The organism is Pirellulales bacterium, from assembly GCA_036267355.1.
Taxonomy (GTDB): Bacteria; Planctomycetota; Planctomycetia; order Pirellulales; family DATAWG01; genus DATAWG01.
On the sequence record DATAWG010000087.1, the window covers coordinates 1 to 46,354 of the forward strand.

Consider the following 46,354-nt stretch of genomic DNA (forward strand, 5'->3'; position numbering starts at 1 on the left):
CGGCGCGCGGTGGCAAAGTATCCTGACATCGATCCTTCGCACCTGCGAACAACGATCCCGCCGCACCATCGACTACCTGATCAACACCCTTTCCCAACCGCCCCCCTCAACATCGCCTTGCTGAGGCGGTAAACAATTACTGACAAAGCTTTATGCTAGCTGGGGAACTAGGATTCGAACCTAGACTAACTGGTCCAGAGCCAGTCGTGCTACCGTTACACCATTCCCCAATCCGATTCAAAGTTGGCCAGAAACGACGACGAATTCGACCGGCCGCCATGCGTAGATTCTCGTCCAAAATGCGATTCTTAAGGGTAGGGCAGATCGACAACCCGCGTCAAGTGCGGCGGCGGCTGGAAATGGGGCGCGCGATCGCGAGCTGATGATCGCGAGTCGGTTCGCAAGCGCGGCCGATTGAATTGCGTGCCGTTCGCTCAAAGCTATTTGCGCTTCGGCCGCGCGCTTGGTCGGCGGCCGGGCGAATTCGTCGGCCAGAATCAGGAGGGCGATGGCAATCCCCGAAAGCAACACGCCCGACGGTTCTGTCACCGCCGCTGCACCGCTGCCGATTGTCGCGCGGTTATTTGCGCTGCTAAACTCGCCGCCTGCGCCAAAGGCCGTCGCCATACCTCCGGACCCGCCTGTCGAATCGGCATCAAGCGAATCGCTCGAAGAGAATGTCAGCGCGCTCGAGCCCGAATACCGGAGGCATGGCCTCGGCAGCCGTATGGTCGGAATATGCCTCGCATCGTTGAGAAAGCTCGGTATCCTGAAGTGCAACATTTTTCGCTATTCGGGAAATGAGTTGGGTGAGCAGTTCTGGCGGCGGCACGGTTGGTCGCAGCGCGACGATCTGCAAGTCTTCCAGATACAATGCTCGGAGGCTTTCGTAACGGTGCCCGAAGGCGGACCAAGAACGAGAATTGTCGAGCGAGACTGACGCGAAAGCCATGACCAGCGATTCAAAGCAAAACTTGCTCCGATATGCGTTTGCCATTGGCAGCGTTGCATTGGCTTGTCTGGTGTGGTTCTGCCTGACGCCGCTGATCGGATATCGAGTCACCTCGGCATTCATCCTGGTTGCAGTTCTCGCGACGGGCCGCTTTGCCGGCCTAGGACCATCGTGTCTCGCATTGATAGCCGGCGGGGTCTTCCTCGCCTATGTCGAATATCTGCGGTTCGGGACTCGCGAGTTCATCGCGTTGAATATTGTAGTCATCTACTTCTTTCTCGGAACGATCCTCGTCTTGCTTACACATTCGGAGCGAACCGCCCGCCAAACGGCCGACACGAACGCCGAACGACTTCGGCTATTGGCGCTCCAGGCGCCCGTGGGAATCTCGCTGAGCGATCCCGAGGGGCGGGCATTCTTCGTGAACCAAGAACTGTGTGAAATCGCGGGGGCCGAACCCGAAGAATTCATGGGCGTTGGTTGGCGGCAATTCATCCATCCCGACGATCGAGAGCGGCTCGTCGAAACAGGACGGGCCGACATCGCCGCCGGCAAAACGAGTTCGTCGGCGACCTTCCGGTTTATCCGGAAAGACGGCTCGATCCGTTGGGCATCGAGCACCAGTTCGGTCGTCGTCGATGCCAGCGGAAAGCCGTCGGGACACGTCGGCGTCACCGAGGACATCACGAGCCGAAAGATTGCTGAAGATGCCCTGCAGGCCAAGGAAGCTCAACTCCGAGGAATTTTGGACCATACGTCGGCCGTCGTTTACCTGAAGGATTTGCAGGGCCGCTATCTTGTCGCCAACCGCCGCCATCAAACGATGTTTCAGAGATTTGGCCCGACCATCGTCGGAAAGACGGATTCCGAATTCTTTCCACCGTCGATCGCGCGTCAGTTTATCGAATTCGACCAAAAAGTGATCGACGCGAAGGCGCCGCTTGTGTTCGAGGAACATGCCCCGCACGACGATGGGCTGCACGTTTATCGTTCGATAAAATTTCCCGTCATGGATGAGGCGGGCAGAATGATCGCCGTAGGAGGCATTTCCACCGACATCACCGACCTGCAACAAGCCCACGACGCGTTGAGGAAGAATGAGAAGTTGCTGCGAAACCTGATCGATGTTCAAGAGAACGAAAGGCACCTTCTGTGCCACGAATTTCATGACGGGTTGATACAGTATGCCGTTGGATCCTTGATGGCGCTTGAGGGATTTCAGAGTGGCCATTTGCCCTCGGGTGCGGCGGATGCTTCGCAGATCATCGACAAGGCGATCGCCAATTTGCGCAAAGGCGTCGACGATGGCCGGCGAGCGATCCGCGGGATTCGGCCGGCCGTGCTCGACGATTCGCCCCTGGAAGCCGCTTTGCACGACCTGATCGACCAATTTCCGGCGTCCGAAATCATGGTCAAGTTCGATTGCGACCCCGAGATCGGCCGCCTGCCGAACGCGGTTCAGACCACGGTTTATCGCGTCGTCCAAGAGGCGTTGAACAACGCCAAAAGGCACAGCGGAACCGACGTCGTGCGGATCCAGTTGCGGAAGTCGAAGGACGATCTGCATCTGGAACTGCGCGATTTTGGATGCGGTTTTGACGTAAAAATCCGTGCCGGCGGCTTTGGCTTGCTGGGAATGTCGGAGCGGGTTCGGCTGCTCGGAGGCGACTGCTTGATCGAGAGCGAAAAAGAAGTCGGCACGACGATCAAAGTCCGATTGCCGCTCGCCGACCAACCGCCGGCCGACGGCAGCGGATGAGCCGTCGCCGTGCGGCGCGCGCGGCCGGAGCAGCGGTATTCGGCACGTCGTTGCCGGAAGGCGTTGCCGCCTGAATAAACGACCGACTAGGACGAACCTGCCGGTCGCCTACCGTGTCTCGTCCCGTTTTGAACGGCCCTGTCAGGGCCGAGTCGTCGGGCGCCGCGGTTGGACCCAGGCCTCCACCGCGTGCGCGGCTCCGGCCTGGTCTTGTAGAATCGGCCTTTCAGGCCGCGGGGAGACGTACAGGGGATGGGAGTCAATTGAAATGACTCACGGCCCCTTTAATTCAGCCCCGGCAGTTCGCAGTTAGCGGGTAATCGCTTTTCTCGGCGCCATCACGCGTTGCGGGCCGTAGGGGTTCTGGCGCAGTTCGGCGGCTTGCTCCAGCAGGATGCGGCGCACTTCGAGAATTGTCAACGGATGGCGTTGGACCGCCATGTGGTCGGCGGGAACGACCACTTCGGATTCCGCCTGGTCGTCGTGGGAGCTCGCGAGCGGCACCAATCCGTCGCTGTCGCCGACGACGCGGCCCAGAAGATCATGCTCCGGCAGTTGGCCGATGATGGTGTTGTAGGTCACCCACGGAGCGTGCGTTGCATGGAGCATGGCGGGCAAGAACGTGCATTGCGGCGAAAGCGAATCGATGCTCGTCGAGACGCGCAGCAGCGAACTCGGCGGAAAAAAGCCAGGATTCGCGGCCAGCAGATCTTTCGTGCTTGCCACCTCATCCTTCGGCCGGGCAATCAGTCGCCGCCCGATCCATTGCGTTGTCTCATTCGACACTTTCGTGCCGCGGAGCGGTGTGGCGATTTCGACGACGCGGCGAACCGATGGATTCGGCTCGAAGAAAAAGATGTCGGCGAGATCGGCCCGCAAGCCGGCGTCGGCCTTAAGCTGCGAAAACGGTCGGTCGCTTACTAGCCGCCAAAAATCGTCGCCGCTGGAGATCGTTTGCAGCCGAGCGATGAGGCCTCCCATGCTATGCCCCACCAGCACCATTTGGTCGAGCGCCAAGTCGCGTCGTTCTGGATCCAAGGTCGTGCGGAGCCGGGCCAGAGTGCGTCGCAACTCGGCCGCGCTATCCCAAAACGGCTCACCGGTCGGATAGGTGTAGAACCAGAACTGGTAATTGGCCCGCAATTCGGCGGAGCGGTGCAGCGTGTTGAACATCTCCATCCAGGTGAACGGGCCCGACCAAAGCCCGTGGATCATCAGCACCGGAATCTTGTTCGGCTGAAACGGCTCGAGCATGTAGAGGCCGGACAGGTGTTTCGGCGAATCGGGCCGGAGCAGGCCGATCGTCGGCTGGCTGATTTGCTGTAGCGCGGGGTCGTTCAAGCAATAGGCCAGCGGCGTGCTCAGATCGGTTTCCAGCGGAATTCGCCGCTCGCCGACCGTCACATCGGTTGCCGTCAGGGGGTCGTACAATTCGATCACCGCGCGGTGATGTACGCCAGCGGATGCGATCGGGCCGCTGGAATTGCCGGATGCTCCGCTGGCAGCAGCCGCGGGATGGTCGGGCAATAGGCGCAGGAACGCCGTTATCGGGAATGCCAGGCCGGGTGCGTAGTACGGGCCGGCTGGATCGAAGCGTCCGGAAGGATTTCGCACGACGATGAGCGGCACTCCCAGGCCGAATGTGCGATTCGCATTGTTCAGCCCGGTGACTTTATAGTCTGAAGCGAATTCGACGCGGCCAAAATCCTCGTCGTGCCACAATCCGCCCCGAACCGCCACCTCGACATCCCATTGCTGGCCGCTCATTTCGATTGTTTGGCGCGCGCCGGGGTGGAGCAAACCGTCGGTGCGGGCGATTCGCAACGAAGCTTCCAGCGCCGCGTTGTAAATATCGCAGGCGCCGCGGAACTCGGGGTCGTATGGATTTCGGCCGGCAAAGCCTTCCGAGCCCATCAGATAGAAATGGGCATGTAGCACCGCGGCTGCGTACAAATCGCGCGATCCGGTGATGTCTGCCTTGTGCTGCAGCTTGAGGGCACCGATATACGCCACTTCGGCGGCCGTGTAGTTGCCCTCCGGCGAGGGCTCTTTTTGAACGACGGCTTCGACTTTCGCCAAAAGCTTGCGCGGATCGCCGGCCAAATCGTCGACCAGATCGTAGCTGCGCAGGAATTCGAGCGCTCGCGGGCTTGGCTTCGGGCCGCCATGCGCTGAAAGCGACAGGCGCTCTTGGAGCGGATTTTCGGGGGCGAGACGAGCAGTTACGTAACGCGTTGGCGTGCAGCCGAGCATGGCTGCCACGATGAGGAGCGCGCCGATGATTGCGAGCGGCAACTCCCGCCGCCGCGCGATCGCATGGACCGAAACGCTTTGCCCGAGGGTCGACACTCGCACTGAAGCTCTTGCGGGATTTTGAGATTTGCGATCCATCGCAACAATTCCGCAATGCCCGGCTTCGGCCTCGATCCATCGACACCGTTAGGACGACACTCCGCCACGGAGCGCTTTGCCCTTGCGGTAAGCAGCACTGGCGGAGCCAGTGGCACACGGGCAAGCAGCGCCGGCGCAGCCATTGCTGACGAGCTAGGCTCGGCCGAAAGAAAACTTCTCCACAGACTCCTCTTCCCCTGCGGAGAGGGCAAGGTGAGAGGTCCAAAGAGCGGAAGTTATTTTTCGGCCGAGCCCTATCTGCTAATCCGCACTGCAACTCCGCCGGAGCTTACAGCGGCGCAACCCTCGATCAATGCGGACATTAGAAGCCGAGGCCGGCGCGGTCAATGCCGAACAGGCCACGCAGCGCTAGCGTCGACCAACACCCTCCACGCGGACGGAGCGATTGGCCCCGGAGAGCCTTATTTGCTAGCGGGGCAGATGGGGTGCGGCTGAACCGAGAATCGCGGGCGCGAGCCGGATCGGGGCCGGCACTACTGCCTTGGCGCGATCCGGGGCGGGTTTCGGCTCCTCGCTCTCGTCGCAATTGGTAGCATCTTGCGCCGCGGAGTGAGTGTCGTCGAAAGCCCGTAGCTCTCCTCGCACGATGTGCACGGCGGGGGGCGCTTCGATTCCGAGTGTAACGCGTGCTCCGGAAACACGAGTGACCACAACGACGATACCCTCGCCGATCACGATTTTTTCGCCCACTTTGCGTCTTAGAATGAGCATGACAATCCCTCCTGAATTGCTTCGCTAAACGTTGAAAGGATTTCCCGACCTTTCTGATAACGAGAAGATATTGCAACCGACGTACCGGCTATGCCATTCGTGCTTTTCACGTTCACTCGCCGCGACGTAACCGATTGGAAACATGTAAGTTGCAAAAATTATTGGTTGGATTAGGTGCCCGAAATGGAAAAAGTTGTCACTGAAATTTTGTCCCGATTCGAGCCATTCAGTCTCGAAATGAGACGAGATTCGCCCAGTGCAAAGCAATAAAACTATTGGCTTCAATTTGCGAAGGAATGTGGGCGCTGGCGGGAGGAGCTGCTTCGAGGCTTTGTTGATTGATGGGCTTGAGGGTCCGCGAGCGTGAATACGCTAGGGATGGGGGAGCCCGCATTCATGCGAGAGGTGCTATAATCGATCGACGTCCGTCTGCAGGAATCGATCCGACGATGAAAATCGCATATATCTCGGCTGGCGCCGCGGGGCGATATTGCGGGGCCTGCCTGCACGACAACACGCTTGCCGCGGAATTGCACCGTCAGGGGGCCGACATCCTGTTGGTCCCCACCTACACCCCGCTGCGCACCGACGAACCGAGTGCGAGCGGATCGCGGGTGTTCTTTGGCGGCGTGAATGTTTTTTTGCAACAGCACTCGGCGCTGTTTCGCCATACGCCCTGGTTTCTCGATTCGCTGCTTGATTCGCCGAAGCTGCTCGAGTGGCTTTCGGCGCGCAGCGCTGGGATGGATGTTTCGAAGCTCGGAGCGCTAACGGTTTCGACACTCGCCGGCCGCAAGGGGCGGCAACGCAAGGAAATCGCCAAGCTGATTCGCTGGCTCGCCGGCGACGTTCGACCGGACGTGGTTCATTTGTCGAACGTCATGTTGGCGGGGATGGCTCCGGCCGTGCGCGAGGAATTGCGAGTGCCGATTGTATGCACGCTTTCGGGCGAAGATATTTTTCTCGAGCAGCTCTCCGAGCCGCACTACAGCCAAGCTCGCGCGCTGCTGAAGCAACAGGCGCAGTACATCGATCGGTTCGTCGCGCTGAATCGCTATTTCGCCGATTTCATGGCCGACTATTTGGAGGTCGATCGCGGCAAGATCGAAGTGATTCCGCACGGGCTGAATCTCTCCGGCCATCATCGCCGCCAGCCGCGAGAAATTGCCGCGGAAATTACGGTCGGCTATTTCGCGCGCGTGGCCATGGAAAAGGGATTGCACATTCTGGCCGACGCATTTTGCCTGTTGGCCAATCGAGCCGATATGCCGCCGTTGCGGCTGCATGTGGCCGGCTACATGTCGAGCGGCGATCGGCCCTATTTCGAGCAGGTCACGCGGCGGCTCACGGAAGCAGGGCTAGCGGATCGTTTCGAATACCATGGCGAATTGGATCGAGCAGGCAAGATCGCGTTTTTGCAATCGCTCGACGTAATGTCGGTGCCGACGGTTTATCACGAGAGCAAGGGCATTTCGGTGCTCGAGGGAATGGCCAGCGGAGTGCCGATGGTGTTGCCCAGCCATGGCACGTTTCCGGAACTGATCGAGCGGAGCGGGGGCGGCTTGCTCTGCGATCCGCTCGATCCGCGCTCGCTGGCCGACAAATTGGCCGAGTTGATTCGCGATCCGGCGCTGGCGATGGAGTGCGGACGTCGCGGTCACGAATTGATCCACGGCGAGCACTCCGCTGCGCTCATGGCGCGGCGGCATCGGGCGCTCTACGAGCGTGTGTTGGGCGAAAGGGCCGGAGGCCAGGGATCGGCGATCGGAGGCCGGGAATCAAAAGACGGCGAGGAAGAGGCGGCTGGAATGCTGCGGAAACCCTAGGGCACACGGGCCACGACAACCCGTCCCATGCCCAGGGAAGGCCGCCCTACATGGCAGCATCAGCGAGGACGGCGCCGTTGATCGGCGTGGCTATTCATTATTCGCATCCTGCCTCACGGTCCGAACATAGCTCGCGAGCAGTTCGAACGCCTCATGTTCGCGTGGGCCGCCGGTTTTTTCAACCAGCACGGCCAGCCCTGTCAGTTCCGCTTCGATTTCGGCTCGCGGAATCAGCCCGATTCGCGTGGCGAGGATTGCCGCTTCAACGACGGCATGCTTCGCCCGGTTGAAGCCGAAAAAATCGCGTTCCCCGCCCCGATCAACCACGTCGGCGACGATCTCGGTTCGGGCGTGGCCATCGTCGATCGAGCGTATGCGAAACGCATACCAGCGGCAAGCGTCGACCAGGATGACGCCCACCACTGCCGCGGCCGGCCGCACTTCCGGCAACGGATCCAGCCGATCAATGGCGGCTTGGGCGAGAAGCAGGACGTCGTCGGTGACATGAAAAACTCCCTCGCCGGTCCGCTTCAAGTTCGCGTAGGTGGTCGAAGTCTGGTAGGGACGCAGCAGGAGCCGGTCGAACGATTCGTCGACGCGCGGGCCCATCGGCGCGATGTTCGCGCTGCCGTTGGCGTTGAGCGTCGTGACGATGCCTTCAAGGATCATGGGCAGGACCGTTGGTGGGACGAAGGGGTCTGGAACCTCTCCCGGCAAAGGGGTCAGGCACATTTTTCGGCGGGATGATTTGTTGCGGGTTTGAGGCTGTTTGGAGGCCGAAAAATGAGCCAGACCCCAGCGCGTCAAAACGTCACCGGCGCGCGCGGAGAATTCGAGACGGTTTGTTGCATCGCTCGGCGTTCGTCGGCGATCGACGGAATCCGTGCGGGCAGTGGGAGGCCAGACAATCGCAAAAAATTCGCCAATAGCGAATAACCCGCCTCCGTCAGGATAGATTCCGGATGAAACTGCAAGCCGATCACCGGTCGCCGGCGGTGGGCAATCGCCATCACGATTCCGTCGGCCGTGCGGGCAGTGACTTCCAATTCCGCGGGCAGGCTCGCCTCTTCCACCACGAGCGAATGGTACCGGCACGCCACGAGCGGATTCGGCACACCATCAAAAATGCCGCGGCCATTGTGATACACTTCCGACGTTCGGCCATGCATCGCCTCAGCGGCCCTTCCGACGCGCCCTCCCAGAGCCACCGCGATGACCTGATGCCCCAGGCAAATCCCCAAAATTGGCATTTCATTATGCAGCTCACGGACGATTTCGATCGAACAGCCGGCCTCGTTGGGCGTACAAGGCCCCGGCGACAACACGACCGCATCTGGCCGCGCAGCCCGCACTTCCGCGGCATCGATGGCATCATGCCGGACGACGCGCGTCTCCTGTCCCAGCCGCTGAAAGTAGCGAGCCAGATTGAATACGAAACTGTCGTAGTTATCGATGAGTAGCAAGCTAGGGTGAGGGATTAGGGCGAGGGATTAGGATGAGCAAGCGGGAAGTGTCGTGGTTCGGCATCAGAGAGGACTTTCGTTCGTGTTAGGTGTTGGCGACCGCTTGCGCGTTCCCTAAGCCGTCACTCTAAACCCTCACCCTAATGCCCTGATCATTCCTTCGGCTTTGTGCCACGTTTCTTCGTATTCGCGGACCGGGTCGCTTTGGGCAACGATCCCGCCGCCGACCGGCATTTGCCACCAGCCGCGCCCGGCCGTGATCGTGCGGATCAAAAGGTTCATGTCCATGGAACCATCAAAGCCCAAAAATCCCAGGCAACCGCAATAGGCTCCGCGAGCGGTGGGCTCAAGTTCGGCGATGATCTGCATCGCGCGGATTTTCGGGGCGCCGGAGATCGAACCGCCGGGGAATGCGGCCCGAATGAGATCGATCGCCGTGTTCCCGGTGGTGAGCTCTGCTTGCACGACCGACACCAAATGCTGCACGAACTCAAAAACCTCGAGCCGGCAAAGCTCGCTGACCGTGACGCTCTCTGGCAGGCAGACGCGGGCCAGATCGTTGCGCAGCAGATCGACGATCATCACATTCTCGGCGTTATCCTTTTCGCTTTCCCGCAATTCGTCGCCGGCGAACAAATCGGCCTCGGGCCGGGCCGTGCGGCGACGCGTGCCCTTGATCGGCCGCGCTTCGACCCGCCCATCGGCAACGCGCAAGAACCGCTCGGGCGATGCGCTGACAATTTGAAACTCCCCCAGATCGAAATAGCCCGCCATCGGCGCCGGGTTTCGCTCGCGGAGCCGCAGATAGAGCGACACCGAATCGTCCGTCGCCGGGCAAAGCAGCCGCTGGGAGAGATTGACCTGAAAGATATCGCCGGCGCGAATGTATTCGATGGCACGGGCAACTGTGGCAATATATCGTTCGGGCGAGAAGTTGCTGGTGAGCCGTGCTCCACGAACGGCATCGCCTGCGAATCGTTCGTCGATGGAGAATTGCGGGGCTAGTCGAGCGGCATCGATCTCCCGACGAGAATTCGGCGAGCGGGCGCGGTCCGGGCGAGAGCCGATTTGCGACGTTTCGAGCAATTGTCGGAATTGCTGCGCTCGTCCGCGAGCTCGTCGGCGGCGCGCGGGGCTCTCGATTTCGGGAAATCCCTGTGAGATGATCCAAGCCCGACCCTCGAAATGGTCGAATGCGACGACGAGGTCGTAGAGCCCCATCGCCATTGTCGGAATCTCGAATTCGTCGCAGCGCGGCGGTGGCAAACGTTCGAGTCTGTGAGCGAAATCATACGACAGCAATCCGGCGGCGCCGCCCTGAAACGGTGGCAGGCCGGCAATCGGGGCCGACGAAAACGCCGCCATTCGCCGAGCAAGATCCGCCAGTGGATCGGCCGCCTGCTCGGAATGCCGCGCCTCCGTGAAGTCGAACGGATCAGCGGCGACGAACGAATAGCGGCCAAGCTCGCGATCGCGCCGTGCACTGTCGAGATATAAGCAGTGCGGCAACACCGAAAGGCGGCGAAACACTGCCTCAGCCGCCGGCGCGGGATGCAATTCTTCGATCCAAATCGATTCGTCGGCCTCGGCCGCGCGGTAGGGCGCGATCGTGTCGTCCGAGATTCCAGCGCTCGTGAGACCCGCGCCCGCGATCGATCCGCCGTTGCGAGCAGTGGGTGGCGTCATGGCAATGCAGCCGGGGAAGGCGGATCGTTCGGTGGCGGATCGGCCGCTCCGTGCGGCGGTTCTTTTTCAGGCTCGGCCGGTTTGGTTCGCTTGAGCCGGTGGCTTTGCTCAGGGCGGGTCAGATAACCCCAGTCCAACGCTTCATCTTGTCGATAATCTTTCGAAAGGGTCAGTGCGGTGACCGCCTTGGCCATCTCGTATCCTAAGTAAAAGGCATGCCCGGCGTCGAGGTTGCGCCGCTGCATGGCGAGCAATTGTTCGGCCAGCACAAACGGATCGCGGTCGGCAAGATGCAGCCCCGCGCTGACGACATGAATCCGGCCATCCTCGGCAAAGATGCGGTAGTTGTTGTCTTTGATCTCGGCCGCAAGGCGATCCAATTGTTCGTCGCCGAAACGGGCCGGCTCCGGGCCGCGGAGCATGATCAGCCGCGGGTCGACGTGCTTTGGCAACGTGCGATGCCGCACCGCATGATAGACCAACTGCCGAGCCACATCGCATTCGCCCACGCTGCCCCGGGCCCAATTGATCACCTGCGTCGTCAGCACGCTGCGAATCCCGAGCTCTTCGCAAATCGCCAGCAGCAACACATTGATGCCTGCGGAATCGACGTCGGTCAGCTCCGTCAAGTTTCCGACGCCCATCAGCATTTCCGCATCGGGAAACCGGCGGCGAACTTCGAAATAGCGGAGCAAGCTGGCGGCAAAACCAAGCCCGATCGGCTCCAGCACGGCGTCGATCCGCAACCGGACGCCGGCCGCCGCCAGATGGGCGACGGTTTCTTCGAGGCCGGGAAGGAGACTGTCCCCTTTTGCTCCGAAGACTTCGCAAAAGGGGACAGTCCCCGGGACTTCGCAAAAGGGGACGGTCGCCGGTTCGGCCGGGAGGTCCGGCACCACGACCACTTCGCAGCCCCAATCGACGGCCGCCTCGCGGTTCGACGAATTCACCGACAACACCAATTCGGCGCCTGCCCGCACCGCCGGCTCGATTTCACGCGGATCGAGACTATCGATCGACACGCGATGGCCGGCGTCGCGCAGGGCTCGCACCACGTCGGCCACGCCACTCCACGGTCCGCCCGGATCGCAGCCGACGTCGATCATGTCGGCCCCATCGGCAGCCAATCGCCGAGCTTCCGCAAGGATTGCGAGAAGCGGCAACCGCGGGCAATGATTGATCTCCGCGACGATTTGGATGTCGCGGGCGCCGTAGTCGGTTGGGGGCGGCTCGTGGCCGAAAAATGCGGCCAGCCGGCGCAAATCGCGCGGCCCGCGCTCGACAGGCTTCGCCGCCGCTTCCTCGACCGGCCGCAAGTCGCCTTCGCAATAGCCGGGCAAGAGCACGCGATCGGCATCCGGCGGCACATGAATTCGCCGCGCGATCCACTCCGGCGTCATCAGCGCCGCGACCGTGATCGGCAGCACGTCGATCGTATAGCTGAAGCCGACGCGGGCGGCCAGCTGCGCCAATTCTTCGCGCAGCGCGTGTTCCGCCAACCGCCCCGTGACGAAATGAATCCGCTCAGGTCGGTCGGGTTGCATTTGTCGCCCTGAGAACGAGCTTTGCTGTTCGCCGCAAAATCACGGCATCGCTCGTTTGACGAAATCGGCGAAGTCTTGTTTTAGCTTGCGATGCGAATCGCGGTCGATATACATCATGTGGCCCGCTTCGTAGTATTGCCAATCGACGTTCTTCAGCATTTCCGGATGCAAGCCGAGATGATTGAACGTGTATTGCACCGAGAAATACGGCGTCACGTTGTCGTAATAGCCCGCGCAAACCATGACCTTTAGATGCGGATTTTTCATGAAGGCCGAGCGGAGCAGGCCGGTGGTTTCGGCGTAGCCGTTGCTCGACTCCCAATCCCAGGGGAGATGCACCAGCACGTTGTAGACCATGTCGGTCTTGTAGCCGAGTTCGTCGCGGATGTATTGCTCGAACGCGGCTTCGAACGGCGGCCGGACAAGCGAGCCCGCGGGATCGAACTCGACACGGTCTTCAATGCTCAGCGGCGCGGGAGCGGTCAGCCGGCCATCGTAGCCGCCGATCACCAGCTTCTGGTCTTTCAGCAATTGCCGGGCAAAATGCCCGGATTCGACGCGCAAGTCGCTGTCGTCGATGTAGCGCGGTTCGATGCCCGTGTAGCGGGCCAATTTGCCGACGGCCGCTTTTCGCTCCGCCGCGGATAAATCGCTTCCGCGATTGAGGATCGACACATAATCGTTCATCGCCCAATGCTCGGATTCCTTCAGCACGGCTTTTAGATCCTTTTGCTGTAGGTCGGCCGGCAATTTCTTGTGATACCAGGCGTCGGCGGTGTAGGTGGGCAAGTGCAAAGCCGTGGGCAACCCGTTGAACAAATCCTCTTCCAGCACGCCCATGTTCAGAACCGTCGAAATCAATACGATGCCATTGAAGGCGATGCCCTTTTCGATGAGCGTGCCCGCCAGCCCGGCGGCGCGAAACGTGCCATAGCTTTCGCCGGCCAAAAACAGCGGCGACAGCCAGCGATCGTTGCGAGTGATATACATGCGGATGAACTCGCCGACGGATTGAATATCGCCGCGCACTCCGTTGAGTTGATGGGCGATTTCGGGCGTCTTGGCCCGGCTGTAGCCGGTGCCGACCGGATCGATGAACACCAGATCCGTTTGATCGAGCCACGTGGATTCGTCGTCGATCAATTGGAAGGGCGGCGGCGGCATGTCGCCTTTGTCGGTCAGTTTTGGACTGCGGGGCCCCATCGCGCCCATGTGAACCCAGATCGAAGCCGAGCCGGGGCCGCCGTTGAAGGCGAACGTCAGCGGCCGTTTGGCGCGATCGGCGCCATCGAGCGTGTAGGCCATGTAGAAGATATGGGCCTCGGTTTCGCCGCGCGCATTCTTGATCGGCATCTGCGCGACCGTGGCGGTGTAGGCGATCGTTTTGCCGCCGACGGTGATTTTGTGGTGCGTCGCCACCGGCGTTTCGTCGACCGCTTCCGCCGACACGGCGCTTGCCGCCGATGGGCCAGGCGATTGCTCGGGATGATGATGGCCGCGGGCGGCCTCTTGGATGGCGCCGGGATGCTCGCTCCCGGCCGGCTCGTGCTTCGGCTGCTCGGCTTTGATTTGCTCGGTTTCGCCCTGGTCAGTTTTTGCTGTGCCGTTGGGCAGGGGAACCGTTGCCGCAGCAGTCCCGTGGGGCGCGGGCGATTGTGCGGCAGAGCTTTTCGCCGGTGCCGTTGACGACGCCGACGCTTTGGATGGCGCCTGCGCGGGTTGGTCGGCTAGCGCCGGCAACGCGACGAAACAGAGCAAGATCGTGTATCGCAACTTCATGGAGGATTTTCCCTGGGATTTCTCGGGGGAACTGCTGGGGTGCGTTTCTTAGGGTACACAGCGAAGTTGACGGGGGCAACTTACCGCTAATGAGGGCGCTGGTGGCCGTCCAGGGAAGGCCGGGGACGGCGATTGGCAGTGGTCGACGCGGTGGGGGCCTTCCCTGGGCTTGGGTGGAAATGCGCGGCGCGGAGTGATTCGCTAGAACGGCATCGCGGGGTTAGCGACGACTTTGTAGCAGGCCCCGATTTGATTCCCGGCGGCGTCGACGCCGATCACCAGTGTGATCAGATGTTCGACTTCATCTTTGTACATCGTCGCCATTTGGCCATCCTCCATGACCAGCGCGGTTCCTTCGCCGTCGTAGTTGAAACAAACGACATCGATTCGCTGATAGCCGAATGGATTTTCGCCGCTGTCGCCGACCCGTTCGAGATGCAGTTGCATAGCGTCGTCTCCACAGGATGGGATTGCAATCGGCCGCGCGCTTGGTTGTATCACGCCGGTGAGGCAACTAAAATGGCCAGCTATTCTAAACCTCCATGGATGGGTTACTCGAACTCGCGATTTTGGTAATCCTATGAAACACCGGCTTAATTTGCGGTCGGCAAGCCATTTCCAGGCCGCATCGCTTCTCTGCGCATTCGCTTGCATCGTCTGTTTTGCGGCGTCGGCGATGGCATACCCGCCCCGCAGTGGCCGCCTCGGCCCGCGCGACCGCGATCCGGATTCGCAAGGCGACGATCAGGACAAGGCACCGGCAGAGCCGGCCGGCGGCGGTCCGGCGCTGCGGAATGCGGAGTCGGCGCTTTCGAGTTGGCTCGACCGGCTGGAGGCGTTTCTGCCGCGCAGCGCTGCGGATTTCGGCCGGCAAAACTTGTCCGAGTTCGACCAGGAGACGCAGGGCGTCGAAGGCTGGTCGGCCGAAACCGCCCGCTTCGATCCGCCCCCCACGCCCGAAGAACTGAAGCAGATCGTCAATCTCTTGCTCGATTCGAAAGACCGTGTCGATCGGGCGCTGAATCGAACGCTGAATCTACGCATCGGGCTGGCAGCGCTCGACAAATCGATGCAGCACGATTCGGTACGGCATTTCCTGGCCACCACTTCGGGCTTGATCGATCTATCGGGCCGGCTGCGCTATTTGCTCTTCGACGCGTTGAATTACGCCGCGGAAGAGGGCTCTGAATTGCCCGCCGCTCGCGATCAATTTCTAGACGTGCTCACCGCGCATCGCAGTTCGATCGGAGCGGTCGTGGCCGTCGGCGCGCTGTTGTTCGACCCCGTTTCGACCGATCCGGCGGAACGGATCGAGCCAATGCCCGCGTCCGTAAAGCGGAAGGTGCTGAATTTGGTTGCCGCGACGGGGCAAATGGATTTGCTGCCGCAAGTCGCCGCGTTTGCCCGCGATCCGAGAACCACGCCCGGCCTGCTCCTGGCGGCCGCGGAGACGATTCGCATGGTTGGATTGCCGCAAGACGTGCGCCCCGGGCAAGACCCTGAGGCGCCGAAGCCGGCGATCACCGCTCGCGAGCTGCACGATTTGCTGGCGAAAGTGGCGGCGGATCGCTGGAGCGCCGACGAACAGCCGCGCGTCGATGAACTTCTGTCCTGGCTCGACGAGCGGGCCAAGAAGGGGCTCAGCGAAGATCGGCTCCGGCTGGGGCGATTCGACGTGCAACCGGGCGATTGGCTGCTGATGCGGAATCCGTCTCCCTACAATCTGTTCACCGACCTCTCGCCCGGATTGTTTACGCATGTCGGGGTCGTTGCCGCGGAGACGGGCACGGACGGCATTCGCCGCCTCGTGCTGGTGGATTTGCCGGAGCGTGGCACGCGCATGCCGGCAACGAATGTCGATGCGTTTGTTGCCCGCAGCTTGCACTACATGTTTCTCCGTCATCCGGATCCGGCGGTTGCGCAGAAGATGGGAGAGACGGCGGCGGAATTGATTGGCGCGCCGACGGAATTCGATCTCAATTTCCGCACCGACCATGTGACGGCGCTCAAGGGCCAGCCGTTGAAGGGCAAGAAGATTCATGCCTATTGCGCCGGGTTCTTGCTGTTATGTGCCCAAGACACGGGCCGGCCGCGCGAAGAATTCTTCCCGATTCCCGAAGGTCCCGCGGCGGGCAATACCCGCGAGAACCTGGCGAAGATCGGCATCACCTTCGGCCAGAACTTCATCTCGCCGACCGGCGCCCTGTTTTCGCCCAAGTTGCAAATCGTCGGCCAGCGGGAGCCGATGTACGATTCGCAGCGCGAAGTGGAAGAAGCGATTTACGACTATTTCGCCGAAAGCCTGAAAACCAAAACGCTCGTCGCGACTCCCGATCTGTTCCAATCGATGCGGCTGAAAATGGCCGAGGCATCGAAGACGAACCCCTTATTGGCAAAAGCAATCGCCGACGCGGCGCATGTCGATCAAGACCTCGATCTGGTGTCGGCCGCGAAGACGCAGGCGGTGGTCGAGGATTTGGACAACATCGCCTATGGCAATAGCCGCGAATATCTCCTGGCCCGGCAAGCGATCCTCGCCGGACCGAAGCCGGCTCCGGTGGCGGGGCAGACCGCGGAGCAAACGGCTCAGTTGGCTGAGTTGCGGGAAAAGTTTTCCAGCCTGGCCCAATTCTGGGACGCAGACAAATTGTCGCCCCGCGCCTTGCGAATCGCGCTCGTAAAATACTACATCCGGTCGGGCAAGGCCCAGCTCGATACGAAGTTTTTCAGCGGGGGAGCGAGCGGCCGATAGTTTCCCAGTTCGTATTGTCGCAGGCACACGCCGTGTGGCGTCTGCGCGGGGCGAGAGGCTGCGCTCAGAGCAGCGCCGACGGCACACGGAGTGTGCCTACTAGATTGGCAAGCCAGCGGCACACCGTTGCGGTCGATGCCCATGCGATTCGGAATCATCAGTTTGCTGATCGCGGTGGCGTCGGCGGCCCTGGTCGTGCGGATCGCCATGTGGCAACCGATGCTCGGTGGGCTGCTCGGCGCGGCGTGGCTCGCAGGGTTGGGAAGCCATCTTTTCGCACGGGATCGGCGTTACGGTTGGCTGCGCGGCGCCGTGGCCGGCCTGTTTTGGTTCGCCGTCAGTCCGATTTTGATCGTCACCGTGATTTGGGTGTGCATCAGCTTGCCGCCGCTGCTATTCGGCGTCCGCCCGATAAGCCCCTCCGAATTGCTCGGCAGTGTCTCGGCATGGGCCCCCTATGTCCAAGCAATCGCCTCCGGCATCATCGGCGCGCTGACCGGCATACGGATGAGCCCGCGGCTGGAATTGGAAACGGAGTAAGAAGGTGATCGCAATCGTTACCGTCGTTCCGGCCGATGATCGTCGTAATGGTCGTAGATGTCCATCCGTGGGTCGTCCCAACCGGCCTCAGCCGCTGTCTTCCAGATGAGCGGGCACATTTCGCGTGGATCGAACTCGTCGTCGGCGAGCGGAGGGGCGACCGCGTGGGGTTGATCGGTCGGAGCGGTAGAATTTGCGGGCTCAATTTTGTCGTCCATCGTTTCCTCTCGAACGCAGTTGTAAGCGGGTCATCAATCCATGCTGGCGATGCCGAGCACGCGGCGCAGGGCGGTGATCGCCACTTCGCCGAATTGGCGCGGCGACACGGACCACAATTGCGGGTTCATCAATTCAACCGCTACGGCTCCGGAATAATCGATCTCACGGAGCCGGGCGATCAGCGGTTCGAGCGTGAATTCGCCGTCGCCGGGCAGAATGCGGTCGGCATCGGTGGCCAGCTCGCGCAGCGGGCCCGCCATGTCGCAAAGCTGCACGTGGAACAGATTCTGGGGCGTCAAATGAGCTAAATCTTCCGGCTTGCTCGGGCCCGTGGCGTAGTGAAACATGTCGAGGCAGATGCCCAGGTGCGGGCTGTCGCAATGGGCCACGATTGCCGCGGCCGATTGCAGGTTGTTCGGCAATGTCGCGCGGGCTTGAAATTCGAGCGCGAGCCGAACTCCGGCTTGGCCCGCCTCTTCGCCGGCCTGCCGCAACGACACCTGCAAGCGGTCGAAATCTTGCTGCCCGAGCGGCCCTTCGACGTCGCCGGCGAGCACCAAGGTGCCGATCGCCAATTCGCGCGCGATCGCCAGACGCCGGCGAAAGTGGTCCCAATGTTCGCGGCGTGCTTCGCCTTGGCTGGTGAGCAAGCCGCCTTGATAACTGGCCACCGGCGCGGCGAGCCCGCTGTCGGCCAACAGCCTTCGAGCCTCGCCGAGTGAATGCGATTCGAGATAGGTTTCCAATTTCCCCCACCAGATTTCGATCGCCCCGCAATGCGCGGCAGCGAAATCCGCCACGTCGGTTTCGAACGAGGCATTCAGCGTGCAGACTTGGCTGATGGCGGGAAGCATTGGGGGAAAGGGTGAGGGTGAGGGTGAGGGGTGCGGCATTAGAATGGGACGGGTCGCGACTAGTTCGCGGTTGGAAGCTCGCTTGCGGTTTCGCGCGTTGCACGGAAGGCGCGAAGCCGCAAGCGAGCTTCGTCGTTTCAAAGTGTGTTCATTTCTTCCCTCGCCCCTCGCCCTCGCCCCTCGCCCCTATTTCACAGCCAGCGCCTTAGCGACCACGCAAAGCGGTCGCGCACGCGCTGCCACCACGGCCGGCTGCGAATCTCGACGAGCCGGATGCGGCGGCTATGGTGAATCTCGTGCAGACAAAATCGTGTTGCCGCGGCGGCCATCGCCTGGGAAAAAATCACGCCCACGAATTCCAGATTCGTTCGCAAGCTGCGCGGATCGAGATTCGCCGAGCCGACTATCGTCCGCACACCATCGATCACGATCACCTTGCTGTGCAGCATGTAGTCTTTTCGTTCGAAAATCAGGATGCCGCGGGCCAGCAGCCGGCGGCACAAATGTCGCGTGGCCCATTGCACGAGCTTCACGTCGCTATTGCCGGGCACGACAACCCGCACCCGCACGCCGCGCCGCCGAGCCCGCAGCAATTCGCGCATTACCGCGCCGATCGGAATGAAATAGGCCATCGACACGATGATCTCGCGCTGCGCGCCGCGGATCAGCGGCCCAATCACGCGGCCGATCCGCCGGCTGTGCCGACTCGGCCGGGAGGCGAAGAAAAAAATGTCGTCGCGCTCGGCGGCGAGCAATTGCCGCAACGGCCACGCCGCCGGCGCCGTGATCGGTTGCCGCGTTTTCCATTGCCAAAGCCGCTCCATCTCGCGGGCAATCTCCGCCTGCTTCGGTCCGACAAGGCGAACGTGCAAATCGCGCCAGCCGGCCGAGGCGGGCAGATGCCGAGCCTTGGCGTCGCTCGGCGTGGCGAGGCCCCGCTGATCGACAAGGTTCATCCCGCCAAAATACCCGACCCGATCGTCGACCACCAACAGCTTGCGATGATTCCGCCGATTCAAGAATTGCAGAAGGCGGATGTCCCAAAGCCGCTCGCGGATCGAATGAAAACCGTGCACCTTCACGCCGCCGGCGGTCAGGCGATCGAAAAAGGATTGCGGTGTCGAAAGGCAGCCGATCGAGTCGTACATCAATCGCACGTCGAGGCCGGCCGCCGCGCGCTCGATCAACGCGTCGGCCACGGCCCGGGCCGCCGAATCGTCGACGATGATATAGCTTTCGAGCCAGACACGCTGCCGGGCCGTGCGAATGTCGGCCAGCATCGCATCAATAAAGGAGATCGATTCCTCGTAGAGCGTCAGCTCATTGCCCGCCACCGCAACTGCCGCATGGTCCCAGTGCGGCTGCGGCAACGAGCGCTGTTCGGACGTCGGTCCTTCGGCAAGCGACATGGGCGGCTGGGATCCTGTATGGGGGCAGTTCTTATTCTAGACACTGACAATGGTGAGGGTGAAAGAATAGGGTGAGGGGTTAGGGTGAGGGGTTAGGGGGAAGAAGCTGGCGCCTGCCGCTGGTTTCGCTTCACGCGAATTGCGATGCTACAATGGGCACGGCGCTCCAGCGCTGCTGCCGTATCCCGCCTTTTATCCCACCCCGATTCCCACCGGTGAGTTTTTATGAAATTCCTGCCAATTCGCAAGTTGATCGCCGCCGCGCTAATGGCCGGCACGATGTTGGTCTGCCCGCCCCGAGCGGCTCATGCTCAAGCCACCGCGGAAACGCCCGCACAAAAAAGCGCTCGCATGAAATGGTTCCGCGAGGCACGCTTCGGGATGTTCATTCACTGGGGCGTCTATTCCGTTCCGGCGGGCGAATGGAAGGGCAACACCGACTATGCCGAATGGTTCTTGGAACAGACGCACATGCCGGTGTCGCAATACGAAAAATTCGCCCAGCAGTTCAACCCCGTGAAATTCGATGCCCGGCAATGGGTGCGGATCGCCAAGAATGCGGGCATGAAATACATCGTGATCACCAGCAAGCACCACGATGGCTTCGACATGTTCCCCTCGAAGCTCGGCGATTGGGGAATCAAATCGACGCCGTTTCATCGCGATCCGCTGAAAGAACTTTCCGAAGCGTGCAAGGAAGAAGGCATCACGCTCTGTTTCTATCATTCGATCATGGATTGGCATCATCCCGATTGGGGCAAGCGCCGGCCGTGGAACGACAAAGCGACCGGCAAGCCCGACATGGATCGCTACACCGCGTATCTCAAAGGCCAACTGAAAGAACTGCTCACGAACTACGGGCCGATCGGCATCCTCTGGTTCGACGGCCAGTGGGAAGATTGTTGGACCAAAGAGCGCGGCGACGATCTGTATCGATACGTTCGCGCGCTGCAGCCGAATATCATCGTCAACAATCGGGTCGGCAAAGGCGACGTCGGCGACTATGGCACGCCCGAGCAATCGATTCCCGCCACGGCCGATGCCGAGCCGTGGGAATCGTGCATGACGCTCAACGACCATTGGGGCTACAACAAGCACGACCACAATTGGAAGTCGGTCGCCACGATCATTCACAATCTGGTCGATTGCGCGAGCAAAGGGGGCAACTATCTGCTCAACGTCGGCCCGACCTCCGAAGGCCTGATCCCGCAACCGAGCGTCGATCGCCTGGCGGAAGTGGGCCGCTGGATGAACGTGAACGGCGAAGCCATCTACGCCACCTCGGCCACGCCGCTCAAGCCATTTGCCTGGGGCCGCGCGACGATGAAAACCATCGGCGGCAATACGACGCTTTATCTGCACGTGTTCAACTGGCCCGCGGATGGCAAGCTGCTCGTTCCCGGATTGCCGAACGAAGTGCGCACAGCTTATCTGCTCGCCGATCCGGCAAAGAAGCCGCTCACCGCGCAATCCTCGGATGCCGGCTTGACGATCGATCTTCCCGCAGCGGCGCCCGACCCGATCTGCTCGGTCGTCGTGCTGCAGCTCAAGGGACCGATCGAGCGAGTTGTGCAGCGGCAGGCCCCCGATGGTTCGATCCGTCTTTCGGCCGACGATGCGATTCTGCACGGCAAACAATTGCGGCACGAGCATCCGGAGCAAGGGGGCAACATCGGCTATTGGCTCGATCCGGCCGAATGGGTCGAATGGAATTTCATCGCCGTCAGGCCCGGCACCTATGCCGTCAAGGCCGAAATGGCTGAGACCGGCAGCGGAAAATTCACGCTCGCCATCGGCGATCGCTCGATCGAAACCAGTTCGCCCGACACCCATAGCTACGATCGCTATCGGCAAGTCGAGTTGGGCCGGATCGAAATCGCGGCGCCGGGCAAGACTTCGCTATCGGTCAAACCGATCAAAATCGGCTGGGCGGCGAGCAACCTGAAATCAATAACGCTCGAACCCGCGAAGTGAGCAAATCTTCGCGAGCTACAGAAACTTGAGCCTGAAAGGCTCATTCCGTCAGCCCAGGGCATAGCCGCGGAAGCGGCGTAGCCCTGGGAAGGTGGTGCAGCGCGTTGGCCGGCCCTGTTAGGGGCCGTTTCAAAATTTGGGAGGTTGACCCAGGCCTCCGCCGCCCAGATGGCTCCGGTCTGGGCTGGCAGAATCGGCTTTTCAGGCCGAGACGTTTCACGTTGCTCCCGCGCGGTTCACTTTTTCAACGAGGACATAAATTCGACAATGTCGCGCAGGTCGGATTTCGAAAGTGGCTTGGCGATGTCTTGTGGCATGGCCGATTTGCCGCTGGTGCGCTGATCGATTTTCGATTTCTCGACTGTGACGAGCTTTCCGTCGGGCGTCATCAGCGTGAGTTGTTTCGAATCTTCCGATTTCAGAATTCCCGCCACTTGCCGGCCATCGTCGAGAGCCAACACGACGGTTTCAAAACCCTTGGCGATCACCTTGTTCGGATCGACGACCGATTCCAACAGATATTCGCGCGGTTTCTCACCGCCGATCTTCGACAGATCGGGGCCGACCTTTCCGCCGGTGCCGGCAACCGTGTGGCAGCGGACGCAGCCGACTTCGGTGCGGTCGAAGAATATCGTGCGGCCGCGCTCGGCATCGCCGCCATAGAGCGATTCGCGATACGGATCGATCGATTCCTTCTTCGGCCGCAGCGTTTCGAAGCGCGCCAATTTCTCGCGCAGGGCCGGTGAATCGCGATGAGCGGCCGCTTCGAGAATATCAAGCTGCAATTCGTGCGGCGTCCGGCCGGCGAGCATCTTGTCGAACGACGCCGCGAGAATCGTGTCGCCTTGCGGCGATTTGATCGTGGCGAGCGTCGCCAAAGCCGCCTGCTGCTCCGCGGTGGTGCCGTCGGCCAATGCCGCTTCGAGCGGGCCGATCGCTTCGGCCGGATGCAATATCGCCAAAATCCGCCGAGCTTCGTTGCGCACGGCCGGCTCTGAATCCTTGAGCCCCGCAGCCACGACCGCATTCACGCGCGCATCGCGCAATTGCTCGATGGCCGACATGGCTTGAACGCGGACCGCGGCGGGTCGGCTGGTGTCGGTCGCCATCGCCACCAGCACGGGCACGACTTCTTTGATGCCCAACCGCCCAGCCACCTTTGCCGCGATTTGCCGCAGATGATTGCTGCCGGAGAAAATTCCGCCGAGCGCGGGGCGCAACGCGGCGATGGCAATTTGAGGATCGCGCGGCTTGATCGGCCGCCAGCCGTTCAGCACGCGATCGTGCCCCGATGGCTTGGCCCAATCGGCGAGCATCTCGAGCGCTTCGATCCGCATCGCCTCGGGTGCGTCGGAGCGAGCGGCAAAACGGGCGACGGCCGCCGCATTCTCGGCCGTGCCGAGCCGGAAGTTGGCATTCAGCACGCGGCGCAATAGCGCATCGCGCCCGTCGAAATCTTTGGAAATGGCGTCGCGTGTTGCATCGCTGGTGAGCGACGCTTGGCCGATCAGTTTTGCTAGCTCAGGCAGTTCCGACTCGAGCGGCAGATCGTGGATTGCCCGGGCCGCTTCGAGCACGAGCCGCGGGTCGGCGTCGTGCAAGAATCGCGCGATCGCGGGGTTTTCCATCCGCCGCAGCGCGAGCAGCACGCCCATCCGCACCGCCGCGGAGCTATCGTCGGCCGCGGTCAGCAGCGGGCTGATATTGCCATTGCTCGAGCCGACCAGGGCCATGACGGCCGAATGCCGCACGACCGGGTCCTTGTCGTCGTTGTCTCGCAGCAACTCGATGACCGGGCCGATGGCTTGCGGTCGCCCGAGCTTGCCGATCGCAATGGCGGCCAAATGGCGGACGCGCAAGCTGCTGTCTTTCAACAGCGGCAACAGAGGATCGAACGCGTCGGCATAGCGATCATCGCCGAGCACCTTGGCAATCTGGGCGCGAATTTCGGGATCGCGATCGGTTGTGAGGCTGACGATCGGGGCAAGCGATTCTTTCGCGTGTTGCCGCCCGATCTGGCCGAGGGCCCAAATCGCGTGGATGCGGGCGAGTAGATGTTGCTTGGTGCCCACGCCCTGCGCCGGATTGTCTTGGATAGCATCGGCGATCGCGACAAGCCGCGGAACAATCTCGCCGGCTTTGCCATCAAGCGCGCGAGCGGCCAGTTCGAATTGCGCTTCCTGGCGGATGCGCATATCGGCATGCGAGAGCAGATTGACCAACTCGGCGACCGGCCGGGCGGTCATCCCCTCGGCAATGAGCCGTTTCACTTCGAGCACGGCGGGGTCGTTTTGGTGCGCCGGGTCGTAAACTTTATAGATCCGCCCCTTGCCGCAGCCGTCCCAACCGTTGACCCAATCGGTGACGCAGAGCGAGCCGTCTGGGGCCCAATCGACGTCGGTGCAGAGGATGTGCCACAAGAATTCCTGGCTATCGACCATTTCGAACGACGCCCCCTTCGGCTTCAGCGCCACTGAGCGCACGCCGCTGGCGCCGGGGCCGCCGCGGAAATCGCACAGGAAAAAGTGCCCCTGCCATTTGTCCGACCAGCCGGTGCCAGGATAGTAGACCAGGCCCGAAGGGCCATCGGCCAACCAGCCCACGGGCGGCACGATGTAGGCCGCCTGCCCGGCGAACTGCGGATACCAAATCTTTTCGCGATTGAACGGCCCGCGGTCGTTCAGATATTGATAGGGCATTCGCCAACCGATGTCGCTTCCTTCGACGAGATACTCCCAGCGAGAACGATCGCCCGAATCGGAGTTGTTGTCGCACGAGAACAAATTGCCGTATTCGTCGAATGCCAGCTTTTCCGGATTGCGCACGCCGCTGCAAAACACTTCGACATCCGAGCCATCGGGGTTGCAGCGAAACACCGCGCCGGTTTCGGAGATGGCGAGGGTGCGGTCGCCCGATTTGACGTGAAACGCCCGATCGCCGAGCGAGTAGTAGAGCTTGCCGTCGGGGCCGAACTTCAGCCCGTGCAAATCATGGCCCAGGAACGACACGCGAATGCCGTAGCCGTAGCTCAGCGATTTGCGAACGTCGGCGTGCCCGGTTCCTTTCGTGTCGCGCAGCAGCCACAGATCGGGAATGCAGGTGTAGTAGACATCACCGTGCCGAGCGAGTATCCCGGCGCCGATCCCTTGCAGAACGCCGTTAAACCCATCGGCAAACACGCTCACATGGTCGGCCTTGCCGCTGCCGGAGCGATCTTCCAACAGGCGGATGCGATCTTCGTGCTTCGTGTAATCCGCGATCCGTTTTCCGAGATGCTTTTTCATCAGGGCCAAGCGATCTTCGACCGTTTTCGAGGCCATGTCGTCGTCGAGCCAATCCATGTGGCCGCGGTCGTCATCGACGCCGTGATGGATGCGATACGTTTCGCCGACATAGATTCGGCCATGCTCATCGACCGAAATGCAAACCGGGTTGGCGACCATCGGTTCGGCCGCCCAGAGCTTGACCTTTAAGCCTTCGGCAATCTTGAAGCTCGCGATCTGCCGTTCCCCCTCATCGGACGCCTTGGCGATCGAGGGCGCTTCGGCGGGCGGCGGGGAAGAAAAGTCGCCGGTCGCGGGCGATTCCGGCTCCGCGGCCGGCGCATGATTCCATCCTTGCACGACGAGGAAAAATCCGACAAAGAGCGACGACAGCGCGAGCGAATGCCGCATGGAAGAAAATCTCCGAGTCAGAAAACGAAGTTAGGCGGGATGAAAACCGCGAGGCGGGATCGAAGCCCAAATGCGCTTCGGGCGGGAGGATCGGACAATTATCTTACCCTACTTGCGGCGAAATCGGTTGGCAAGCCGCGGACGCGCGAAACCGCAAGCGAGCGTCAGACCCCTCACCCCCCGGCCCCTCTCCCACGAAGGGGAGAGGGGAGAAAGGGCTGACCGCATCATTCCGTCGCTTAATGCCGAGGTTTCATCTCGCCGCCTGGCGCCGAGGCGCGCTTGCGGTTTCGCGCGTCAAACCTAGTCCCTAGTCCCTCGTCCCTAGTCCCTCGTCCCTCACCCCTCGCCCCTCGCCCCTAAAAACTAATCGGCACCCTTCGCCCTTCGCGGTGGCTGGTGCGGGCGGCGAGCACGATCGAGAGGGCCCGATAGGCGTCTTCGAGGCCCGATGGATTGCGCACCAGGCTGGTTACAGAGCGGTAGAATTGCGACAAAAGCTGCTCCCCGACTGGCCGTTCGCTGTCGAGCGATTCCTGGTGCCGGCCCGCCCGGTCGAACCAGATCAGCGTCGACGGCAGATCGATGAAGGCGATGCCGTTTTGGCAGGCCACTTGCAGCGCCGGCGGCGGCCGAAACGACACGGCTTCCTCCCATTGCACGGGCATGTAGGTGCCGCAACTGATTTGGGCGGCCACGTCGGCTCCCGGCGCCCTCGGACCGGAGAAATCGAGGCTCATCATGTTGTAGTCTTCGGCGTTGCTATCCGGCGAAGCATTGTGGGCCAAGCCGAATACGGATGTGGGATCGCGACCGACGACGTATCGGCACCAATCCACTAATTCAACCAAATCGCGGATTTCCGCCGCCTTGGTTTTCGACCAGACTCGCGGCGGTGGGCCCTCCTTGATCGGCACGCGGCGGTGGCAGAATAGCAACCGCGGCTGGCCCAACCGGGTCGCAATTAGTTCTTTGAGCCGTAGCGTGGCGGCCGCGTGGCGGCGTGGGAATTCAGCCATGAATGCGATGCCCGACTCTTGCACGCGCGTTTTCAGCGTGAGCGCTTCGTCCGGATCGAGATTCGGCGTGACAGCACAATAGAACGCTTTACCTGCATCGCAGGCCGCCAGAATCGGCAGCGAACCATACCAGGGTTCCGAAAGCATCAGCAGGGCATCGATGTCTTCGCGAGCCGCAAGCGCGCGAAAGCCGTCGACCGGCGTAGCACTAAATTCCTGTGCCGCTTGCTCGGCGCGGCGCGCCACTTGGTCGCAAATCGCCCGAACTTCGAATCGGTCGGCCAATGAGCGCAGCGCGGGCCGATGCCGGGTCTCCCATGCCTCACCCAATCCGATCAGGCCGACCCGAAGCTTCATTTCGCGTGCATTAATCCAAGGGCAATGGCGCAGCAAGGCGGCGAATCACTGCAAAAAGCCGTCTGCTGGCGAAGAAAATTATATCGGCTTTTGGGTGCCGCGCCCAATCGGAAGCGGCGATGGGGGCGAAGTTTTCGCGACGGGCCGGCCGACGCGCGAAACCGCAAGTGAGCCCCACAGTCAAACTCGCAAACCGACGCTCGATTGCGATCAATCACGATCGACACATCGAAGAAATCGCTAGCGTCAAGGATTATCTTTTCGGAAAATTTTACCCATTTCCCCCCTTGTGATTAGGAATCGCCCATGTAGACTCACGCATTCTCAAAGACACGTGAGCGTTTGGTAATTTGGAGAATTCGCAACGAACGGAGTCTTCTCGCACAGGATGGCGGGCCATTGCAGCCAAGCTCTTCTGCGCAGGTTCCCAGGCCGGATTCTTCTGCCTCTCATGTGTCGACGGCATTTTAGGATTCCGCAGAGCAAGGATTTCTGCGAGCAACCTTGAGGGATTATCAATCTTGATGGAGGATCATCGATGTCGACTCTTGCATTGGCCTTGGCGTTAACCCTTTCGGCACTAACCACGGGCGAGCAGACCTACGAACAGGCCTACAACACCGCGGTGAACGACAGCAGCCGGCCGCTGGTCGTGCTGGTGGGCGCGGATTGGTGCCCGGCTTGCCAAGCGATGAAGACGAGCGTATTGCCCCAAGTGAAACAACTGGGCGGCTTGAATAACGTTTCTTTTGCCATGGTCAACGTCGATCGCGACAGCACGATCGCCAAAAGCCTGATGGAAGGGGGCTCGATCCCGCAGTTGGTCATGTTCGTCAAGACCGACAAAGGTTGGTCGCGACGCCAACTGACCGGGAACCAGAGCGTGTCGGCGGTGCAAGGATTTGTAGCCCAAGGCGTTAGCAGCGCCCATGCGGCCATTGCCACCACCGTTTCCGACAAACACTAACGCTGCCTTCTGAATGCCCGTTTGACCGTCTGCTGCCAGCGGCGCACGGTCAGACGGGATTTTATCGCCTGCATCGCCGGATGCCCGGCCATCTCCACCGCGAAGAATTCCCGGGTTCGCCGATAGCCTTCCTGCACCTCGACCGGATGAGCGCAAGTGATGCTCGTGCGGCCCGCTTCAAAGTGCGTGAGAAACTTGGGCACGTAGGCAATTCGGGATGAGGCGGCCGCGGCTTCCAACAGGAACAGCAGATCCGGGCCCGCGCCGAATCGTTCCGCGATCGCGTTCAATTGCGGGTCGGTGCCGATCGGCAGGCGGAATCGCGCGGCCGCGCGCCGGATCAAGGCGCAAGCGGGCGACACCGGCATCATGTTGCCGGTCAGCGAGCGCCGCAGATATTCGGCCGGGGTGAACGACTGCTGGTCGGGAAAAAAATGGATCGGCTGATCGCAGTCGGTCCGGTGCACGAGCGCTGCGCAAAACGCCAGCGCCATGCCCGGCTCGGCCTGCAAGGGCCCAAGCAGTTCTTCGATGAACGTCGGTTCGATCCAATCGTCCGACCAGAGCACTTTCACATAGTCGCCCGCGCAATGCTCGAGGCCGGCGATCCAATTCCGCGTCGGGCCCAAGTTGGTCGCGTTCCGAAACACGCGCACCCGCGAATCTTCGGCGGCCAAATTCTGCGCGACACGCCATGTGTCGTCGGTGCTGGCATTGTCGATGACGATCACTTCCAAGTTTTGATGCGTTTGCACAAGCGCCGACCGCACCGCTCTAACGAGTTGGCACTGGCGATTGTAGGTGGGCGTCAGGACGCTAACTTTCGGTGGCATGGGCAAGCGCCGGAGTTGATAAATGTTCGGCGATGGTTAAACAAGCGGCCGTCGGCCGCAACAACGTAGCAGGCACACTCCGTGTGCCGTCTGCGCACTCGCGGTGCGCTGCGCACAGAGCAGGGCAGACGGCACACGGAGTGTGCCTACTACGTTACGCCGCTCCGCGGCGAGCGCGGTTCAATTCACGAATCCAATCGAGCATTTCGGACAGGCCTTGGCGAAAATCGGTTTGCGGGCGCCAGTCGAAATCGCGCTGGGCGCGGCGGCAATCGGCAACGAACACCTTCTGATCGGCCGTGCGCCACCGCTGCAGTTCGATCGACAGCTGTGTGCCGATCAATCGCCCAAGATGCTCCAGCAGTTCGATGAGCGAGAGGCTGTTGGCCATGCCGCCGCCGATGTTGTAGATTCGGCCGGCAATTTCATCGATTCGACCGGCCGCTTGCAAATACACGCGAACCAAGTCGCTGGCATGCAGCACATCGCGCACTTGCTTGCCGCTTCCGCAGATCGAGATCGCGCGGCCGCTGGCGAGGGCCGCGAGCGATTCGCTAGCGAACCAACCGATCCAGCCCTGATCGAACGAGGCAAATTGCCGCCCGCCGTACATCGACGAATGCCGAAACACCACGGTTTTCAATCCGTAGATCCGATGGTAGTCGCGGCAACATTGGTCGGCCGAGAGCTTCGAGCAGCCATAGGGCGAGCTGCCGTCGAGCGACAGCGATTCATCGAGCCCCTCTGGATAATCGACGAGCAAATAACGCGTCGGCGATTCGTCGTATCGCAATTGTTCGAGACTGCCGTAGACTTTGTTGGTCGACGAATAGAGCATGGCTGTCTCGGGCGAGCCGAGGCGGATTGCTTCGAGAACGTTGAATGTTCCCAGCGCGTTGGTCTCGAAATCGAGTCGCGGGTTCGCCAGGCTCGTGGTCATCGCCACTTGTCCGGCCAGATGGGCCACGAACTGTGGGTGATATCGTCGCACCGCCGCCGCCGTCGCATCGGCATCGCGGACATCAGCCTCGATCATCGGCCAATCGGAACCATGCCGGGCGCGCAGCCAGCGCAGATTTTCGCCGGCGCCGCGGCCGCTCATGTTGTCCAACAAGGCAATCGACTTACCGCCGGCGAGCAGGGCGTCGGCGAGATTCGTTCCCACGAACCCGCATCCGCCGGTAATCAGCCAATTCATGCGACGGCCCTCCGTGGCAGGGCGCGAAGAAAATCGTCGAACGCCTGGCCCATGTAGTCGATCATCGGCTCGTTCAGTCCGGGGTAGACGCCGATCCAAAACGAGCGGCGCATGACCGTGTCGGCATTGGCCAAATCGCCGACCACGCGCATGTCCACATTTCGATACGCCGGCTGACGGGTGAGATTGCCGCCGAAAAGTTGCCGCGTGCCGATCCGCCGCGATTCCAGATGCCGCACCAAATCGAGCCGCGCGAACGGCGCCCCGCCCCGCACGGTGATCGGAAAGCCGAACCAACTCGGATCGCTATTCCGAGTGGCCCGAGGCAGGATCAGAAATTCTTCCCATTGGCGCAGTCGATCGTGAAGCGATTGCCAATTCCGCCGCCGCTCGGCGATGAACCGCGGCAGCTTGGCGAGCTGCGCGACGCCGACGGCCGCTTGCATGTCGGTCGCCTTGAGGTTGTAGCCGACGTGCGAATAGATGTATTTGTGATCGTAGCCTTCGGGCAGTTCGCCCAATTGCCAGTCGAAGCGCTTGCCGCAGGTGTTGTCTTTGCCCGGCGCGCACCAGCAGGCCCGGCCCCAATCGCGAAAGGATTCGACGAGCGTTTTCAAGCGCGAATTGTTCGTCGTGACGCAGCCGCCTTCGCCCATCGTGAGATGATGGGCCGGGTAGAAGCTGAACGTGGCCAAATCGCCGAACGTGCCGGTGTTTTGGCCCGCAAACGTCGAGCCCAGTGCGTCGCAATTATCTTCGATGAGCCACAGGCCGTGCCGCTTGGCGATCGCCCCGATGCCGGCCAGATCGAACGGATTGCCGAGCGTATGGGCCAGCACGATCGCTCGCGTTCGCGGGCCAACCGCCTCTTCGACGCGCGCGGCGGTGGTGTTGTATGTCTCCAATTCGACATCGACGAACACCGGCCGCAGTCCGTGTTGAATTGCCGGATTGACGGTGGTCGGAAAGCCGGCGGCGGCGGTGATCACTTCGTCGCCGGGCTGCAAACGGCGGTCGCCGAGCGTGTCGGAAGTCAGCGCGGCGATGGCCAGTAGATTGGCCGACGAGCCGGAATTGCACAGTAGCGCATGCCGCACGCCGACGTAGCGGGCGAAATCGCGTTCGAATCGATCGGCAAACCGGCCGGCCGTGAGCCAGAAATCGAGCGACGAATCGACCAACTGCATCAACTCGTCGGCATCGAACACGCGTCCGGCGACGGGCACGGCCGATTCGCCTGGCTCGAACGCTTGGCTCGCGAAACGAGCGGCGTGATATTCGCCGACCAATTCGAGAATCTGGCGGCGAATCCGCTCGTGTGAGTCGCCGGTGGAAGCGGGCACGTCGGTTGGCATAGGCTTGAAAAAAGGCTACAGGGCGTCGGGCCAAGCTTTGGATTCGTACTACCGGCGGCTAGCGCCTTGCCGCGCCGTGGGTTTGCGGGCGTTAGCGGCAAGGCGCTAGCCGCCGGTAATTCTTCGACGCATCGAACGATTCATGCGCATCGCTTTTCTTGCCCAGGGGTGAACCCTTCGACACCAATTTTCGCGGCGAACCAAGCGATCGTTTCCATCAGGCCGACCGCCAGCGTCCAGCGCGGTTCCCAGCCCAAAACTTTGCGTGTCGTCTCGGCGTCGGCGATCAGCGGCCCCTCGCCAAGCCGGTCGCCGATCGCGCCGAATAGCACGGGCGCTTCGCGTCCGGTCATTTTGGCGATGCATTCGACGGCCATGCGAATGCTCATCGGCTGGCCGGTTCCCAAGTCGAAAGTTTGGCCTTCGATGCCCGGCGTGAGCGCGGCGCGCAGCATACCGCGCACGACATCGCGCACGTAGACGAAATCGCACATCCGCTTGCCGCTCGTCAATTGCGGCGATTCACCGCGGAGCAATTTTAGGATCGTATAGGGGACCAATTTGTTTTCTTCCTGCCGCGGCCCATACGTGAGAAACGGCCGCACGGTGACGACCGGCAATCGATACAAACGGTGAAACATTCGCGTGTAAATGGTGGCCGCGGTTTTGGCGGCGGCATACGGCGACGCGACCACCGCGCGGCGAACGTCGTCGGCGGGTTCCTCGGGAGTGCCGGTGGCGATGATTCTTCGACAATTCAGGTTCACGACCGCAAGCAGCAGATTCATGGTGCCGATCAAATTGTGCTCGCACATCGTTCGCACGAGGTCCAACTCCTGGCGGGCCGTCACTTGCGCCGCGAGGTGGAACACGTATTCCGGCGCGATCCGCTTGCATGCATCCTCGACGCCCGCCGCGTCGCGCAAATCCACGCTCCAGGGAATCACGCCCGCGGCGCTTTCGCCGGCCGATCGCGCAAGCCCATGCACACGCGCGCCCAGCAGCCGCAGTGCCCGACAAAGCGCATGGCCCGCAAAGCCCGTAGCGCCGGTGACCAGCACGGTGCGGCCGTCAAACGCGTCGGCAAATTCGGTCTGCCAGAGTTGATCCATGCGGGTTTTATTGGGCCGAATTATTCGTCGCGCCACACTAGCCCGAAGCGTAAGCGAGGAAGCCACCGTGGTTCATCCTCGCTAACGCTTCGGGCTAGTATCCCGTAGCGTGTCGCGAATTCCTGGCACGATGAATAATCCGGGCTGACGCTTCGGGGTGGGGCTTCCTCGCTTACGCTTCGGGCTACGATTTCGTAGTCCAATTTCCTAACAAAACGAGTAAACGGGGTTGGGCGTTTCACGTCGGGGCGGCTTGCATCGCTTCGGCATGTTGCAGGCCGCGACGGCGTGCGCGGTAGTAGTTCTTTCTCGCTTTGCGGTAATGCCGCGAAATGTATTTAGCGGCCCGCACCCATCGCGACCACCCCAGCGGTTCGTCGGCCAGGCCGATGGCGGCCCGCATCTCGGCCATATCGCGAAACGAGGGGCCATGGCCCTCTTCGATCACGGTCCGCCAATATTCGACGAGCATCGCCTTTTTCCATTCCAATACGGCTTGCTCGCCGAACGTTGCGGCGGCGAATCGGGCCGTGTTGTCGATGAAGCGAATGTTCTCCTTGTGCATCGCCATCGACACCGTCGAGACGATATTCTGGCCGTGAAAGTGGTAATAGACGGCCGGGTAGCGATAGTAGGCGACATCGGTGAGCGTCATCATCTTCAGCCAGAGTTCGAGGTCGGCATACAGAATCTTGGGATCGTTCCAAGGATCGCAGCGCCGCGCCATCTCCAAATCAAATAGATTGCTCATCACTGGAATGTGGTACCGCCCGCGCCAAAAACCGAAGAAAAACTCCCGGCCCGGCGTGATCGTCGAAATCGCCAGATACGTCGCTTCTCGTACCGGCCGGCCGATCACGCAATCGGGCACCAGCAGCCCGACCTGCTGGCTTTCCAAAATGCTCACTCCCGCTTCGATGTAGCGGTAGTCGAGAAAGAAATCGTCGTCGGCCAACACGACCGCATATTTTCCTTGGGCTCCCGCGAGCACATGGCGGATGTTGTGCATCGCCGGCGTATCGGATGGCGGCGACGGCAGCAGCCGCACCCGCGGATCACGCCGCACAAACTCTGCCGCCACGGCCGGTGTATCGTCGCTCGAATGATTGTCCGAGATCAGCAGCTCGATGTTCGCATACGTTTGAGCCAGCACCGAACCGAGCGCGCGGCGCAATAGTGCGCTGCGGTTGTATGTCGGCACGAGAATGCTGATCAGAGGATCCAAGGGGGAAGGGTGAGGGTGAGGGGTGAGGGTAGGAACGGAACGACGAATGTCTTAGCTCGAATGACGAACTGATGGGTTTCTGATACGTTCGATGCCGGACGTTCGGCGTTCATGTCATGCGGCGCGGCGGGTGGCGGGATGGGAGGGGGAACGTTGCGGGGCATGGATCCCGGCCGATCGCTCGTAGCGCTCGATCTGATCGAGCGTCAACTGGCGATGATCGACCGTGGTTGCTACGGCTTGATTTGCACTGCGAGCACCTGTCTGCCCGCTGCTTCCGCCCGCGGTCGCATGGCGATACCAATCGGCTGTCATGGCGACGGCGTCGTCGAGGTCCATGGCCATTCGCCAACCGAGCAGCGATCGGGCTTTGCTGCAATCCAATCGCAACAGGCCGGCTTCGTGCGGACCGATCTCCGTCGATTCCGCCTGCCATGCTCCGTTGCCCCAGGCGGCGAAGAAGCGGTCGAGCAATTCGCCGACCGCCACCGTGTCGTTGTCCGCGGGGCCGAAATTCCATGCGCTCGACCAACGCTGCGGTTCGGCATACAATCGCTCGGCAAGCATCAAATAGCCGTGCAACGGTTCGAGCACATGTTGCCACGGACGGATCGCGCGCGGCCGCCGCACCACCAGCGGCTTGCCGGCCAGGATCGAGCGAACGGCGTCGGGCACGATCCGGTCTTCGGCCCAATCGCCGCCGCCGAGCACATTGCCGGCCCGGGCCGTCGCGACGCCGATCGGCCGCCTCTCGGCCGACAGAAACGACCGTCGCCAAGCCGCGGTCACCAATTCCGCGCAGGCTTTGCTGGCGCTATAAGGATCGTGGCCTCCCAGCGGCTCCGTTTCCCGGTAGCCCCAATGCCATTCTTGATTCTCATAGCACTTGTCGCTCGTGACGACCACCACCGCACGCACCGATTCGACATGCCGAATCGCTTCGAGCAAGTGAACCGTGCCGAACACATTCGTGGCGAATGTCTCGACCGGCTGGGCGTACGACGCACGCACCAAGGGCTGCGCCGCAAGATGGAAAACGACTTCCGGCTGCTGCTCGGCCAGCGCCGAACCGAGCGCCGAGAGATTTCGCACGTCGCCGCGAAGATCGGTCATCGCCTCGCCGACGCGGGCCGCTCGAAAGAGGCTTGGCTCCGGCGGCGGATCGAGAGCAAAGCCAGACACCTGGGCGTCCATGCGCTCGAGCCAAAGCGACAGCCAACTTCCTTTGAAGCCGGTGTGCCCGGTAAGAAACACGCGTCGTCCGGACCAAAACTGCGAATCCATTCGCGCCCCCAAAAGCCAATGACGAATGACGAAGCTCGAATGTCTAACGAATGCCCGAATGACTAATGTCTAATGGCCAATGTCTAACGCCGCACACCGCCGAACGACCGTCTCGTCATTCGTCGTTCGTGCTTCGTCATTCCTTTAGACATTCCTCATTCGGCATTCGTCATTCCTACCTGTCCCCTCACCCTGCATTCACGCTGCCGCTCGCCACGGCGCCGTTCCTTCGCTCCACAGTCGCTCGAGCAGGCGTACGTCGCGCAGCGTGTCCATGCATTGCCAAAAGCCTTGATGCCGGTAGGCAACGAGTTGGCCGTCGCGAGCCAGTTGCTCGAGCGGCTCGCGCTCGAAGACGATATGGTCGCTGGCGATGTAGTCCATCACGCTTGGTTCCAAAACAAAAAAGCCGCCGTTGATCCAACCCTCGCCGATCTGCGGCTTCTCGTCGAATCGCGTCACCAGATCGCCGAAGAACGTCAGGCCGCCGAATCGCGCCGGCGGCCGAACGGCCGTCACCGTGGCCAATTTGCCGTGGCTGCGGTGAAAGGCCAGCAGGCGGTGCAGATCGATGTCGGCCAGGCCGTCGCCGTAGGTGAGCATGAATGTTGCGTCGCCGAGCCACGGCCTCAATCGCTTGACGCGGCCGCCCGTGTCGGTTTCCGCGCCGGTGTCGATCAGATGCACGAGCCAGTCTTCCCGGGCTTCGTCGTGCGGATCGACGATTCCGCGGGCCAGATCGATCGTCAAGTTGCTACGGAGGCGATGATAGTTGAGAAAATAGCTTTTGACCACGTCGCCCTTGTAGCCCAGGGCCACGGCGAATTCTTTGTGGCCGAATCGAGCGTAGAGATTCATGATGTGCCAGAGCACGGGGTGGCCGCCAATCTCGACCATCGGCTTTGGCTTCAGCCCGGTCTCTTCTTGCAACCGAGTGCCGAGCCCCCCGGCCAGTAGTGCGACTTTCATCGTTTGTCCTCGTGCGACTGCGCGCTGCCCCCTGGAGCGTTTGCGGAACAATAGTCAAAACCGGGGATTAGCGGAAGATCAGACTTTCACGGTGCGGCGGCTTTGCTGGCGTTGGCAGCACAGCAAACCGGCGCTGCGATGCTTGACTGTGACGGCGGGGGCGTTCAAAGTGCAAGCATTCCCCGCCAGCCTCCCCGCCACTGTTAGCAGCCCGTTGAAGTATTTTGACCCCTGCATATCTTCGTGTGCCAACGATGGTCTAGGTGCGGGCCGTGTGCCACTGGCGAGCGAAGTCGGCCAACGCGAGCGCCGCAGGACTCGGCGCGACTCCGGCACGTTGCCGTTTGGCGAGCGTTCTCGCGGCAGATGCCATCGAGCCCGGAACGTCAACTTGCCGGCCGACACTGGCCGACTGCGCTGGCCAGTGCCACACCAACCAGCCAGCGGCACACCAACCAGCCAGTGCCACACCCCTCGCATTTTTGAAAGCCTCTCTCCGATGATCCCAACGCACCGCATCTGTTCGCTTTTGGCCGCGCTGTTTTTCGTGCTGTTGCCGCCGCTGCAAAACCGATCGCGGGCGGCCGATTCCGGGGCGGCCGATTTCTACGTTTCGCCGCTCGGCCGCGATCGTTGGTCGGGCCGGAGGGATAGGCCCACGGCCGACGGCAGCGACGGCCCATTGGCAACGGTTTCGCGCGCACAAGCATTGGTGCGCGAATTGAAAACACACGAGCCGCAGCGGCAAAAGCCGATCGTCGTCGCGATTCGCGGCGGCACTTATTTTCTTGATCGCCCGCTGGTGTTCGAAGCGGCCGATTCCGGCAGCGAGCGTGCGGGAATCGTCTATCGCGCATACGCGGGCGAACGCCCGATGTTCAGCGGTGGCGTGCGCATCAGCGATTGGAAGATTTCGCCGGACGGCCGCTGGCAAACCAAATTGCCCGAGGTGAAGGCGGGCAAATGGTCGTTCGCCCAATTGTTTGTCGATGATCGGCGCTGTTTCCGCCCTCGGCTGCCGAAGCATGGCTATTACACGATCGCAGAGCGATTGCCGCCCGCTTCCAAATCGGGTGTGGGCGATAGCCGGTTTGCATTCCGCGGCGACGACATCCGCGCCGATTGGGCCAACCAAGCCGATGTCGAAGTAATGCCATTTTTGATCTGGTCGGCGGCGCGGTTGCGGATCGCCGCCGTCGATCCCGCCAAACATGTCGTCAGCTTCACCGGCACGACCCGGCATCACGAAAATTGGGCCGCACTGGATAAAGGCCATCGCTTTCTCGTCGACAATGTCCGCGAAGCGCTCAGCGAACCGGGCCAATGGTATCTCGACCGCCCAAGCGGCGAGCTCACCTATATTCCACTGCCGAATCAGCGCCCCGCCGATACGACCGTCATCGCTCCGCGGCTGGAGCAACTCTTCGAGTTGGTCGGAACGCCAGCGGCAGCCGCCAGTGAAAAACCCGGCGGCGGCCAAACAATTGGCCCGGTCGAGCATCTGCAATTCGAAGGGCTGACATTTGACCATTCGAATTGGACGCTGCCGCCGCATGGCCAGGCGATTCCGCAGGCCGAAGTTTCGCTTACCGCCGCGATCTCGGCCGTTTGGGCCCGCGATGTCGTGTTCCGCCACTGCGCGGTCGAGCACACGGGAGCTTGGGCCATCGAATTCGGGGCAGGCTGCCGGCAAGATCGAGTCGAAGATTGCGAGTTGGTCGATCTCGGCGCCGGCGGGGTCAAAATCGGCGACGCCCAACCGGCCGCCGCTCCAAATTCCCCGCGAATACCCGGCGATCCGCAAACCGCCCCCGCGGAAATCACCGTTCGCAATTCCCTGATCGCCCACGGCGGCCGATTGCATCCCGCGGCCGTCGGAGTTTGGATCGGCCATAGTCCGCGCAATACGATCGACCACAATGAAATCGCCGATTTCTACTACACCGGCATTTCCGTCGGCTGGACGTGGGGCTACGCGCCCAGCAATGCCCACGACAACGCAATCACCGCCAACCACATTCATACGCTCGGCCAGCATGTGCTTTCCGACATGGGGGGTGTCTATTCGCTCGGCCTCTCGCCGGGCACCGTCGTCAGCGGCAACGTGATCCACGATGTGCAATCGTTCGACTATGGCGGCTGGGGGCTGTACACCGACGAAGGATCCTCCGGCATGGTGCTGAAAAACAATCTCGTCTACCGCACCAAGAGCGGCAGCGTGCACCAGCACTACGGCCGGGAAAATCATTTCGAAAACAACATCTTCGCCTTCGCCCAGCAAGCCCAGCTCATGCGCACACGATCGGAAAACCACGTTTCGTTCTTCCTCGAGCGCAACATCGTCTACTGGGACAACGCCAGCCCGCTGTTGGGCTCGAATTGGCGCGACAACAATTTCCACCTCGACAACAACGTGTATTGGAACCCGTCGTACCCGGAGATCAAATTTTTCGGCGGCCTGTCGCTCGACCAATGGCGCGCCGCCCGCCATCAAGACGAGCATTCGTTGATCGCCGACCCGAGGCTGGTCGATCCCGCGCACGGCGATTTCCACGTCCGCCCCGACTCGCCGGCATTGCGGCTCGGCTTTCAGCCGTTCGACTACACCAAAGCCGGCCGTACCGGCCCCGCCGATCTGACGAAAGACTTGCCCCCCGTCCCGCCGGCATTCGAACCGGCGCAACATTAGACGAGCGAAGGAAACTACGAAAAGCGCGAGGGCGACGGCTTCGATGTCGCCCCGCACCAACGTAGCAGGCACACTCCGTGTGCCGTCGGCCCCGCCCGGTGCGCAACCACTCCGCGAAGCGCAGACGGTACGCGGAGTGTGCCGTCGGTCTCGCTTTGTGCGCAACGCACCGCGGAGCGCAGACGGCACACGGAGTGTGCCTGCTACGTTGGTCGCGGCTCCGCCGCACGGTGGGTCCGTGCCACGAACACACGAATTCGTTGTGAGGATCGACGAAAGTGTTTTTATCGTAGCAGGCACACTCCGTGTGCCGTCGGCCCCGCCCGGTGCGCAACCACTCCGCGGAGCGCAGACGGTCGGCGGAGTGTGCCGTCGGCCTCGCTTTGTGCGCAACGCACCGCGGAGCGCAGACGGCACACGGAGTGTGCCTGCTACGTTGGCCGCGGCTCCGCCGCACGGTGGCTCCGTGGTTTACCGTTCGCGAGCGCTGTCAACTGCTCCGCCGGACACCCGTCATCGTCGTTCGAGGACCATTTGGGGCCACGTGCGCCCGTTTGTCGTATTGCACCACGAGCAGATAATTCTTGAATGCTCCGGGGAATCGATAGGTCTCGGTTACGATCGAATCGATATGGTTTGGGCTCGCCTGCACGTCGGTCTTGTCGGGCAATCGCTTTAAGAGTTCGTGCACTTTTTCCACTGTCCAAAACTGAAAATCCGCGCTAATTGCATGCCGCGGCCCGCTCGTCGGTCCTTTCGACGCCCCCTCGTCTTCACTCGGCATCTGGGCTGCGAGCAGATCGTAGGCTCGATTCCTGGGGATTCGGCCACGCAACCAATCGATTCCCAGCAATCCAATCGCCACGACCAATAGCGCCAATAGCACGACCCGCGACACGGGCCAGCGCGGTTTCGCATCGGCGGAGACTTGCGCGGCCTCGGGAACCGGCGGTTGCACGGGATCGGTGGGCAGCGACATCGGGTGGATCCTATTGCTTGCGTACGCGCCAAAGGGCCGTCATCGGGGCAGCTTTGCCGGCTTGCTGTTCGAGATACATGACCACGACATTGTAGCTTTTGATGATGCCCGGATAGCGGTAGGTTTCGACTAGAATCGGGACCATCTCGTCGTTGATATCGGCGCTCTTTTTTTCGGACGCATCGGGCTGCCGGCCCAACAATTCGTGAACTCCTTCCGCCGTCATGGGAGTCGACTTACTGGTTCCGCCTCCGCCGCCGAACGCGGCTCCTCGAGCCGAATCGGCCGAACTTTGCTGCGAAAGTTTTTCGTTGATTTGCTTGAACGCTCGGCTTTGCGGCAGCCGGCCGCGAAAAACGTCGCTCGCCAACAATCCGACGGCCACGATCAACAGCAGCACGAGCACGATCCACGTCAGCCCGGGCCGACGTTGGTCAACGAAAGCTTCCGGCGCCGCCAAATCCGCGTTGCCGACCATTTTATTCGGCGGTGGCTGATCGGCGCCACTATCGGGCAATACGTCCGCCATGATGCGCAACCTCGCTCCGCCGAAGCGGAATTCTCGTCGATTCGCCGACCTGGCCGTGCGGCGAATCTCTGCCTTGCTTCAACCTCCATAGTCTAGCCACCGCACTAAAACCTTGCCAGCCGAGCGAGGCCAGGAACCCAGTTTGGCGCGGCACTGACTGATTGGCGCGGCACTGGCTGATTGGCGCGGCACTGGCTGATTGGCGCGGCACTGGCTGATTGGTGTGGCACTGGCCAGCGCAGTCGGCCAGTGCCGGCCGGCGAGTTGACGTTCCGGTCCGGAGGCCGTCTGACCGCGAGAATGCTCGCCAAACGGCAACCTGCAAGATGGTATCGCCGAGTCTAGCGACGCTCGCACTGGCCGACTTCGCTGGCCAGTGGCACACGGCTCGACAGGCTGTTACGGCCGGGCGGGCTCCTGGCCCCAAATGAGTTTGCCGCCCTGATAGACCGTGATACGCGGGTTCTCCTTCCAGTCGATGGCCGCCGGGTCGAATGAAAAATCTTTCGACTGGTCGAGATTCGACCAATCGTCTGCGGCGAATCGGCATTGGATTTCGCCGCTGTTTCCGCCGGGCTTGATTTCCCCAGCCGCGTCGGAGAATGTCAGTTCCAAATATCCGACCGCAGTTTCGGTCGGACGATCCAAGTGCACGAATCGCCCCGCAACATTCGCCTTATCCACGGCGGCATAGTCGCACCAAAAATTACGCGCTTTGCCCGTGTCTGCCGCAAACCAATACCGCAGCTTCAAGCCGGCGAGGTCGAACGGCGCCTCGCTGAGGTTTTCGATTCGCAGGTTGCAGCGAATCTGGTTCGTGTCCGATTTTGGCTGCATGCAACGATATTCGAGCCGCAGATTTCCGGCGACGGCCGGCAGCAGCGCCTTGGCAACTGCCGAGCGGTCGGTTGGCCGCCTCGGCTTGGGCACGGGATGGTTGGCGCGCATCTGGCTGACGCCCGCATCGTGGCCGCGGCCCGCGGTAGCAGCAGGCTGGCCGGTGGATGACAGAACGACCTTCGGAGCAATTGGTCTGTCGGTCATGGCCGCGCTGGCAACGGTTTTCGGGGCGGACGCTGTTGCCGCGAATCGGTTTCTGGCAGCAACGTTCGCCTCTTGAGCATCGCTTGAATTGCGGATCAGGATTGCTGTCGCCACGATCCCGATTCCGATCAGCGGACATAGAACCATCAGCCAGCGCGGCCAAGAAGCCGCACCGAGGCCGCGACGACCGTTTGCCCGATTGATCGCACCGTTGCCACTGGTGCCGGGTTCCGACACGGCCGAGATAAATTCCAGCAGCAAGGCCCCGGATTCGGTCGCCGAGGGCGCGATCGGCGGCAGTGGTGGCGGTGGAGCAATGAGCGGACGCGGAGGAAGCGGCGGCGGAGTGCGGGCCGCGATGCCCCGCGCCAACTGCGCGCGCAGTGCGGCGTCGTATGCGGCTTTCTTTTCCGGCTTCAGCAAGCAGAGCCGAGCCGCCGCGATTTCATTCAGCAACTTTTGCGTCAGTTCCGCTTGCGGTCCGGACTGCAGCGAGCGCAAATGGATCATCCGCGCGTTCGCTGCCGAATCGATCACATCCGGATCGCGTTCGAACGGGTTGAGCGCCAGCAGCCGGTAGAAATTCGGCGGCTGCTCCGCCGGCGGGATCGCCAGCCATTTGTGATATGCGTCGAATTCCGCCGCCATTCAGGCCCTATCTGTAACGCACCAGTTCGTGCAAATCAGCGATCAATCCCGAAGCTTGATTATCCGATGCCGAAGAACATCGCGGCAAGAGCAGAGCGATCGCGATCGACGGAAGTCCGCGGACGCCGAGGTTGGCATTGGTTCCGGCCGCTTGCTCGGCAGCGCGCCGCAGCAAATAATGGCCAACTGTCGATTCGCGCCGGGGAGGCTCTTTGGATTCGTCGTTTGAACCGAAACAAACAGAGGGGACTAAATGCGACGGCTGCAAATTGAATCAATCCATGCGCGATCGGTTGTCGCGATCGTGGCAACCGCTTTCGGCATTGCACTCGTTTCGATTGCCGCCCGGACGTTCGCAGCCGACGCCGCCGGCGAATTTCGGCCCCCCGCGGTGCCGCTCGTCACCAGCGACCCCTATCTGAGCGTGTGGTCGGAAGCGGATCGGCTCACGGATGATGTCAGCCGGCATTGGACACATCATGAGCATCCGCTGGTGAGCTTGATTCGGATCGACGGCAAGACGTTTCGGCTGATGGGCCGCGAACCGCGCGACGTGCCGGCGATGCCGCAAACGGCGCTCAAGGTGCTCCCGACGCGCAGCATTTACGATTTCGACGACGGGCAAATCCACGTCACGCTCTCCTTCATGACCCCAGCCCTACCGCATGATTTGGATATTCTCGCCCGCCCGCTGACCTATCTCACCTGGCAAGTTCGCTCGGTCGATCGCTTGCAGCACGCGGTGTCGATCTACGACAGCGTCAGTTCGCTCTTGGCGGTCAATTCGCCGGATCAGAAAATCGAATGGGCGCGCGAGATGATGGGCGATCTCGTCGGTTTGCGGGCCGGCACCGTCGAACAACCCCAGCTTGCCCGGCCGGGCGACGATACGCGGATCGACTGGGGCTACATTTATCTCGCCGCTCCCGTCAAGGGCCTTCATGCGGCGATCGGCGCGGATCGCACACTCGAAAGCGATTTCGCTAGAGACGGCAAGTTGCCCGCGGCCATCGACTCGCGGATGCCGCGCGCCGCCGGCGACGAACAGCCGGTGTTGGCGATGACGCTGGATTTGGGCTCGGTCGGGTCGGAGCCGGTAGCCCGGCACGTCATGGTGGCCTACGACGAAATCTATGCGATCAAATGGTTCGGCAAGAAGCTGCGGCCCTATTGGCGGCGCAACGGCGCAACGCCGGCCGAGTTGTTCGGCGCCGCTGAACACGACTATCCGGAATTGGTCAAACGCTGCGAGGCCTTCGATCGCGATCTGATGGCCGACCTGGAAAAAATTGGCGGCCCGCGCTATGCCGAGATCGGTGCGCTGGCCTACCGGCAATGCCTGGCGGCGACCGGGATTGCAGCCGACGCGAACCGAGAGCCGCTGTTGTTCACCAAGGAAAACACCAGCAACGGCGATCTGGCCACGGTGGACGTGATTTTCCCGATGGACCCGATGATGTTGGTGTTCAGCCCGACGCTGGCCAAGGCGTCGCTGGTGCCGGTGTTGGAATATGCGGCTTCGAGCCATTGGAAATTTCCGAACGCCCCCCACGATCTGGGAACCTATCCGGTGGCGATGGGGCGCGACGACGGCGGCGAAGGCATGCCGGTCGAAGAAAGCGGCAACATGCTGTTGCTGTGCGATGCGATCGCGCAAGAAGAGCGGACGCCCGACTTCGTCGCGCCCTGGTGGCCACAATTGACGCAATGGGCCCGCTATTTGGAAAGATATGGCTCCGATCCCGAGCAGCAGCTCTGCACCGACGATTTCATGGGCCATCTGGCACACAACGCGAATCTATCGGTGAAGGCAATCCTGGCGCTGGCCGCGTATGGCGATCTGTGCCGGATGCGCGGCGAGACTGCCGAGGCCGAGCGCTACGCCGCGATGGCTAAGAAATTCGCCGCCCATTGGATCCGCGTGGCAGCGGATGGCGACCATTCGCGATTGGCCTTCGACAAGCCGAACACCTGGAGCCAGAAATACAACCTGGTGTGGGACAAGATCCTCGGGCTGAATGTTTTTCCGCCGGAAGTCGCGCGGCAAGAAGTGGCCTACTACAAGTCGATGTTGCAGCCCTACGGCGTGCCGCTCGATTCGCGCACCAAGCTGACCAAGACCGATTGGTCGCTATGGAGCGCGACGTTGGCCGACAATCAGGCCGATTTCGAAGCGATCGTGTCGCCGATCTACGACTATCTCGATCACACCACTGCCCGCAGCCCGCTCGTGGATTCCTACCTGACCAACGACATCCACAGCGACGGGATGCACGCCCGGCCGGTGGTGGGCGGTATTTTCATCAAGCTGCTTGCCGATCCGGCGATGCGCAAGAAATGGTCGAACGGCGACGTGCAGAAGGTCGGCAATTGGGCGCCGCTGCCGCTTCCGCCGCAGGTGAAAACGGTCGTGCCGAGCGGTCAGCACGAAGCCGTTTCCTGGCGCTATACGCGCGCCAAGCCGCCGGCGGATTGGACCGATCCGAAATTCGACGATAGCGGCTGGAAGGAAGGCGCGGCCGGATTCGGCGCCCGCGGCACGCCCGGCATTGCCATCCGCACGGTTTGGAACACCGACGACATCTGGCTGCGCCGCAATTTCACGATGCCGGCCGGAAAATTTCACGACCTGCACTTCAGCGTCTTTCACGATGAGGATGTCGAAATCTATGTCAACGGTATCCTGGCGGCCGAAGAGAAAGACTTCATCACTTCGTATCAACCGCTGGAAATCCGCCGCTCCGCGCTAGCCGAGATGAAGCCTGGCGCAAAGCTCACGCTCGCCGTCCACTGCCACCAAACCGTCGGCGGTCAGGGGGTCGACGTCGGATTGGTCGAAGTCGAAGACATCAAGAATTGATCGATTCGCGAGCATGCCACTGGTGTTCGATGCGGCGCATCAGCAGCGCCGAATCGAATTCGACTGTGCCACGCGGAAACCGCCTCGCGTCGTCGAAAAAGCTCGATTCGACATGATCGATCGCGAGCGGAGTGGTCGACCAACTGAAGCTTTTTAGCTCCAAACCGTCGAAAACGCCGGGCATCGGTGTCGCCGAATAGCCGAGCCCGCCGCGGCGAAAAAACTCCGAGGCCGCGTCGAGCGAACCGAACACCGAATCGCCCGGCAGCCGGTCCGAAATGCGGGCATCGACGGCCAGGTGCGTGAGCCCGTCGTCGCTATCGAGCCGGATTCCATAGCGGCCATCGGCTTCGTGAACCTGGAACCGCGCATGATGTTGGTAGCCGGGAAACAGCCGGCCGCCGACCAAGCGGTTCAAGTGCGACGACGTGTCGCGCCGCGGAATGTAGACGCCATTGCGCGGCTCCCCCGTGGGATCATCCCATTCGACGGCAATCCGATGTGCGGCGTTTTCGCTCCCGAGCCCCAGCGAAGTGAACCAGTCGGGCACCATCCGCGGCGTAAATCGCGAAATGAATTCGGGCCGGACCTGTGCCAAGCGAATCAGGCAGATCCCCGCCATTCCCACGCCACCGACCAGTTGCGGCCGAAACGGCTCCGGCAACACGCGCCGCAGCGCATCGGCTTCGACGCGGTAGTTCACCAAAATCCGCCGATCGATCAAACCGCGAATGACGGGGAGTTGCATGGGCTTTGGAGGCGAAGGCTCGGCCGAAATAACGTTCCTGCCCTCTCCCGCAAGCGGAGAGGGGTCTGTGAAGAAGGTTGTTTTTCGGCCGAGGCTAAAGGTTGCAGGACTGAAGCCTACAGGGCAAAGCAGGCCGGCCGCTTGGATCGGCCGAGAAGCAAACCGCAGCGGCGAAGGAGAATTAACAGCCCGCGGCCACTGTTGCTGCTAACCCGAATTATTCGTCACGCCACACCAGCCCGAAGCGTAAGCGAGGAAGCCACCGCGGCTTATCCTCGCTAATGGCTACTATTTCGCAGCGTGTCGCGAATTCCTAGCACTATGAATAATCGGGCTAATGCATTGTCGCCTTCATGGCAAGCCAGCAGTAGCCCCCGGTTTCCCTTCCCCCTTGTAGAGTGGTTATGAGGTGAGGGGGGCGGTTCGCCGGTGTGCCACTGGCCAGCGCAGTCGGCCAGTGCGAGCGCCGCTTGAGTTCGCACACAGATGGAACCTCCAGCGGCGTGCGTCCCTCGCTAACGCTTCGGGCTACAATGCGCTCGCCGGTGGCACACCGGTTCCCCTCTCCCCTTCGCGGGAGAGGGGTTAGGGTGAGGGGGGCGTTCGCCGGTGTGCCACTGGCCAGCGTAGTCGGCCAGTGGAGCGCCGCTTGAGTTCGCACACAAATGGAACGTCCGGCGGCGTGCGTCCCTCGCTAACGCTTCGGGCTACAATGCGATCGCCGGTGGCGCACCGGTTCCCCTCTCCCCCTTCGCGGGAGAGGGGTTAGGGGCGAGGGGGCGTTCGTCGGTGTGCCACTGGCCAGCGCAGTCGGCCAGTGGAGCGCCGCTTGGGTTCGCACACAATGGAACGTCCAGCGGCGTGCGTCCCTCGCTAACGCTTCGGGCTACAATGCGTTCGCCGGGGATTCGTACCTCAAAGCCTCGCAGTCTCAAAGTCTCACAGCCTCCAAAGCGTCGTTGCACTGGGTTGCCATTCGCATAA

The 46,354-nt window shown here is 61.7% G+C and carries 33 protein-coding genes and 1 tRNA gene; 8 read left to right on the forward strand and 26 right to left on the reverse strand.

Translation table 11 applies throughout. The features are described from left to right. Positions 1–159: 159 nt before the first annotated feature. Positions 160–230: transfer RNA gene (locus tag VHX65_13690), tRNA-Gln, on the reverse strand. Positions 231–655: 425 nt separating this feature from the next. Next, entirely contained in the window at positions 656–874 is a 219-nt protein-coding gene (locus VHX65_13695) for a hypothetical protein (GenBank protein HEX3999600.1), read from the reverse strand. Between the two features lie 76 nt (positions 875–950). Here VHX65_13695 and VHX65_13700 point away from each other — a divergent pair, with 76 nt between their 5' ends. Further along, positions 951–2,711, forward strand: coding sequence for a PAS domain-containing protein (locus tag VHX65_13700; GenBank protein HEX3999601.1), 1,761 nt, complete (start codon positions 951–953; stop codon positions 2,709–2,711). Between the two features lie 309 nt (positions 2,712–3,020). On the opposite strand, the gene VHX65_13705 is transcribed toward VHX65_13700, so the two are convergent. Further along, positions 3,021–5,102, reverse strand: a complete 2,082-nt coding sequence (locus VHX65_13705; GenBank protein ID HEX3999602.1) for an alpha/beta hydrolase — start codon at positions 5,100–5,102, stop codon at positions 3,021–3,023. Positions 5,103–5,531: 429 nt separating this feature from the next. Continuing rightward, positions 5,532–5,834 carry a carbon storage regulator gene (locus VHX65_13710; GenBank protein HEX3999603.1) on the reverse strand — a complete coding sequence of 101 codons (303 nt, stop codon included), beginning with the start codon at positions 5,832–5,834 and terminating at the stop codon, positions 5,532–5,534. 449 nt (positions 5,835–6,283) lie between these two features. On the opposite strand from VHX65_13710, the gene VHX65_13715 reads away from it, so the two are divergent. Next, positions 6,284–7,660: a glycosyltransferase family 4 protein gene (locus VHX65_13715; GenBank protein HEX3999604.1), complete on the forward strand. Its 1,377-nt coding sequence runs from the start codon at positions 6,284–6,286 to the stop codon at positions 7,658–7,660. Positions 7,661–7,750: 90 nt separating this feature from the next. Here the strand turns inward: VHX65_13715 and VHX65_13720 are convergent, their stop codons facing one another. From VHX65_13720 to VHX65_13745, 6 genes are all read right to left on the reverse strand, one after another. After that, the gene (locus VHX65_13720; protein HEX3999605.1) at positions 7,751–8,329 is read right to left on the reverse strand and encodes a DUF447 domain-containing protein; all 579 of its coding nucleotides are present in this window, start codon (positions 8,327–8,329) and stop codon (positions 7,751–7,753) included. A gap of 134 nt (positions 8,330–8,463) precedes the next feature. Continuing rightward, positions 8,464–9,123 (reverse strand): aminodeoxychorismate/anthranilate synthase component II, encoded by a 660-nt coding sequence (locus VHX65_13725; protein HEX3999606.1) that lies wholly within the window; start codon positions 9,121–9,123, stop codon positions 8,464–8,466. A gap of 135 nt (positions 9,124–9,258) precedes the next feature. Continuing rightward, positions 9,259–10,809: an anthranilate synthase component I family protein gene (locus tag VHX65_13730; GenBank protein ID HEX3999607.1), complete on the reverse strand. Its 1,551-nt coding sequence runs from the start codon at positions 10,807–10,809 to the stop codon at positions 9,259–9,261. Beyond that, complete coding sequence (locus VHX65_13735) at positions 10,806–12,353, reverse strand: DUF6513 domain-containing protein (protein ID HEX3999608.1); 1,548 nt, start codon at positions 12,351–12,353, stop codon at positions 10,806–10,808. The genes VHX65_13730 and VHX65_13735 overlap by 4 nt, the downstream gene beginning before the upstream one ends. 39 nt (positions 12,354–12,392) lie before the next feature. Then, positions 12,393–14,132, reverse strand: coding sequence for a peptidase S10 (locus tag VHX65_13740; GenBank protein ID HEX3999609.1), 1,740 nt, complete (start codon positions 14,130–14,132; stop codon positions 12,393–12,395). 201 nt (positions 14,133–14,333) lie between these two features. Further along, positions 14,334–14,579, reverse strand: coding sequence for a hypothetical protein (locus VHX65_13745; protein ID HEX3999610.1), 246 nt, complete (start codon positions 14,577–14,579; stop codon positions 14,334–14,336). A gap of 229 nt (positions 14,580–14,808) precedes the next feature. Between VHX65_13745 and VHX65_13750 the strand changes: the two genes are divergently transcribed. Together VHX65_13750 and VHX65_13755 are read left to right on the forward strand one after the other, a co-directional pair. Further along, positions 14,809–16,884 carry a hypothetical protein gene (locus VHX65_13750; protein HEX3999611.1) on the forward strand — a complete coding sequence of 692 codons (2,076 nt, stop codon included), beginning with the start codon at positions 14,809–14,811 and terminating at the stop codon, positions 16,882–16,884. A 135-nt stretch (positions 16,885–17,019) separates the two neighbouring features. Then, complete coding sequence (locus tag VHX65_13755) at positions 17,020–17,424, forward strand: hypothetical protein (GenBank protein ID HEX3999612.1); 405 nt, start codon at positions 17,020–17,022, stop codon at positions 17,422–17,424. A 17-nt stretch (positions 17,425–17,441) separates the two neighbouring features. On the opposite strand, the gene VHX65_13760 is transcribed toward VHX65_13755, so the two are convergent. From VHX65_13760 to VHX65_13770, 3 genes are all read right to left on the reverse strand, one after another. Beyond that, complete coding sequence (locus tag VHX65_13760; protein HEX3999613.1) at positions 17,442–17,642, reverse strand: hypothetical protein; 201 nt, start codon at positions 17,640–17,642, stop codon at positions 17,442–17,444. Between the two features lie 33 nt (positions 17,643–17,675). Further along, entirely contained in the window at positions 17,676–18,497 is an 822-nt protein-coding gene (locus VHX65_13765) for a sugar phosphate isomerase/epimerase family protein (GenBank protein ID HEX3999614.1), read from the reverse strand. 191 nt (positions 18,498–18,688) lie between these two features. Next, entirely contained in the window at positions 18,689–19,906 is a 1,218-nt protein-coding gene (locus tag VHX65_13770) for a phospholipase D-like domain-containing protein (protein ID HEX3999615.1), read from the reverse strand. Between the two features lie 225 nt (positions 19,907–20,131). On the opposite strand from VHX65_13770, the gene VHX65_13775 reads away from it, so the two are divergent. Beyond that, entirely contained in the window at positions 20,132–21,880 is a 1,749-nt protein-coding gene (locus VHX65_13775) for an alpha-L-fucosidase (protein ID HEX3999616.1), read from the forward strand. Positions 21,881–22,116: 236 nt separating this feature from the next. On the opposite strand, the gene VHX65_13780 is transcribed toward VHX65_13775, so the two are convergent. Next, positions 22,117–25,554, reverse strand: coding sequence for a PVC-type heme-binding CxxCH protein (locus VHX65_13780; protein ID HEX3999617.1), 3,438 nt, complete (start codon positions 25,552–25,554; stop codon positions 22,117–22,119). 359 nt (positions 25,555–25,913) lie between these two features. Next, complete coding sequence (locus tag VHX65_13785; GenBank protein HEX3999618.1) at positions 25,914–26,930, reverse strand: Gfo/Idh/MocA family oxidoreductase; 1,017 nt, start codon at positions 26,928–26,930, stop codon at positions 25,914–25,916. Between the two features lie 538 nt (positions 26,931–27,468). Between VHX65_13785 and VHX65_13790 the strand changes: the two genes are divergently transcribed. After that, positions 27,469–27,897: a thioredoxin family protein gene (locus VHX65_13790; protein ID HEX3999619.1), complete on the forward strand. Its 429-nt coding sequence runs from the start codon at positions 27,469–27,471 to the stop codon at positions 27,895–27,897. On the opposite strand, the gene VHX65_13795 is transcribed toward VHX65_13790, so the two are convergent. The 7 genes from VHX65_13795 to rfbF all read right to left on the reverse strand — a co-directional run bounded on the left by VHX65_13795 (position 27,894) and on the right by rfbF (position 35,873). Next, positions 27,894–28,730 carry a glycosyltransferase family 2 protein gene (locus VHX65_13795; GenBank protein ID HEX3999620.1) on the reverse strand — a complete coding sequence of 279 codons (837 nt, stop codon included), beginning with the start codon at positions 28,728–28,730 and terminating at the stop codon, positions 27,894–27,896. The two genes, VHX65_13790 and VHX65_13795, sit on opposite strands and share 4 nt — an antisense overlap. Positions 28,731–28,884: 154 nt before the next feature. Beyond that, positions 28,885–29,928, reverse strand: coding sequence for a GDP-mannose 4,6-dehydratase (locus tag VHX65_13800; GenBank protein HEX3999621.1), 1,044 nt, complete (start codon positions 29,926–29,928; stop codon positions 28,885–28,887). Further along, entirely contained in the window at positions 29,925–31,283 is a 1,359-nt protein-coding gene (gene rfbH / locus VHX65_13805) for a lipopolysaccharide biosynthesis protein RfbH (protein ID HEX3999622.1), read from the reverse strand. The genes VHX65_13800 and rfbH overlap by 4 nt, the downstream gene beginning before the upstream one ends. A gap of 140 nt (positions 31,284–31,423) precedes the next feature. Then, the gene (locus VHX65_13810; GenBank protein HEX3999623.1) at positions 31,424–32,395 is read right to left on the reverse strand and encodes an NAD(P)-dependent oxidoreductase; all 972 of its coding nucleotides are present in this window, start codon (positions 32,393–32,395) and stop codon (positions 31,424–31,426) included. A 238-nt stretch (positions 32,396–32,633) separates the two neighbouring features. After that, positions 32,634–33,620 carry a glycosyltransferase family A protein gene (locus VHX65_13815; protein HEX3999624.1) on the reverse strand — a complete coding sequence of 329 codons (987 nt, stop codon included), beginning with the start codon at positions 33,618–33,620 and terminating at the stop codon, positions 32,634–32,636. A gap of 114 nt (positions 33,621–33,734) precedes the next feature. Then, a complete protein-coding gene (rfbG, locus tag VHX65_13820) occupies positions 33,735–34,904 on the reverse strand; it encodes a CDP-glucose 4,6-dehydratase (protein ID HEX3999625.1) in 1,170 nt (389 codons plus the stop codon). A 198-nt stretch (positions 34,905–35,102) separates the two neighbouring features. Next, positions 35,103–35,873: a glucose-1-phosphate cytidylyltransferase gene (gene rfbF / locus VHX65_13825; GenBank protein HEX3999626.1), complete on the reverse strand. Its 771-nt coding sequence runs from the start codon at positions 35,871–35,873 to the stop codon at positions 35,103–35,105. Positions 35,874–36,372: 499 nt separating this feature from the next. On the opposite strand from rfbF, the gene VHX65_13830 reads away from it, so the two are divergent. After that, complete coding sequence (locus VHX65_13830; protein HEX3999627.1) at positions 36,373–38,562, forward strand: right-handed parallel beta-helix repeat-containing protein; 2,190 nt, start codon at positions 36,373–36,375, stop codon at positions 38,560–38,562. Between the two features lie 490 nt (positions 38,563–39,052). On the opposite strand, the gene VHX65_13835 is transcribed toward VHX65_13830, so the two are convergent. The 3 genes from VHX65_13835 to VHX65_13845 form a co-directional block, all read right to left on the reverse strand. After that, on the reverse strand, positions 39,053–39,541 hold the full coding sequence (locus VHX65_13835; GenBank protein HEX3999628.1) for a hypothetical protein: 489 nt from the start codon (positions 39,539–39,541) through the stop codon (positions 39,053–39,055). 10 nt (positions 39,542–39,551) lie between these two features. Next, complete coding sequence (locus tag VHX65_13840) at positions 39,552–40,070, reverse strand: hypothetical protein (protein HEX3999629.1); 519 nt, start codon at positions 40,068–40,070, stop codon at positions 39,552–39,554. Between the two features lie 399 nt (positions 40,071–40,469). After that, positions 40,470–41,762, reverse strand: coding sequence for a cellulose binding domain-containing protein (locus tag VHX65_13845; GenBank protein HEX3999630.1), 1,293 nt, complete (start codon positions 41,760–41,762; stop codon positions 40,470–40,472). Between the two features lie 304 nt (positions 41,763–42,066). Here VHX65_13845 and VHX65_13850 point away from each other — a divergent pair, with 304 nt between their 5' ends. Then, complete coding sequence (locus VHX65_13850; protein ID HEX3999631.1) at positions 42,067–44,622, forward strand: DUF4965 domain-containing protein; 2,556 nt, start codon at positions 42,067–42,069, stop codon at positions 44,620–44,622. Here the strand turns inward: VHX65_13850 and VHX65_13855 are convergent. Then, on the reverse strand, positions 44,612–45,370 hold the full coding sequence (locus VHX65_13855) for a hypothetical protein (protein HEX3999632.1): 759 nt from the start codon (positions 45,368–45,370) through the stop codon (positions 44,612–44,614). The two genes, VHX65_13850 and VHX65_13855, sit on opposite strands and share 11 nt — an antisense overlap. Positions 45,371–46,354 lie beyond the last annotated feature (984 nt).

Bases quoted from the DNA above. Each gene is read 5' to 3' on its own strand.
- VHX65_13760 (HEX3999613.1), bottom strand. From the start codon at position 17,642: ATGGACGACAAAATTGAGCCCGCAAATTCTACCGCTCCGACCGATCAA.
- VHX65_13710 (HEX3999603.1), bottom strand. From the start codon at position 5,834: ATGCTCATTCTAAGACGCAAAGTGGGCGAAAAAATCGTGATCGGCGAG.
- VHX65_13770 (HEX3999615.1), bottom strand. From the start codon at position 19,906: ATGTCGCTTGCCGAAGGACCGACGTCCGAACAGCGCTCGTTGCCGCAG.
- VHX65_13740 (HEX3999609.1), bottom strand. From the start codon at position 14,132: ATGAAGTTGCGATACACGATCTTGCTCTGTTTCGTCGCGTTGCCGGCG.
- rfbG (HEX3999625.1), bottom strand. From the start codon at position 34,904: ATGGATTCGCAGTTTTGGTCCGGACGACGCGTGTTTCTTACCGGGCAC.
- VHX65_13840 (HEX3999629.1), bottom strand. From the start codon at position 40,070: ATGGCGGACGTATTGCCCGATAGTGGCGCCGATCAGCCACCGCCGAAT.
- VHX65_13785 (HEX3999618.1), bottom strand. From the start codon at position 26,930: ATGAAGCTTCGGGTCGGCCTGATCGGATTGGGTGAGGCATGGGAGACC.
- VHX65_13720 (HEX3999605.1), bottom strand. From the start codon at position 8,329: ATGATCCTTGAAGGCATCGTCACGACGCTCAACGCCAACGGCAGCGCG.
- VHX65_13735 (HEX3999608.1), bottom strand. From the start codon at position 12,353: ATGCAACCCGACCGACCTGAGCGGATTCATTTCGTCACGGGGCGGTTG.
- VHX65_13780 (HEX3999617.1), bottom strand. From the start codon at position 25,554: ATGCGGCATTCGCTCGCGCTGTCGTCGCTCTTTGTCGGATTTTTCCTC.
- VHX65_13835 (HEX3999628.1), bottom strand. From the start codon at position 39,541: ATGTCGCTGCCCACCGATCCCGTGCAACCGCCGGTTCCCGAGGCCGCG.
- VHX65_13790 (HEX3999619.1), top strand. From the start codon at position 27,469: ATGTCGACTCTTGCATTGGCCTTGGCGTTAACCCTTTCGGCACTAACC.
- VHX65_13745 (HEX3999610.1), bottom strand. From the start codon at position 14,579: ATGCAACTGCATCTCGAACGGGTCGGCGACAGCGGCGAAAATCCATTC.
- VHX65_13845 (HEX3999630.1), bottom strand. From the start codon at position 41,762: ATGGCGGCGGAATTCGACGCATATCACAAATGGCTGGCGATCCCGCCG.
- VHX65_13810 (HEX3999623.1), bottom strand. From the start codon at position 32,395: ATGGATCAACTCTGGCAGACCGAATTTGCCGACGCGTTTGACGGCCGC.
- VHX65_13750 (HEX3999611.1), top strand. From the start codon at position 14,809: ATGGCATACCCGCCCCGCAGTGGCCGCCTCGGCCCGCGCGACCGCGAT.
- VHX65_13855 (HEX3999632.1), bottom strand. From the start codon at position 45,370: ATGCAACTCCCCGTCATTCGCGGTTTGATCGATCGGCGGATTTTGGTG.
- VHX65_13765 (HEX3999614.1), bottom strand. From the start codon at position 18,497: ATGCTTCCCGCCATCAGCCAAGTCTGCACGCTGAATGCCTCGTTCGAA.
- VHX65_13700 (HEX3999601.1), top strand. From the start codon at position 951: ATGACCAGCGATTCAAAGCAAAACTTGCTCCGATATGCGTTTGCCATT.
- VHX65_13715 (HEX3999604.1), top strand. From the start codon at position 6,284: ATGAAAATCGCATATATCTCGGCTGGCGCCGCGGGGCGATATTGCGGG.
- VHX65_13830 (HEX3999627.1), top strand. From the start codon at position 36,373: ATGATCCCAACGCACCGCATCTGTTCGCTTTTGGCCGCGCTGTTTTTC.
- VHX65_13705 (HEX3999602.1), bottom strand. From the start codon at position 5,102: ATGGATCGCAAATCTCAAAATCCCGCAAGAGCTTCAGTGCGAGTGTCG.
- rfbH (HEX3999622.1), bottom strand. From the start codon at position 31,283: ATGCCAACCGACGTGCCCGCTTCCACCGGCGACTCACACGAGCGGATT.
- VHX65_13800 (HEX3999621.1), bottom strand. From the start codon at position 29,928: ATGAATTGGCTGATTACCGGCGGATGCGGGTTCGTGGGAACGAATCTC.
- VHX65_13730 (HEX3999607.1), bottom strand. From the start codon at position 10,809: ATGACGCCACCCACTGCTCGCAACGGCGGATCGATCGCGGGCGCGGGT.
- VHX65_13795 (HEX3999620.1), bottom strand. From the start codon at position 28,730: ATGCCACCGAAAGTTAGCGTCCTGACGCCCACCTACAATCGCCAGTGC.
- rfbF (HEX3999626.1), bottom strand. From the start codon at position 35,873: ATGAAAGTCGCACTACTGGCCGGGGGGCTCGGCACTCGGTTGCAAGAA.
- VHX65_13755 (HEX3999612.1), top strand. From the start codon at position 17,020: ATGCCCATGCGATTCGGAATCATCAGTTTGCTGATCGCGGTGGCGTCG.
- VHX65_13775 (HEX3999616.1), top strand. From the start codon at position 20,132: ATGAAATTCCTGCCAATTCGCAAGTTGATCGCCGCCGCGCTAATGGCC.